Source organism: Collinsella aerofaciens (genome assembly GCF_018785245.1).
In the GTDB taxonomy this organism is placed as follows: domain Bacteria; phylum Actinomycetota; class Coriobacteriia; order Coriobacteriales; family Coriobacteriaceae; genus Collinsella; species Collinsella aerofaciens_AD.
The window spans coordinates 1-56,439 of sequence record NZ_WQPL01000015.1; the positions used below are offsets into that span (position 1 = coordinate 1).

Below are 56,439 nucleotides of genomic sequence, written 5' to 3' on the forward strand. Positions count from 1 at the left end.
CGGCCTAGGATATCAACTGATTCCGGATATCGGACACAGGGGCCGCAAGGGCCCTTACACCAACTTTCTCGACACTACCCGTCCTGGCCGACCGTGACCGCAACATGTTGGTCAAGCATAATCTTTTGGATTCTTTTGGCGTGAGCGGCTTGGTTTTGGTAGGATTTGTCAGCGGCTTGACTAAGGGGGTTTTATAACTGCCATGCAGGTAGCCGTGTTGGTAACGTTTTACCGACTTCCCAAGAACCCCTCATTTTTAATGCGTCTGCAAAATGACTAATTGCTTTGACCTGCTGAAACACTATATGTTGTGTTTGACCTAAAAAAAGAATACAGGATATAGATGCCTCTTTGTCGTATGATAGATGGCGGACAGAGAACGAGAACCTTATTCGCCCCATTTGGACACGTCTTTGAGCCGCTTGATCGGCCGCGAGGATTGTCCGCATGAGGACTTATGGTTTATCGAGAACACAGATTGCGCGACGGCGCCGCAAGACAGGGGCAAGCCCTGCCGGGTATCGTTTGGCTCTGAAGCGCGATGAGGCTACGATGCGAAAGAGGCAAGAGGATGAAGATCATCAAGCGCAGCGGCACCGAGGTTGTCTTTGACATCGATAAGATCGTCAATGCCATCCGTGCCGCAAACTTGGAGGTCGAGGAGAGCTCTCGTCTTACCGACCGCCAGGTGGTTTACGCGGCGCAAAACGTCGCCGAGGCATGCGAGAACGCGGGCCACACTGTTTCGGTCGAGGAGATTCAGGATTTGGTCGAGGACGAGATCATGCGTCTCGACTGCTACGAGGTTGCCCGCCACTACATCATCTATCGCTATGTTCAGAGCCTGAAGCGCCAGAAGAACACGACCGATGACAAGATCCTGTCGCTGATCGAGTGCAATAACGAAGAGGTCAAGCAGGAGAACTCCAACAAGAACCCGACCGTCAATTCCGTTCAGCGTGACTACATGGCCGGCGAGATCTCCAAGGACCTGACTCAGCGTGTGCTGCTGCCTCAAGAGATCGTGGATGCCCATAATGAGGGCCTGATCCATTTCCACGATTCGGATTACTTTGCCCAGCACATGCATAACTGCGACCTGGTGAACCTGGAGGATATGCTCCAGAACGGTACTGTTATTTCGGGCACGCTGATCGAGAAGCCGCACAGCTTCTCGACTGCCTGCAACATCGCGACGCAGATCATCGCTCAGGTTGCTTCCTCCCAGTACGGTGGCCAGTCGATTTCGCTGACCCATCTTGCCCCCTTTGTTGAGGTGAGCCGTCAAAAGATTCGCGGCGAGGTCGCCCGCGAGCTCGAGGAGCTCGGCGTTTCCGCATCTCCCGAAAAGGTCCGCGAGGTTGTTGAGGACCGCCTGCGTGACGAGATCCGTCGCGGCGTTCAGACGATTCAGTATCAGGTCGTGACCCTTATGACCACCAATGGCCAGGCGCCGTTCGTGACGGTCTTTATGTATCTCAATGAGGCCCGTACGCCCCAGGAGAAGCATGACCTTGCCATGATCGTGGAGGAGACGCTTCGTCAGCGCTATGAGGGCGTTAAGAACGAAGCCGGCGTGTGGATCACCCCGGCGTTCCCCAAGCTCATCTACGTGCTCGAGGACGATAACGTTCACGAGGATTCCCCGTACTTCTACCTGACTCAGCTGGCTGCGAAGTGCACCGCCAAGCGCATGGTGCCCGACTACATCTCCGAGAAGAAGATGCGCGAGCTCAAGCTGTCGAAGGGCGAGACCGCGGGCAACGGCGACTGCTATACCTGCATGGGTTGCCGCAGCTTCCTGACGCCCGACCGCTCCGGTAACGGATTTAACAACGTGGCCAACGCGCTGAACTATGACCCGAACAAGCCCAAGTACTACGGTCGCTTTAACCAGGGCGTTGTGACCATCAACCTGCCCGATGTCGCGCTGAGCTCGCATCAGGACATGGATAAGTTCTGGAAGATCTTCGACGAGCGCCTTGAGCTGTGCCACCGCGCCCTGCTGTGCCGTCATGAGCGTCTGATGGGTACGCTTTCGGATGCCGCACCGATTCTTTGGCAGTACGGTGCCCTCGCCCGCCTGAAGAAGGGCGAGACGATCGACAAGTTGCTCGTGGGCGGTTACTCCACCATTAGTCTGGGTTATGCCGGCCTGTATGAGTGCGTTAAGTACATGACGGGCCACAGCCACACCGAGAAGGAGGGCACGCCCTTTGCCATGGCCGTCATGCAGCGCATGAACGACAAGTGCGCGGAGTGGAAGGCCGAAAGCGATATTGACTTCTCGCTGTACGGTACCCCGCTTGAGTCGACGACCTACAAGTTCGCCAAGTGCCTGCAGCGTCGTTTTGGCATCATCCCGGGCGTGACGGACAAGGGCTACATCACCAACAGCTACCACGTCCACGTGTCCGAGGAGATCGACGCATTCGACAAGCTCAAGTTCGAGGGTATGTTCCAGCAGCTTTCGCCGGGCGGTGCCATCTCCTACGTCGAGGTTCCCAACATGCAGGACAACCTCAAGGCTGTCATTCGCGTGATGCAGTACATCTACGACAACATCATGTACGCCGAGCTCAACACCAAGAGCGATTATTGCCAGGTGTGCGGTTACGACGGCGAGATCAAGATTGTCGAGGATGACGGCAAGCTGGTGTGGGAGTGCCCCAATTGCGGCAATCGTGACCAGGAGAAGATGAACGTCGCCCGTCGCACGTGCGGTTACATCGGTACCCAGTTCTGGAACCAGGGTCGAACCGAGGAGATCCGCGACCGCGTGCTGCATCTCTAATAACCGCTCCGGGGCTGAACCGAGAGGGCCGCTTGGGCATTTGCTCGCTATTTCGGACAGTCCTGCGCAAGACGAAGGCCACATTAAGTGGCCTTCTTTGCGTGCGGAACTCATATCGAGCAAAAGCCCAAGCGGCCCTCTCGGTTCAGCTAGGTTGACGTTTCTGAGATGCAGCGCGTGGCCTGCTCACACCTCGAAGTTCTTAGCGGAAATAATTCGAGCTGCAGCTGTGATTTACTTGTGATGGCAGTTGAGCCACAACCCAGTTTTTATTGGACCTCGAACCCTATACTCGATGTTCGCTTCGTTCATTGAGTTACCCTTTGCATGAGGCCGGGACATATCGTCCCGCCCGCAGTTTCGCAGGCCGAAGGCCGAGAATGTTTGAGGACGGGATGATATGTCCCGGCCTCCCGGGAGAGTTACCTATGAACTACGCGAACATTAAGTATTTCGACATTGCTGATGGGGAAGGCGTTCGTACTTCTCTGTTTGTGAGCGGGTGCCGTCGCGGGTGCAAGAATTGCTTTAACTCCGTCGCGTGGGACTTTGCTGCGGGCGAGCCGTTCGATCGCGCCGTCGAGGACAAAATTATCGAGAGTCTCGATCATCCCTTTATCGATGGCCTGACGATTCTGGGTGGCGAGCCCATGGAGCCCGAGAATCAGGCGGGGCTTGTTGACTTTATCGAACGCGTGCGTGCGGCCTATCCCGCGGGGTCGGGCAAGACCATTTGGTGCTTTACCGGCGACGTGCTCGAGGAGCTTATGCCGGGTGGTCGTCACCATACCGAGGCGACGGACCGTATCCTTGCCTGCCTCGATATGTTGGTGGATGGCCCGTTTGTTCAGGATCTGTACGATATCTCATTGCGTTTTAGGGGCTCGAGTAACCAGCGTGTGATCGATATGAACGCCACGCGCGCCCGTGCTGTGCGCGAGGGCGTTGCGCTTTGCGACGCTGTGGAGCTTTGGCGGGACGATCCGGTCTATTCGACCCATACTATGTAGCTTGTGGCCGATGCCAAAGGGCGTGGTACCATAGCGCGAACGCAAAATCGGAAAAGTGAGGCCCAGATGGTCGATCAGGAAAAAGTCGAGGCCGCCATTAAGCTGTTGCTTGAGGGCATAGGCGAGGACCCAACTCGTGAGGGCCTGCTGGAGACCCCGGCGCGCGTTGCCCGTATGTATGGTGAGATCGCCGGTGGTATGGACCAGAGTGCCGAGGAGCACCTGTCCAAAACCTTTGCCGTCGCTTCGAACGATTTGGTTATCGAGCGCGACATCACGTTTTACTCGCTGTGCGAGCATCATCTGCTGCCGTTTTACGGCAAGGCTGCCATTGGCTATATCCCCAACGGCCGTGTCGCAGGGCTTTCCAAGCTCGCCCGCACGGTTGAGGTTTATGCCCGCCGTCTACAGCTGCAGGAGCAGCTGTGTGCGCAGGTTGCCGACGCTCTCATGAATTATCTCGCTCCCCAGGGAGCGATTGTGCTCATGGAAGCCGAGCATATGTGTATGACCATGCGCGGCGTGCAAAAGCCTGGCACCAAGACCGTGACGCTCGCTCGCCGCGGCGTCTTTGAGACCGATCCCGCGCTCGAGGAGCGTTTCTTTAGGATGCTGGGACGCTAACTATGAGAGTCGTCAACGACTTTGCATCGAAGACCGATGAGGGGACGTCGCGTCGCGGCTTTATGGCTTCGGGCTTGGCCCCCTTTGGTGCCATGCCTCGCATTGATTACATTTGTGCCAACGGGCTGTTCCGGCGGCATCTGGGCAACATTGCGCAGTTGGAATCGGGGCGCATCTTCTGCCGCCACGGTATTGACCATCTGCTCGATGTCTCTCGCATTATGTGGATCAAGAATCTCGAGGAGCAGCTCGAATTTGACCGCGAGGTCATCTACGCCACGGCACTTCTTCACGATATCGGCAAAGATGAACAGTATGAATCGGGTATATCCCATGATGTTGCAAGCGAACGCGTCGCTGATGCGATTCTCGGCGGCATGTCCGATGACGTGGCGTTTGAGCCGGCCGATGCCGCAGCCATTAAGACGGCCATTCTGGGCCATCGAAAGCTGCGCGTGAACAGCCAACCGCTTGAGCGTCTGCTCTATGCAGCCGACAAAGCGTCGCGCGCCTGCTTTGCATGCCCCGCGCGCAATGCTTGCAACTGGAGCGATGATAAAAAGAACCTGTCGATTCGCGTGTAGTTAGTTTGCGCGGTCGGGGTTCTAAACGAAGGAGACGATCGCGATGAGCAACAAGAAACTGCCCGAGAATGCAACCAAGACTGAAGGCGCCGAGCTCGCCCGCCGTGGAAGGGGCGAAATATCCACCGCAACGGCGGTGCCCCACGTGAGCTATGACGACCTTCGCCATGCCGACCGCATCACCGTTGAAGGTCTTGAGGTTTTTGCTAACCATGGCGTGTATCCCGAAGAGAACGCGCTGGGCCAGAAGTTCATCGTGTCCTTGGTACTCTATGCCAACCTGCGTGCAGCGGGGGAGCACGATAACCTGGACGCCTCGATTGACTATGGCTCGGTGTGCCACGATGTCGATGGCTATCTGCGTGAGCATACGTTTAAGCTCATCGAGGCTGCAGCTGAGGGTGTGGCCTCGATGCTGCTGCGTCGTTACCCCTTGCTGCTTGGCGTGCGCGTTAAGCTCGATAAGCCTTGGGCGCCCGTCGGTCTTCCCCTGGCAAGCTGCGGTGTCGAGATCGAGCGCGTGCGCTAACCGGTTCTAATATGTCTCTATGGGTGGCTGCTTGAGCCGCTGGGACAGTGCTCTATTGTTGGGGCAGTACGTGTCGAGCAGGGCGTGAAACCGCTGATTGTGGCTTGGCTCGAGCAAGTGGACGAGCTCGTGGGCGACAACCATGTCAAGGCACTCGACGGGGTAGGCAGCAAGTTCTCGTGCGATGCGAATGGCGCCGGTTTTGGGCGTGCATGATCCCCAGCGCGTTTTCATGCTGCGCACGGAAACGCGGGAAACGGCGACACCCATTGCGATTTCGTATGCGTGCACCATATACCGCAGCGCCGATGTGACTTCGGACGTATAGAGCTGGTCAATATGGGCTTGGATCTCACTGGGCGTTAAGCCGTCGAGGGGCGCGTTCCACTTGGCCTGCGGACGTTCGTCTGGCTCGTCGGTACCCATAAAGCTTGCGAAGGTGGCCTGCTTGGGCCGCGGCGCGGGTGATGCAAAGTTGTGATCGAGTGCGTCCTGTACCGTGATGGGCTTGCCCCAAAGTGCAATGACGGACGAGGTGCTGAGCGGCTCTCGCGCCGTCGCCTGATGTTGCTCGCGCTTGGCAAGTCGGCTGACAATCCAGGTGCTGTTGCGCTTCACAAATGCCTCGATGCGCTCGCGGCTGGCGCCGAGCGGTGCGCTGGCGTGGACCTCACCGCTTGATGTGACGCGTAGGTTGAAGTTTTTGACGCGCTTTTTGGTAACGACGACGGAGATGGGCGTCCCATCCGGTCGGGATATGGAAATCGTAAATTGCTGCGTCAAAAGCGGTCCTTCAGATTGGGGACGGGCCGGCATGTCGACCGTTCGGCATGCCGGCCCGCTCAAGGGATGTGAAATTAATAACGCTCAAAGAAGGCAAGCGCGTTGTCGCTACAGAGCTTCTGCATCACGGTCTTGCCAAAATGCTTGGAAAGCATGTTCTGGAACTCGGGCATCATGCTGGCATCGGAGAGGAAAGCGGGCACCGTGGCACCGTCCCAGTCGCCGCCGAGCGCGATGACGTCCTCGCCGCCCAGGTCGAGCCAGTGCTCGATATGTGCCGCCAGCTGGTCGAAGGTGACGTCTGCGGCGGTCTTGTCGGTTGCGTCGTTGGATAGGAACTCGCTGCAGTAGTTGAGGCCGACGATGCCGCCCATGTCGCGAATGGTGCGGAACTGGTCGTCGGTGAGGTTGCGCTTGACGCCGCAAACCGCACGGGAGTTGGAATGGCTGGCGACGAAGGGGCGCGTGGCGTGGGCGACAACCTCGTCAAAGCACTCATCGTTGAGGTGGGAGACGTCGAGTACCATGCCGGCGTGCTCCATCTGCGTAAGTGCCTCGATGCCGGCGGCGGTGAGGCCGGCGTGGGTATCGTGTCCGCTCGCGAGCGGTCCCTGCGCGTTCCAGCTGAGTGACGACATAAGCACGCCCAAGCTCTTGAGCACCTCGATCAGTGTGGGGTCCTCGGCAAAGAACGTGGCGTTTTCGATGGTGTGGATGCAAGCGACCTTACCGTCCTTGAGCGCGGGGCGAATGTCTGCGGCGCTGCGTACGTTGACCATGCGGTCGTGGTTGAGCATTGCCTGGCCGCTCATATGCGCCATGATTTGCGCCTGGAAGCGCGCGGCGTGGGCGGTGGGAATCTCGTCGGGGACAAACGTGGCGAAGCACTGTGCCCACGGCGTGTTGCCGATCTTTGCGAGCGAGATGGCGCAGGCGTTGCCCTCGATGAGGTCGAAATCTTGCGGATGCGTTTCGTCGCCGGGGAAATAACCGTCGGTGCCGGCGGTAAAGCGCAGGTCGAGATCGAGCGTGGCCCAGCCGATTCGGTCGGCGGTGTCGCAGTGTAGGTCAAATACGGGATATGCCATGGTTCCTCCGGTTGCAGCGTTTCTTTGCAAACTGTCATTGAATTGTATGACTAGGGTATAGTTAGCGCCATATGTTCACGGCGGCCTGCGTTGTGCGCCGCCCTTATCACGGAGGTTACCATGTCCAACCAGGGCAAGAAGGTCAAGACCCATTATCGCGGCACGCTCGACGACGGCACGCAGTTCGATAGCTCCTACGATCGCGGCGAGCCGCTGGAGTTCACCTGCGGCGCCGGTCAGATGATCAGGGGCTTCGACGCCGCTGTTGTCGACATGCAGGTGGGCGAGAAGAAGACCGTGCACATCCCGGCTGCCGATGCCTACGGCGAGCACAATCCCGAGATGGTTATTACCTTCCCGGCCGAGCAGGTTCCCAACATCGAGCAGATCGAGAAGGGCATGAAGCTCTTCCTGTCCACGCCGAGCGGTATGCCCGTCCCCGCCGTCGTCATTGACGTGACGCCCGAGGCTGTGACGCTCGACGCCAACCACGAGCTGGCCGGCAAGGACCTCAACTTTGATATCGAGCTCGTCGAGGTCGAGGGTTAGAGTATGCCTGAACGCTTGGTTTCGACGACATGCTTGGGAAATCTCAACGATCCGTCCTATGAACTCCTGCTTCGCCGGGAGCTGGGCGGTGTCTTTGAGGTCGATGAGCTGCTGCTCGATTGGGACCAGGCCGATGTATGTGCGTTTGTGGGCGCGACGGAGCTGGGGCGCACGGTCGATGTTCGGCTGGATACTGCCGACGGCGGTCGTCTTGTCGATGGCGACGTGCTCGCCATCGACCGTTCGGGCGTGGTGCCCGTGGCGGTTGTCGTGCGCCTGCGCAGCGCCGAGGTTTATTTGGTCGAAGTCGACCGCATGGATCCGATTGCACTCGCGCATGCGTGCTGGGAGATCGGCAACATGCATGCGCCGCTCTTCCGAGGCGACTCGGACGAGCATACCGTGCGCATGTATACGCCGGTGCAGCCTGTTTTGGGCCGCATGCTCCGGGGTGTCGAGGGTGTTCGGCTCTCAGTGGTCACGCGCGAGCTCGATGCCAGCCGGCGCTTTGCGTCGAGTGCGGCGGAGGTCGTCGTGAGCATGGCTCCGGACTTTACCATCGTAAAAAAGACGCGCGGCTAAGCGCGCGTATGCGCAAGACGGGCTTTGAGGGGCGACCAATCAAGGTCCGTCTTGCTGTTGATAGGAGGCTTTGGGGAAGCGTATGGGTCTTGAGGGAATCAAGCTGATTGCATGCGATTTGGATGGCACGTTGCTGCATCCGGGGGAGCGCGAGCCGCGTCCTGAGGCCTTTGAGCTTATCGATGAGTTGCATCGTCGCGGTATCGTGTTTATGCCGGCGAGTGGCCGTCAATATGCGAGCTTGCGCCACCTGTTTGCCCCGGTGGCCGATGAGCTCGCCTATGTATGCGAAAACGGAGCCCTGGTGATGAGCGAGGGACGTGCCGTTGTCAAGCGTTCCATGGAGCGCAGCCTTGCTATGGATATCGCGAATGCCGTGGTTGCGTATCCCCATGCCGACGTGACCCTTTCGTGCGAGGGGCACCTCTACACCATGGGCGGCAACGATGCGTTCGTCGACCATTTGCGCTATGAGGTCCACTGCGATGTGGCGGTGGTCGACCGTCCCGAGGACATCGACGAGGACGTCATTAAGATTGCCTTCCAGACGCCCGAGGTGGATCAGCCGGCCGCGCTGGAGCATTTTGAGCGCCTCTTTGGCGACCGTGTCGACGTGATGACGTCGGGAACCGAATGGACGGACTTTATCGGTTTCGGTTCGGGCAAGGGGTCCGCGCTTGCCGATTATGGTCGCGCGCTGGGGATCTCACCTAACGAAATGGTGGCGTTTGGCGATAACGAAAACGACCGCGACATGCTCAACGTGGTGGGCCATCCTTATCTAATGGAGAGCTGCAATCCCAGCATGCGCGGTGTCAATGACCGTGTCCGTTACGTGCACACGGTCGAAGAAGAACTGCGCCGTCTGCTCGCCGAGTAGGTTTTCGGGACATACCTAGAAATGTGCTGTTTGCTGTAGCGGATGGGCAAGTAGATTTGCACGCATGTCTCAAAGACTACTGGCAGTCGGGGCAGAGTCCCTCAAAGATGGTGTAGTGCGACGTGACGTTCCAGCCGATTTGCTCGGACGCCTTGGCGTCGAGCTGGGCATCGAAGGGGAGCGGTACGTCGATGACGCGGCTGCACGAGGTGCAGATGATATGCGCATGCGGCTCGATCGTGCGATCGAAGCGGCTGCCGCCCGGCGTCTTGATGGAGAGGATCTCGCCGGCGTCGGCCAAGAGATTGAGGTTGCGGTAGACCGTACCGCGGCTGATTTTGTCATCCTGCGCGCGCACGACGTTGTAGATTTCGTCGGCGGTGGGATGGTTATAGCTTTGGCGCACGGCGTCAAGAACCAGCTTTCGCTGCCTGGTATTCCTTCTTTGCACCGCCATGCGCCTCGCCTCTTTTCTATCAACGGTCGTAGGTAAATGATACCGTATTTAGCACACAATACTAATAACGAGGTGTGAAACCGTCTTCATTGGCAAGTGGGGCTCGGGCCTGGGCATCTACGAGGCGAAAACGTGTTCCCATGCGCTCGTAGGAGGCATGAAGCGCCTCGAGATGAGATAGGACGTTTGCCGGAGCTCCCTGTATCTCCATCTCGACTGAGCCGTCTTCCATATTACGCACCCAGCCGGTGAGGGAGCGTGCCTGCGCGAGGTTGGCGTTGGTAAAGCGAAAGCCAACGCCTTGGACTTGCCCCGCCCAGCGCAGGAAATAGCGCAGGGGAGTGTCTAGAGTGGCCTTGTCGCTTGCGAGCACAGTAAGTCTGCGGCGCAGCTCGAGCTCGACGTTTGATGGTTTTTGGGGTTCTCGACTGCCGCCGGTGACGCTGGAGAAGAACGTATCGAAGAGACCCATCGCTATGCCTGCTTGCCTGCGTCGGCCGGGAAGATAATGCCGGCCTGCTGGCGCACGGCATCCATGATGCGCAGCGAGACGAGCGTGACATCGCGGTAGTGGCCAAGCTCGTGGCGTCCCGCCGGGGTCTCCCAAATCTCTTCCTTAACGTTATCGATGCCATCGATGGCGGTGATAAAGTCTGTGAGTTCGTATTCCATAGTGTTGCTCGATTTGGGCAGGTCGAGCACGCGGCCGTTCTCGCCCTGTTCGCGCGGTGCCTCGGTCGCTGAGCCGCGTACGACATCGCAGCGATAGTCGATGCGGACGTTGCGGGGCGTGGACAGATGGTCGATCTGGATAGTGCCACGCTCGCCTTCGATCTGCGAGGGCAGCAGGTCATTCGTAATTTTGGAGTGCGCGAGCTCGACGGAGATGCGGCCTCCGCCATAGCCGGCGAGGATGGAACCGCAGCCGTCGATGGGGCCGTGCGTGAGCTGTCGCGTGGTGGGATCGAGCAGGGTAGTCATGCTCGTAAGACCGGAGGGCATGCCGAAGATTTCGACCATGGGCTCGACGGTGTAGACGCCAATGTCCATGAGGGAGCCCGAGGCCATGTGGCAGTCGAAGATATTGGTGGCGCGCCCCGCGAGAACCTCGTTATAGCGCGAAGAATACTTGCCAAAGCGCAGTGAGGCGCGACGAATGGGCGCAATCTCGCCCAGGGCGTCTTCGACGGCGTGGAAAGCGGGGTCATGGAGCGGGCGCATGGCCTCGAGGGCCACGACACCTGCTGCCTCGGCAGCGCGGAAGACTTCCAGCGCCTGCGCTTCGGTGGCGCAGAAGGGTTTCTCGACGATGACATGCTTGCCACCGGCGATGCAGGCAAGGGCCTGTTCGTGATGGAGTGCATTGGGGCTGCCGATGTAGACGGCGTCGACGTCGTTGGCGGAAGCGAGCTCGTCGAGTGCGGTGAAGTTGCGTTCGCCGCCGTGCTCGGCAGTAAAGGCGGCGCCGCGATCTGCATCGCGCGAGAGCGTGCCCACAAACGCAGCTTGGTCGTTGGCGTTGACGACCTGGATAAAGTCGTCGGTAATCATGGATGTGCCGATGGTCGCTATACGCAGCATGTATCCCCCTCGGGCCGTTCGGTTTACAGGATGAGTGTAGCGCGAGGGGGCAGGAAATAGCGTGCGAAAACGCCGTTACAGGTCGCTCTCGCTAAAGCCGGTGTCGATATCGAGGTTGGCTCCGTCGGCCGCGGTGGTGGCGAGCTCATCGCAGCGCTCGTTGAGCTCGTGACCGGCGTGGCCTTTAACCCAGATGAACTCCACTTTGTGCTTGCTCTTTGCGGTGAGCAGGCGCTCCCACAGATCGCGGTTCTTGACAGGCTGCTTGTTGGCAGTCTTCCAGCCGCGTTTTTTCCATCCGTCAATCCAGTGCTTGTTGAAGGCGTTGACGACGTACTGCGAATCGGAATGGACTTCGACGTCGCAGGGACGGTTGAGCGCCTCGAGCGCCACGATGACCGCCATGAGCTCCATGCGGTTGTTGGTGGTCTTGGCGTAGCCGCGCGAAAGCTCGGAGGTGAAGGTCTTGCCGGCGGGGTTGGTGTATTTGAGCACGGCGCCGTAGCCGCCGCGTCCCGGATTTGATCGGGCCGAGCCGTCGGTATAGATGATGACCTTCACGGGCTTCCTTTCATTGGGTACGTTTCGTGTGAGTGACCATTGTAGCGCCATGCCCGCCGGGGGCTAGCAATCTACGATTTCTACCTCGTCTTCTGACAGTTAGTTGGCATGGATGATGCGGTTAAGTTCGTCGAGGTATTGCTGCAAGAGGGGAGAGGGCTTGCGCTCGTCGTGCATGATATAGCCTACGTGCATCGTTGGGGCGTCTGCTAACGGGATCGATGCCATACCCCATTGCATTTCATTGGAGAGGACACCGGTCGACAGGGTGTAACCGTTCGACGTGATAAGTAAGTTGGTAAGTGTTCCACGGTCCGAGATTCGTATGTTGCGGTCGCAAGGGATATAGCTAAAAGGTTCCTCGGCGTAATAGAAGGAGTTCGAGGTTCCCTGCTCAAAGCTGTAGCGCGTATAGGGCGTGAGGTCGGCAAGGGACAGCTGAGGGCGGCGTGCGAGCGGGTGACGCTCGCTAACGAACACGTGGACTTTCGCATCAAAGAGGGGATGAAAGCTCGCTCGGGCATCGGTAAAGGCCTTCTGCAAGACACGGGTATTAAAGTCGTCCAGATAGAGGATGCCGATGTCGCTGCGAAACGCGCGCACGTCGTCGATGATCTGCGCTGTGGTGGTCTCGCGCATGATGAACTCGAACTTGCTGTCGCGGCAGCGCTCGACCACGTTGACAAAGGCCTCGACCGAAAACGCGTAGTGTTGGGCCGAGATGGCAAGGCGGGCCTGAGGTGTACCGCCGTCCTCGTAGCGGGCCTCGAGCATGTCGGCCTGCTCTACGACCTGGCGTGCATAACCCAAAAGCTCGGTGCCGTCGTTGGTGAGTGCAACACCGCGGCTAGAGCGCGTAAAGATTTCGATATGAAGTTCCTGCTCTAGGCTTTTGACGGCATTGGAGATATTGGACTGTGCCGTATAGAGGCGCTGGGCTGCGGCGTTGATCGAACCGGACTCTGCAGCGGCGATCAAAAAGCGAAGCTGTTGGAGGGTCATCGGCGCCCATCCTTTCGAGTGCTATCTACAAAACCGATAACAGATTAGCGCTTTTAAGTGATTGACCCGGGGAGACGATGCTCGTACTATTCAAAACACACAAAGGCGGTAGGTAATTAAGCCGACCACGGAACCGGGATGCGAAAGGAGGCCCGCATATGAATTGCTTACCAAGACGAATGCCGGGCTCCTGTTTGCGCCCGTCGGCGTGATCAGGAGACAGCCACTTACTTCTCTTACTCTTATTACTTTTATTCGATCAAGGAGATCATCATGAGCCAGTTCATCAACAACCCCGAGCACACCTTTGGTTTCGATACCCTGCAGCTGCACGTTGGCCAGGAGAGCGCCGATCCTGCATCCGACTCCCGTGCTGTGCCTATCTACCAGACCACGAGCTATGTGTTCCGCAACTCCCAGCACGCCGCCGACCGCTTTGGTCTTGCCGACGCCGGTAACATCTACGGCCGTCTGACCAACTCCACCCAGGGCGTCTTCGAGGACCGCATCGCCGCGCTTGAGGGTGGCGTGGCAGGTCTTGCCGTCGCCTCTGGTGCCGCCGCCATCACCTATACCCTGCAGGCGCTCGCTCAGGCCGGCGACCATGTGGTGGCTCAGAAGACCATCTACGGTGGCTCCTACAACCTGCTGGAGCATACGCTCTCCCAGTTTGGCGTCGAGACCACCTTCGTCGATGCCCACAACCTGGACGAGGTCGAGGGCGCCATCAAGGACAACACCACGGTCATCTACCTCGAGACGCTCGGCAACCCCAACTCCGACATCCCCAATATCGACGCCATCTCCGAGATCGCCAAGAAGCACGGTTTACCGGTTGTCGTCGACAACACCTTCGGCACCCCGTATCTGTTCCGTCCGCTGGAGCATGGTGCCAACATCGTCGTCCACTCCGCAACCAAGTTCATCGGCGGCCACGGCACCTCGCTGGGCGGTGTGATCGTCGACGGCGGTAACTTCGATTGGAAGGCGAGCGGCAAGTATGCGCAGATCGCCGAGCCCAACCCCTCCTACCATGGCGTCTCGTTTGCCGAGGCTGCCGGTCCCGCCGCCTTCGCAACCTATGTCCGCGCCATCCTGCTGCGTGACGAGGGCGCCTGCATCAGCCCGTTCAACGCCTGGGTCCTGCTCCAGGGCACCGAGACTCTGTCGCTGCGCGTTGACCGTCATGTCGAGAACACCAAGAAGGTCGTTGAGTTCCTGGCTGGTGACAGCCATGTTGCCAAGGTGAATCACCCGAGCCTGCCTGAGCACCCCGATCACGAGCTCTATCAGAAGTACTTCTCCAACGGCGGTGCCTCGATCTTTACCTTTGAGATTAAGGGTGGCCAGGAGGCAGCTTGGAAGTTCATCGATCATCTGCAGGTGTTCTCGCTGCTCGCCAACGTGGCCGACGTCAAGTCGCTCGTCGTGCACCCGGCTACCACCACACACTCCCAGCTCTCTGCCGAGGAGCTCGCCGAGCAGAACATCACGCCCTCCACGATCCGTCTTTCCATCGGTACCGAGAACGCCGAGGATATCATTTGGGATCTGAAGCAGGCTTTCGCCGCGCTGGACGAGTAAGGCGACTTGTGCAAGGACCCCTTGCGACTCGATAGGTATAACTGCATAAAATGCCTGCTCAAGGCGCCTGTGCGAACAATAGTTGCACAGGCGCCTTTTTTGCATAGAGAGGGCGCAAAAACAGGGTTTTTGACACGCTTTATGCATTCGAGTTGTGGAAAACTCCTGTTGAGAGGATGTGAGTTTTACGCAATTGACGTGCGCCTTTTGAGTAAAACCGCAGGTCGCGATTTGCTCGGGGTACTATGCAGCGCGATCGAATCACACGCAGCCCAAACGCAGCAAAAACACACTACGGAGGTTTCCAGCTACATGAGGATCGATTCACGAAAACCGAAAGCCGCCGCCCTTTCCGCCGCTCTGACCGTGGCACTTTTGGCGGGCGTCGGCGCAACTGATGCCCACGCGGCAACACTATCCGATACGGTCGGATCTACGCCGTCCGAGGCGACGCTGGTGCAGCCCGTCGACTACCGCGGTGACGGTTATGGCTCTATGCAGGAGTGGAACGCCTCGATGGGGGCGAAGCGCGATTCCCTGGAGATGCGCGCTCAGATCATTATGAATATGTATGGCGACTATGCTACCGATGACGAGCGCGCTGTGTTGCAGGGCTGCATCGACGGCGCGAGTAGCCTGTTGACGATGGGGGAGGTCGACGCCAAGTCGACCGAGCTCGACGAGCTTCGCTCTACGCTAGAGGATGCCAAGCGCGAGGCGCTCGAGGCTGCCGCAGCCGAAGCCGAGGCCGCTGAGGCCGTTCAGGCTTCGTATTACAACGCCGGCTCCGGCTCGTCTTACGCGTCTGCTGCGTATTACGCGAACGGCTCGGGCCTGACGCGCTCGAGCGGCGTCAATAACTATAACGGCCGCCGCGAGACTTATTACAGCAGCAACGTGTTGTATCACCACCGCACGGGCGAATGGACGCAGGACGCCGAGGGCTTTTGGCGCGATTCCGATGGCTACTACGTCGTTGCCGCGGGCGATAAGGCCCAGGGCTCCACGTTTACCGGGTCCAAGGGCGAGTGCAAGGTCTATGACTCCGGCTGCGCTGCCGGAACCACCGATTACTACACTGGCTGGTAATTTTTCTGCATCACGGATATTTGGCGGACGGGCGTCTTTACCGAGCTTTAGGGCAACGTAAGGGCGCCCGTTTTTTGTGCGTGCTTGAGTTAACAGAGCGCTTACCGTGGCAGTACGCCGCGCATATGGGCGCGGGGCACACTAAGTCACGAGAAACAAAGTCTTTCTCGTGGAGGAAGTGGTCTTGTGAACGCTCGAGATATCGCCGTTGCCGCCGTTGCATTGACGCTTGGTTGCCTTGGTCCTACGGCCGCGCTCGTCGCGGGTATGCAGGGGTCTTGTGGGGCTGCCTCTATCGTGGTCGGTGCGTTGATCGCGGCTGCGCTGCTGGGAAGTGCGGGTGTAGTTCTTTGCCGCGATGGCGAGGACGAGGTGCCTGAGTCGCAACGCTAACTGTTGTGAGGTTGCCGCCGGTCATAGACGAAGATGAAAGCCGCCGCAGGGGAAAGGTTCCCTTGCGGCGGCTTTGCTGTTGAGTCTGTTGACGTGGTGAGCCGGGCGCTACCAGCTTGCCTCGATATCGCGGATGCGCCGATAGAGCCACTCGTTTTGCGGTGCCTGGATATCGTGCTTGGCCGCCAGACGGCAGATGGTGCCCGCGAACTCCTCAACTTCGGTTTTTCGTTGTGCGATGCGGTCCTGCGCCATCGAGGGCATACCGGCGGGGTCGATTCCCTCGATGAGGTGCACCATCTGCGTCAGGTCTGCCTCGGTCAGCTCAACGCCCTCGGCGTTGGCGACCGCAAGCGTCTCGCGCATGGCGGAAACAAAGCAGCGACGCTGCTCGGAGCCCGGCTCCGTGGCGCTTCCGTAGGTCCCGCCGTAGGCCATACAGGTCTGGTTGATGCCGTCGTTGAGCATGAGTTTGGCCCACATGCGGTGCGCAATGTCGCTCTCGACGGTATGGGCGATGCCGCAGCGTGTGTAGAGCTCGTCGATGGCGGCGACGGTCGCGGGGTTGGTGCCGGCTGCCGCACCAAAGCGGATTTCGCCAGTGTTGGTAAAGGTGAGCGCGCCGTCGAGGAATACGGCGTCCATGCCCTGGCAGATACCCAGGACGGTGTGCTTCCAGCCAAAGCGCTCGGCAATCTTCTGCTCGCTTGTAATGCCGTTACACAGCGAGGCGATGAGCGTGTTGGGTCCCACGACGCGCTCCATAGTCTTGAGTGCCACATCGAGTCCAGTCGTCTTGACTGTAAGGATGGCCAGATCGGCGGGCGTTACCTCGCTGGCGCGGACGGACTTGAGCACACAGGGCTCGCCGTTGACGGTGAGCGCATCGCCCGCGTGACGCTCAAAACGTGCGTCATCCATAACGTATTCGACGGCGTCGCTGCCGAGCGCCCTGGCGATCATGCTGCCGTAGAGCAGGCCGACGCCGCCCTTGCCGATAAAGGCGACCTTGTTGATCTGCATGCGAATCATCTCCCCATATAAAAGGCGCCCGCGTAAGGGGCGCCTGATGGATTGTATGCCGCCAGGGTGATTTGTGGGTGCGTGGGGCGGCAGTTATAAAAAGAAATGTTTGCCTGGACGCTACACTGCAGGGCAGACCGCGAAAACGCGTGCGGGATATCCAACGCCATCGCGCACCTTGGGGAAGGTACAGAAGATGACGGCACCCGTGGCGGGAAGCTCGTCCAGATGGTCCATGACCTCGATCTGGTAACGGTCGACCGAGAGGATGTATTGTTCGCCGGGGTAGGGATAGGCGTCCTCACGCGTGGTCTGTTCGCCTCCTTTCATCGGGCTTTTTGCTGATGTTAAAGCGGTGTCGTGATGGCTCGATTGCTGCTACGTTACGATACGTTCTCGATTGCGATTCCAATGTGTTTTGATGGCGTGGCCGTTGTGTTTCGCCTCATTAGAGCTTCGAGGGGAGAGGAGGGGCAGTGCAATATCGTGTTGACCCCAAAAGCGGCAACCGTATCTCGGTGCTGGGACTGGGCTGCATGAGGTTTCCCGGTGCGCCGGGACACCCCGATGCGAAGACGGCCGATGCCATCATTTCCCGTGCGGTGGAGCAAGGAATAGCCTATCTGGACACGGCCTATCTCTACCCCGGTAACGAAGCTTGTGTGGGAGCTTCGCTTGAGCGCCTGGGGCTGCGCGACCAGATTTTGCTTGCGACCAAGTTGCCGTACGCTTCGTGCAAATGTGCGGAGGATTTCGATCGGTTCTTCGACGAGCAGCTGCGCCGTTTGCGGACTGACCATATCGACTATTACCTTATGCACAACATCACCTCGCCCGCGCAGTGGGAGCGCGTGGTAGCGTTGGGTATCGAGGACTGGATTGCGCACCAAAAGGCGGCGGGGCGTATTCGCCAGATAGGTTTTTCGTACCACGGCAGTGCGGCGGACTTCCTCACGATGCTTGACGCGTATGACTGGGACTTTTGCCAGATCCAGTACAACTACGCTGGAGAGCGCTACCAAGCGGGAACGGCGGGACTCATGGCAGCCGCCGAGCGCGGGCTCGCGGTGTTTGTGATGGAGCCGCTTTTGGGTGGACGCCTGGCGGGCAAGCTACCTCCGCGGGCCCGCGCCGTGTTCGATGACGTACGCGATCCGTATCTGAAGACGCCGGCTGCTTGGGGCCTTTCGTGGGTGTGGAACCATCCTCAAGTCACGATGCTGCTTTCGGGCATGACCGATACCGCGCAGGTGGATGATAACGCGGCGCTGGCTGATCGTGCACTGCCGGATTCGATGACGACAGAGCAGCTCGATACCATCGCACGCGTGCTGGGAGAGTTTGAGAAATCGAATCGCGTGCCCTGTACGGGGTGCGGCTACTGCATGCCGTGCCCCAAGGGTATCAATATTCCCGGCTGCTTTGGCGCCTACAACGCGAGCTATGCGCATAGTTGGTTTACGGGGCTGTCTCAATACTTTACGGCGAGCGCGGTGCGGACGAACGAGCCCAAGCTCGTGAGCAATTGCGTCAAGTGCGGCAAATGCGCGCGCCACTGCCCACAGCACATCGATATTCCCGAGCGTCTCGACGATGTGCGCCGACGTTTCCAGCCTGGTCCCGTGACGGCGGTGCTTAAGGCCTTCGGCAAAACGCGCTCCTCATGACCCTTTTATAACTTGCGGTGGAATAGTTCCTGTTTGCGGCAGAATAGGGGCCAAACAGGAACTATTTCACCGCAACTGAAGGGGGCTGTCGTGGGTCATCGGGATTCATGTGATGATTTGCGTGAGGTTTGTTGGGGCGTTTTGGGCGCTGGACACATTTCGCATCGATTTGCATCGTCGCTCAAGGAGGTGGACGGGGCACGGCTTGTGGCTGCCGCCGGCCGCACTCCTTCGCATGTTGAGGAGTTTTGCAGGGCGTTTTCGATTGATGCCGCGCACAGTTATGCCACGGCTGACGATAGCGGCGATGTGGCTTATGATGCGCTGATTGCCGACCCCGATGTCGACGCAATCTACTTGGCTCTTCCACATGGCATGCATGCGCATTGGGTCTGTCGGGCACTGCGCGCGGGAAAGGCCGTGCTGTGCGAAAAGCCGGCCGTTTTGAGTGAGGAAGAGGCTCTCTCGATTGCCTCCACCTCTCGTGAGCGCGGCGTGCTGTTTATGGAGGCGATGAAGAATCGGTTTTGCCCGATGCGCACTCGCGTGAAGGACTTGCTTGCGTCGGGTGAGCTTGGCCGTATTGTCTCGATTGAAAGCGTGCAAAAGCTCGATTACGGCGAGCCTCCTTCGGGCTATCTGCTTGATTCGTTGCAGGGCGGCTGTCTATATGACATGGGCTGCTATGCGGTCGGTTGGTTTGAGGATTTGCTCGCGGGCGCGTGCGAGGTTTCATCCCGTGAAGTTCGCTGGCGTGACGTATCAGGCGGCCGCGTCGATTGGGCCGACGAGATCCGTATGAGCGTCGGCGGTATACCCATTCATATGGTGTGCGACGGCAAAGCAACATATGAAAGCCGCTTAACGATTGTCTGTGAGCGAGGCTCGTTGGAAATCGAGCGTCTCCATCGCCCCGAGCTCGCCCATGTGAAGTATTCCGACGGTCGAACGCTCGAAATAAATGCCCCGTTTGAGATCGATGATTTCTACGGCGAAATCCAGCATGCGACCCAGCTCATCCGGGCGGGGAAACTCGAGAGTCCCGTCATGCCCCTTGCCGCCACGCAGCGCTGCGCGCGCATTATCGATGCGATTCGCTTGAAACTTTAGTGCGTGGGGGCATGGCGCCAGCGCCTGGAATGCCTTGGAGGCCTTTGCCCCTGATGCCCCTTTTATAACTTGCGGTGGAATACGGTCTGTTTGCGCCAAAATAGGGCACCAATAGACCGTATTTCACCGCAACTGATGAGGGGGAGCTGGAGATGCTGACGATTGGGTGTCATCTTTCGACGACGAAGGGCTATCGGGCGATGGGGGAGACGGCGCTATCCATTGGCGCCAACACCTTTGCATTCTTTACGCGCAACCCGCGCGGCGGCAAGGCGAAAGACCTTGACATGGATGACGTGGCGGCCCTGCGTGAGCTTATGGAGCAAAACGACTTTGGCCCGCTCGTGGCTCATGCCCCGTATACCTATAACCCCTGCTCGGCCAAAGAGCGGGCGCGCGAGTTTGCCCTGGAGGCCATGGCAGAGGACCTGCGGCGCATGGAAACGCTGCCCGGCAACTACTACAACTTCCATCCCGGTGCGCATGTGGGGCAGGGCTCCGACGCCGGCATTCAGATGATCGTCGACACCCTGTGCCAGGTGATGTTTGAGGGTCAGCAGACGACGGTGCTGCTCGAGACCATGGCCGGCAAGGGCACCGAGGTAGGTCGCAGCTTTGAAGAACTGGCGCTCATCATTGAGGGTGTTGCCGACAAGCGCCCCGAGCTGTCGGCCAAGTTGGGCGTTTGCCTGGACACCTGCCATGTGAATGACGCCGGCTACGACATCATCCACAATCTTGACGGTGTGCTCGACGAGTTCGATCGTGTGGTGGGTATCGAGCGCCTGCGCGCCGTGCATATCAATGACTCCAAGAACCCCTGCGGTGCCCATAAGGATCGCCACGAGTGCATCGGCAAGGGCTACCTAGGTAGTGAAGAGTTTGGCGGCGGTATGCAGGTTATGCAGAATATTGTATCGAATGGCCGCTTGCGCGCATTGCCATTCATTTTGGAGACACCGAACGAACTTGCAGGTTATGCGGCTGAAATTAAACTGTTAAGGTCATTGCAGCAGTAATGACTGTCACAAAGTGGAGTGTTCCATTCACGTTATGGGTTTGTTTCAATCAGTTTTCTAATTGCAGTTTCGCATTTACGGGTGCATAATATCCAACAGTTTTTGCAGACCTCTGAATCAAACGGGGTCACCGGAAGGAGACTGATTATGAAGCTCAAGAAACTTGGCGCATTTGCCGCCACGGGCGCCATGGCGCTCGCCCTCGCACTGACGGGCTGTGGCTCGTCCAACGCCACCTCTGGTTCTGATGCCGGTTCCAGCAGCTCTGACGACGCTAAGGTCGAGAAGGTCGACGGCTCCAAGGAGTACGCGCTCGTCAAGGACGGTACGCTGACCGTCGGCACCTCTGCCGAGTACGCTCCGTTTGAATACAAGGATGACAACGGCGATTATCAGGGCTTTGACCTTGAGCTCATCAAGGCTATCGGCGATAAGTTGGGCCTGGATGTCGAGTACGTCAACAATGATTTTGACACGCTGGTTCCGGGCGTCGCTTCGGGCGCCAAGTATGACGTCTCCATCGCGGCCATCACCGACACGCCCGAGCGTGAGAAGGAAGTCGCTTTCTCTGATTCCTACTACATGGACGATCAGGCTATCGTGACCAAGGTCGATAACACCGACATCACGGCCGACAACTACAGCGAGAAGCTCAACAACGCCGACGCTACCATCATCGTTCAGTCTGGCTCGACCGCCGAGGCCTTTGCCCAGGAGAACTTCCCCAAGGCCAAGATCGTCCCCTACAAGGACGCTACCGAGTGCTTCAGCGCTCTGCAGTCCGATAAGGGCGACGCCGTAGTCACCAACCGCTCCGTTGCCAGCCAGCTGACCGCCGAGCAGTTCAACACCTGCCAGACCATCAAGCAGATCAGCACCGGCGAGGAGTACGCCATCGCCATCAACCAGGGCAACACCAAGCTCAAGGACGACATCAACCAGGCCATCAAGGACCTGACCGACGACGGTACCGTTGACGCCCTCATGTCTAAGTACAACATCAAGTAAAATAGTCACTTGATAACGCGCGGGCCCTTTCCGTTTTGGCGGAGAGGGCCTTTGCGTTTCTTGAACGCGCGTCGTCCCGTCTCGTAATGTCGGCAACTTATACGTTAGGAGCCACCTTGTCTCGATTGAACGAAGGGGCCATGGGTCGGCGTTTCCCGCTGCCCTCGATGCTCCAAAAGCTAGCCTGCGCCCTGGCTGTGGCGCTCGCTTTGGTGTGCGCGGGGACAGCCGTGCCTTCGACCGCTCAGGCGCTCGAGACCGCAAAGATCACCGCGCGTCCCAATACCGGTTCGGGCAGCGACGTGGTCGGCGGTACCGAGACGCGCATTACCTGGGAGGTCCAGGCCGATGCCGACGAGGAGCTGAGCGGTCTTTCGCTGACGTTTGTCGACGGTACGACGTTTGGTGCCGATGACACGCGCCTGACGATGCTCTCGGGCGACGACCTTATGGACCGTACGCCCATGAAGCCCACGTGCAAGGTGGACGGCCGGACGCTCAAGATCGACTTTGGCGAGACGGCGCCGGCCGGCGGCTATTTTCGCGTTGAGGTTTACGGCGTGACATTTCCCGTCGAGGGCGGCGATGAGGCCTTTAGCGGCACCTATACGCTTGCCGACGGTTCGACCAAGAAGATTTCCAAGATTCCTTCCGTCGAGATTAAGGGCGTGACGGCATTCGATAACTTCCTGGCCGATCTTAAGGAGCAGCCGTGGGTCGAGGCCTGGAACTCTAATATGTTCCTGCGCCTGTTCTTGAATCCGGTCATTTTGGTCCAGAGCCTGCCGATCGTCTTTAAGGGCTTCCTTATGTCGCTCTCGATCGTGCTTGTGGCATTTCCGCTGGCGATTCCCTTTGGCTTTGCGCTGTCGCTCATGCGCATTTCCAAGTCGCGCATCCTGCGTTGCCTTGCCGGCATCTATGTGAATATCATCCGCGGTACGCCGGCGTTCCTGCAGATCTATATCGCGTTCTTCGGTCTGCCGTTGGCCGGCGTCAAGGTTGACGACTATGTGCTGGGCGTCATCGTCATGGCCATGAACTCGTCCGCCTACCTGTGCGAGATCTTCCGCGCCGGTATTCAGTCGATCCCCAAGGGCCAGAACGAGGCCGCGCGCTCGCTGGGCATGAACGCCTTCCAGACACTGCTCTACGTTATGATTCCGCAGACGTTCCGCAATGTTCTGCCTACGTTGACCAGTGAGTTCATCCTGCTTTATAAGGATACGTCGCTGCTCGCTGCCGTGGGCGTGGTCGAGATTGTCATGAACGCCCGCACCATCGTTGCCACGACGGGCTCCATCACGCCGTATGTGGTTGCCGCCCTGTTCTATCTGGTCATCACCCTGCCGCTTGCGCGCTTGGTGAGCGGTCTTGAGGCGAGGCTTCTGGGGACGGCCGAAACCAAAAAGAAGCGTCCCACCAAGAGCGCCGGACAGGTCGTCGCGACGCCCGCCGATCACATCGCCGGTCTGTAAGGAGGTCCTATCATGAGCGAAACCAATAACTCGAACGAGGTCGTCGTCAGCATCAAGAACCTCCAGAAGGCCTTTGGCGATAACGTGGTCCTGCGTGACATCGATCTGGATGTGCACAAGGGTGAGGTCGTCGTGGTTCTGGGCCCCTCGGGCTCGGGCAAGTCGACGATGCTTCGCTGCATCAATCGTCTGGAGCATCCCACGAGCGGCTCGATTATCGTTGAGGGTGTGGATGTGTGCGCCAAGGGTGTCGACCTCAACAAGGTACGTACGCATCTGGGTATGGTGTTCCAGCAGTTCAATTTGTTCCCGCACCTGTCAGTCAAAAAGAACGTCATGCTTGCGCAGCAAAAGGTGCTCAAGCGCAGCAAGGAAGAGGCCGAGAAGATTGCTATCGAGGAGCTGACCAAGGTCGGCCTGGCCGAGCGCATTGATTTTATGCCGAGTCAGCTTTCGGGCGGTCAGCAGCAGCGCGTGGCCATCGCCCGCGCCCTGTCGATGAATCCGCACGTCATGCTCTTTGACGAGGCCACGTCGGCGCTCGACCCCGAGCTGGTTCGCGACGTTCTGGGTGTCATGCGCGACCTGGCACGCGACGGCATGACCATGATTGTCGTGACGCACGAGATGGGCTTTGCCCGCGACGTCGCCGACCGCGTGGTCTTTATGGATGGTGGCGTTATCGTGGAAGAAGGCACGCCGAGCGAGGTCTTCGACCATCCCAAGAGCGAACGCACTAAGGCGTTTTTGGGCAATATCTCATAGCGGCGCATCGAGGTTGTCGATATAACAAACGGGGACCGGATAGTATCCGGCCCCCGTTTTTGTTTGGGCATGAGCTGCTGTTGTTGCGCGGTACTCGGCTGTCAGTTGCCTTGCGGCTTTCTGGCGGCTTCGTTAGGCCAGCTCCGCTCCCAGAGCCTTGCAGGCCGCCTCGCCCTCATCGTCGGGCGCATCGTAGCAAATGACGGAATCGACGACGTTGACGCCCGCCTCGTCGGCATCGGCCTTCCAGTTGTCCATCCACTCGCCCTCGGCCCACGAGTAGGAGCCAAAGAGGACGACCTTCTTATCACCGAGGGTCTCCTTGACCTCGTCCCACATAGGCTGGAACTCGTCATACTCAAGCTCCTCGGAACCCATGGCGGGGCAACCGAAGGCAATGGCGTCATAGCCAGCGGCCTTGTCTGCGGAGAAGTCGGCGCAGGGGATGACTTCGGCCTCGGCGCCCGCGGACGTGGCGCCTTCGGCGACAAAGTTTGCCATGGCCTCGGTATTGCCCGTGCCGCTCCAATAGACGACGGCGATCTTGCTCATGTTTTGTCCTTTCGGTCGTGCGGCGCTGGCCGCAGCTTGTACGTTCTATCGGGCTGCCTGGGCAAGTTGCGCCAGGCTGCAGCCCTGCTGATAGACAAAGGTGAAGTATTGGGTGCAGGCACGGTAGGCATCAAACGTCGCAAGCGCCTGCTCGACATTTTCGTAGACCTTCCAGGTCCCAAAGACCTTGTAGTTCTCGCCGCGCTGGACGATAAACTCGTGTACGTCGTCGTAGGGATATCCAAGGAAGTAGCCTATTTCGTGCGGAAACTCGCAGGTGCAGTCTTTGCTGCAGCTAGTTTGCTGGGGCAGCGCACATCGAGTCTGGCTACAGGCGCATTCCGCGACGTTATTGCTCGCGAGCGTGATGCGTGATGCCAAATGCACGAGGCATGTCGAAAGGTCTCTCGTGTCGTAGCCTTCCGAGGCGAGCGCCGTTTGGGCGCGAGGGTCTGCGAAATAGGTGGTGAGGCTTTTGGCTCGGTACATATACACGAGCGCTCCACAGGGCCGCCAGACCAAAACACTCAGGTGGATGCCGAGCGGGTCAAGGTCGCGATTGCACTGGGCGATAACGTTGAGTAGGCGTGCTCGGCGCTCTGCGATGGTTTCGGTTGCGGTCGAGCCGTCCCCGTGGGCATAGGTGCCTGGATAGGTAAAGAGCGATGCCGGCTTGATGCCCGCGAGCGTGGGAGAGCAGTTGCGCACGACTGCTGCCTGAAACGTGGGGATGTCTATGGTTCGAGTCACGGCGCTCCTTACAGATCAAAACTGTTAGCCTAGGAAAACTTATACACGAAAGTAAGCCATGGTCAACAAAAAAGCTTGAAGCGGGAAACTAATTGACCGAACGGACATGATTTTGGGTTAAGATGGGGACACCCCATGGGGGTATCTAGATAGTGCTACTTGAAAGGGGAGCGCATGAGTGACTTGCTCAACCCTGCGAATCTCATCGTGTTGGCCGTCATTGCCGTTGGCATGTTCTTTGGGCTGCGGCGTATTGTCGCTTCGACACACGGAAAGAGTTGCTGCAGCGATGGTGCGAGCGGCAAGAAGGCCAAAAAGGTTGTTGTGGTGGATACCGATGCGTCACACTATCCCTATAGCGATGAGCTGCTTATCGGCGGCATGAGCTGCGACGGCTGCGCTCAGAATGTGACGAATGCCCTCAATACGCTTGATGGCGTGTGGGCAACGGTAACGTATGCAGACCACACGGCACGCGTACGCTCGAAGCGCCCGGTTGATCGCGACACACTCGAGACGGCGGTGAGGGGTGCGGGCTATTACGTTATGAAAATGTAGGCGTTGCCCTCTCCGGTGGGTACCAGCCTCCTGCCCATTGTGACTATCGGCATCCAAAAATTTGCGCAAAAATAACCTTTAGATGCGGCAAAAGTGGAGTTTGGTGACGGTTTGCGCGGAATTCGCTACCAATCGAGCATCTATGAACCCGTCCAAAAAATTACAGGTGTATATTTATATACTGATTATTGCTGTGCTCAGATTGCAATTAACCGTGGACAGAAATGAAGAATGCTAAAACTGGGCTTTAGGACAGGGGAGGCTATAACCTTATGAGACGAGTGGGAACACTTGGCTTGGTGGCAGCGCTTGCCGCTATCTTGGTATCGCCGCTGCCGGCGCACGCCGAAGACGCATCGGGTGCCGTTACCTACAATGCATGTAATGGGTATTCCTTTGAGAAGCTCTCGCATCCTACGGTAGGAACGTCGCAGCCGGATGGCATCGTCGACTACCAGGGTAACGGTGCCGTTGCCGTTCCGGGCGCCGATGGTAATACGGCCAACAACGAAGGCGATCGCGGCCAGAGCTACACTTGGGCGGCTGCGAGCTATGGTGACTGGCTTTATGTGGGCACCTGCTATGCGGCGATGGGCAACACGCTGACGCTCATGAACAGCACGCTGGGCGATTCCTTTGATGTCGAAACCATGCGCCTGACGCTGGAGGCCATGTTTAACGGTACCTTCTTCTATGGACAGCAGAAGGAGGACGGCACGGCCGACAAGGACAGCGGCGGCATCTTGGTCAAGATTAATACCAAGACCGGTGAGACCAAGCTGCTACTTTCTGAATCGCTCAACGGCGTCGCTCCTTTGTTCCGCAATGCCGTGAGCTATAAGGGTAAGCTCTATTTCTGCGGCAGCGTCAGGACCAATGGCGGCAAAGGCGGCCTGCCTGCTGTATATGAGATTGATCCTAAGACGGATGAGTACAAAGTTGTTTATCAGGGCCTTTCGAGCATGCAGGATTACGGTGCTGCCTACAAGCAGGGCATTTCTACCGGTATCCGCGGCATGTGCGTCCATGATGGCCAGCTCGTCATCAGTAATGTGGGTAAAGACGCGGCCGGTAAGTTTGTGTCGACAATTCTGACGTCGCCTGACCCGTCGAAGGGCCAGGACAGCTTCATCGAGATTGCTAACTCGGACACGTTGTTTAACTATCCGGCGATTCGCTATCAGGACAGCATCTACGGCGGCGCCATTTGGGATATGGTCTCGTACAATGGCCATCTCTATGCGACCATCTGCACCGGTACGCCCGAGAACGCTCCCGATGATAACTCCATGCAGTCGTTTGCCATGGTTCGTGGCGACAAGAATGCCGACGGCAGCTATTCGTGGACTCCCATTGTTGGCGATCAGAAGACGGACGGTGCAAAGTACTGCTTTGGCATTGATCCTGCCCGCACCCGTTCTGGTGCTGCCAACCTCATCGTCTACAACGACTACCTCTATATCGGTGAATACAACGACGAGGAGATTGCTCTCGAGCGCATCCTGTTCAACAAGTCCAGCACCGAAGAGGGCGGCAAGAGCAGCATGGGCGGCGTTGACTGCTCGTTTGTGAATGCCAATCTTGAGCAGTCGGTCAACATCTATCGCATGGACAAGGACGAGAACATGGAGCTCGTCGTTGGCGATCGCACCGATATGTTCCCCGAGGGCGGTATTTCCGGCCTGACTTCGGGCTTTGGCCGAAACGAGAACCAGTACATTTGGCGCATGCAGAAGTTCGACGGCAAGCTGTATATCGGTACCTTTGATACCGCGAGCCTGCTTGAGCCGATCGGCCAGTTCTCTAATGGCGACATTATCGATATGACGCCCGAGGAGTGGGACTCTCAGGTTCAGCGCCTTAGGGACCTGCTCGATCACCTGCTCGACAAGAAATTGCCCGATGCCCCCATCGTTCCTGTGGACAAGCTTACGGACGATGATTCGAACGAAGCCGCCGATGTCGATGATTCGAAGGAGGCTGCCGATGTCGATGACGAGAAGACTGAGGTTGCTAAGGGCTTTGGCGATCTGAGCGATGCGTTGGATGAGGCTGCGGGCGATCTTTGCAATCAGGCCGCGACGATGTCCGCGGACGTTGAAGACGACGCTGCTTATGTTCGGAAAATCGATAGCGAGATTGCGTACTTCAAGTCCTTTGCCGATCAGTATCAGGACATGCTCGATAGCTATGAGAGCCTGAAGCAGCAGTACGAGGATGCCTATGGCACCGAGCTGCCGAGCGATATTCAGGATGCGCTCGATAAGCTGCTGAGCGAGGAGAACCTCAAGAAGTTGCAGAGTGTGCTCGTATGCATGCATTACCTGCACGATGCTGAGCGCGGCTTTGATATGTATGTGACCGAGGACGGCGTGAACTTTACGACGCTGACGACCAATGGCTTTAACGATCCGTATAACCATGGTCTGCGCACCTTTGCGGTGACCAATCAGGGTCTGTGCCTTGGTACCGCCAACCCGTTCTATGGTTGCCAGGTCTGGATCCAGCGCAAGGAGAATTCGGAGAATCCGGTTGATCCCGGTACTCCGGATCCGACGGAACCCACCGATCCTTCGCAGCCGGGTGGCGGCGATCAGCCTGGTGGCGGCCAGACGGGCGGCAACGACCAGTCGAGCAGCACCACGACCACCGTCACGACGACCGCTAAGAAGACTCCGAAGGACGGCTCGCTGCCTCGCGCTGGCGACTCGACCCTCACGCTGGTTTTGGGATTGCTGGCTGCAGCTGCCGCAGTGCTTGGCATTGCTCTCGTCTTGCGCAAGCGTTCTCGTCGCTAGGCTCGACCACGCAGCTCGATGTCTTGGATATCGTCGAAGTCGATGGCGATATCCCTGAGTTTGAGCAGCTTGAACGTGGGGAGCACCTCATCGAGGATGCCGGTGCGGGCGCGGTAGCCGTACGTATCGTAATAGGTGACACGGACTAAGTCGCCACGTTTGAGGTCCTCGAGCTTTTTGGAGAGCTCGAGGGCTTTTTCTTCTGTCAATTCGCACTTGGGCTCAACGGTGATCTCTTGCTTGCGCACGAGCTCGTAGTATCCCGTGAGGGCGGCAAAGGGCATAAACTGCGCGGCACGGCCGGCGCGGACGGCGCCGTTGGCGGTGAGTTTGGGGTCGGCGGAGCGACGTCTTCCCTCAGGGTCCGCTAGGCGTTCAAAAGGTGTCGGTGGCCGCATCGGCTGTTGTTGGGACTTAGGCACGATGTCCTCCCACCTGATCGTTGCGTTCGCGTGCGGTGGCGCCAGCAGTAAAGCTTAATCCCTTGACGAGCGCGTTCTTGCCGTACTTGCCTTTCACGGCCAGGACGGCGCGCGCCAGGTCGCGCTCGCGCTCATCGGCCTTAACATCGCTAAACAGGTCGATAGTGGCAAATTCCTCGGGCATCAGATTGCCAAAGCCCAGATTGATGCGCTTGACCGGTCGCTTGGGGTCGACCGTTTGCGCCCACAGGTCATCGAAATACCCCATGATCTTCTTAAACGAATTGGTGCGCTCGGGCAGCTTACGCGAGGCGTTGGAGTGTGCAAAGAGTGCGGCATAGCCACCGCGCGGTTTGCCGCCGTGCTCTCCCACAAAGATGCCATCGATTGCCTGCGCCTCGCGCACCAGGCGGCGCCGTTCGTCATCGCGCTGGACGGGCTTGGGCGCACGGGGCGCGAGCTCAGGGCTGGCGGTTGCGGTGGGTTCGATACTCGACGTGCTCGAGCGCAGGTGCCCGCATCCGTCCACATATTGCGCAGTACCGCTGGCGTCGAGGCGGCGGATGTCGGCGCGCTCGCTCGCGTAGCCCACAAAGAGCGAGATGCTGTCACAGACCACGTGCTTATCGACTAAGTCCAACACGGCGTTGTCGACCATCTCGCGCAAGACGGTGTAGGCCTGCTCGTAGGCATAGCCCTTCGAGAGCACCTGTCCTGTGGTAGTTGAGGTTGCCTGCGGACGATAGGCCTGGATGTCGGCGATGGTTGTCGGTTCGCGCCCAAAGGCGTGGTCGATGAGATACTCGGCATTGACGCCGAGCTCGTCGTAAAGTAGGTTTTCGTCGAGCGCGGCGACACCCATTAGATCGTAGACACCGTATTTTTCGAGGCGGGCAGCCACGCCGGGGCCAATGCCCCAGATGTCGGTGATGGGGCGATGGGGCCAGATCTCCTTGCGAAAGGTCTCGTCGTCGAGTTTTCCGATGCGACTGGGCACGTGCTTGGCGGTGATATCGAGTGCAACCTTGGCCTGGAATAGGTTGGGGCCGATGCCGACCGTCGCCGTGATGCCGGTGCGCGCCAGGACCTCGTCGCGCAACATGCAGGCGAAGCCTTCCGTATCGGTGTGATAGAGGTCCAGATAGGGTGTCACGTCGATAAAGCACTCGTCAATTGAGTAGACGTGAACGTCTTGCGGGCTGACATATTCCAGATAGATGCCGTAGATTTGCGCCGACACTTCCATGTAGTGCTGCATGCGCGGTACGGCCTTGATGTAGTCGATGCCGTCGGGAATCTCGAACAGACGGCAGCGGTTGTGTATCCCGAGGTCCTTCATGGCCTGTGTGATGGCGAGGCAGATGGTCGTGCGCCCGCGCGATTCGTCGGCAACGACCAGGTTGGTGGTGAGCGGGTTGAGCCCGCGGTCAACGCACTCGACGCTGGCGTAGAACGTTTTAAGGTCGATGCAGATATAGGTGTGACGCTCGTGCCCCACGCGTCCTCCCATCAAACACATGTTCTTATCGAATACATGTTCGATAATACCCGCTCATCCGGACATCGTCAAAACCTGTCCCTTTTTGGCAGGCATGGTCGTGCGGTTGCATCGGGTATTTAACGCAGCCCTAAAGAGTGCGAAACAGCTCGGAAAACCTCGCTTCGTAGCATGAGCCTAGCGATTGGTGCTACCTACATGCACGGAAGGGTTGTGGAAACGATGGTCAATTATGGGTTTGGTATGCCGACGCGCCTTGTTGCGGATGGAGACGTGGCTCGCTGGTGTGGACGATTGGTCGCTCACTACGGCGGCACCAAGGCGCTGGTCGTGCTGGGGGGCGACAAACATACGCGTGATGAGCTCGTCTCGGCGGCGCTCGGCTCGCTTGATCGAGCCCTGCTCGAGCGCGTGCTTTTTCGCCGCGGCTCGGTTGAGGGCGACGGGGGAGACGAGCTGATCGACGAAGCCGTGGCCCTGGCGACCGACGAAGGCGTGGACTTTGTCCTGGCGATCGGCGATGCCGATACTGCCGGCTTTGCGCGCGAACTCGCGCGTCGCATGGCGGCGCTCGATGCCGGCGAAGACGGTTTTGTCCCTTATGGATGTATTGTCTCGGAGGGCAAGGTGCCTGCTGTCGTGGGAGCCGGCGAGGTTCCCGTTTTTGCCATTATCGCGCCCGAACTGCTTGAAGGCATTGGGTCTCCTCTGCGCGAGCTGCTCGGCAGCGTGTGCGCCGCGGCCTAATATCTGCCATAAAGTGCCAGGAAGGGACAGGTTAATTTTTATAGGTAAAGCGTTTGACCTGCCAAAATAAACCTGTCCCTTTTTGGTCGGTCGCCGTTTGGGGGCGGATTGGCAACGCTCGCTGATTACGGTCTTGACCTGCGCTAGAATAGGGGCATCTGATTATCCGGGCGCATGGAGGTATGCGCCCGTATGTTGAGGAGGACTTTATGGCAACTGTTGCCGCACCTATCGACGCTACGTCGACCGCCGCTTGGAAGGCGCTCGAGGCCCATCAGGAGAAGCTCGAGGCCGAGGGTATCGACCTTAAGGCATGGTTTGCTGCCGATGCGGAGCGCGTGAACAAGCTGAGCTTTGACGCCGGTGACCTGCACTTCGACCTGTCCAAGAACCTGGTGACCGATGAGACCGTCAAACTGCTGTGCGATCTTGCCCGCGAGGTGAAGCTCGAGGAGCGCCGCGACGCCATGTTCTCCGGCGAGCACATCAACACCACCGAGGACCGCGCCGTCCTGCACACCGTGCTGCGCCGTCCGGCAAGCGAGAAGGGCCAGCTTATCGTCGACGGCCAGGATGTCGTCGCCGACGTGCACGAGGTTCTCGATCGCATGTATGCCTTCGCCGAGCGCGTGCGCTCCGGTGAGTGGAAGGGCGTTACCGGCAAGAAGATCGAGCACCTGGTGTCCATCGGCATCGGTGGCTCCGATCTGGGCCCGGTCATGGCCTACGAGGCTCTGCGTCCCTATGCCGACGCCGGTATCGACTGCCGCTACATCTCCAACATCGACCCCAACGACCAGGCCGAGAAGCTTAAGGGTCTGGATCCCGAGACCACGCTCGTGATCATCGTCTCCAAGACCTTCACCACGCTCGAGACCCTCACCAACGCCCGCGAGGTCAAGACCTGGATGCTCGAGCAGCTCAAGGCTCAGGGCGCTATCGATGGCTCCGATGAGCAGAACGCCGAGGCCGTGGCAAAGCACTTCGTCGCCGTTTCCACCGCACTCGAGAAGGTCGAGGCCTTCGGCATCGACCCCGCTAACGCTTTTGGTTTCTGGAACTGGGTCGGCGGCCGCTACTCCGTCGACTCCGCCGTGGGCCTGTCGCTGATCGTCGTGCTCGGCCCCGAGCGCTTCCAGCAGTTCCTCGAGGGCTTCCATGCCATCGACGAGTACTTCTGCAACACGCCGCTCGAGAACAACGCCGTCGCGCTGATGGGCCTGCTCAACGTCTGGTACGTCAACTTCTTCGGTTCCAAGAGCCACGCCGTGCTGCCGTACTGCCAGTACCTGCACCGTTTCCCGGCCTACCTGCAGCAGCTCACCATGGAGTCCAACGGCAAGCACGTCCGCTGGGACGGCAGCGCTGTGACCTCCGATACCGGTGAGATCTTCTGGGGCGAGCCCGGCACCAACGGTCAGCACGCCTTCTACCAGCTGCTGCACCAGGGCACCGTGGTGGTCCCGGCTGACTTTATCGCTTTCGCTAACACTGCCAACCCTGCGACCGACAGCGGCCAGGATGTCCATGAGCTGTTCCTGGGCAACTTCCTGGCCCAGACCAAGGCGCTCGCCTTTGGTAAGACGGCCGACGAGGTCCGCGCCGAGGGCACGCCCGAGCAGATCGTCCCCGCCCGCTGCTTTGAGGGCAACCGTCCGACGACCTCGATCTTCGGCGACACGCTGACCCCGTTCGCGCTCGGCGAGCTCATCGCCCTGTACGAGCACATCACGTTTGTCGAGGGTACGGTCTGGGGCATCGATTCCTACGACCAGTGGGGCGTCGAGTTGGGCAAGCAGCTTGCCAAGCAGATCACCCCTGCCTTCCACGACGATGCCGCCAAGGCCGAGCAGGACGCTTCGACCCAGGCGCTCATCGAGTTCTATCGCGCGCATCGCAAGTAGTCGCTGCTGTTAACGCATCGCGCCTTATAGTCAGGGGCCCGTATCCTATCGGATGCGGGCCCCTTTGCTTTGCCGTGGTCCCGGGGCGCACGGCCTTTGTGGAACATCGCCGGAGCGTCGCGCGCTGCGAGAACCCTGCGCCTAGATCTCGGCCTCCGCATGGCCTCGCTGCGCCTCGGGCAGCTCCCCGTAGAGCGGATGGTCTTCGAGCCTAAAGCGCTCGACCTGTTCGGGAGTGCGACCGCGTACAAAGAGCCACGAGCGATCAATCGGCGTCGCCATGAGCGTGCTGGGCAGCGCGTCGGCGCGGTCGGAAAACACCCGGGCACTCTCGGGATCCTGGAACGCCAGCACCAGATGCGTGTCGCAGTTGCCCATGATGGAGCGTGCGCGTGCCTCGCCATAGAGCGCATCGAGCTGGTTGGTCGACTGCAGCAGCAGCGTTGCCCAGATGTTGCGGCTTCGGATAATCGAGAGCACGTTGTCGATCTGGGGGATCTGCAGATTTGCGAAGTCATCGAGCATAAAGCGCACGGGCACGGGCAGGCTGCCGTCGGGCTGCCTATCGGCCTCACGAATGAGGCCCATAAACGCCTGCGAAATAAAGAGGCCGGTCAGCGGATCGAGATTGCGGTCAATATCGCTCACGGTTACAAACAGGGCGCAGGGGGTGTGTCCCATGGAAGCGAAGTCCACCTGATGGCACTCACGATAGAGCTGTGCCGCACCGTCGAATCCCAGACACATGACCTTTTCGGCAAGGATGCCGACGATGCTCGCGTGCATGCGCTCGGCATTTTGCGTAATGGCGTAGCGCCGCCATAGCGAGAGGGCATAGCTTTGGGGGTCGGTCGTGATCAGATCGTCAAACAATCGGGCCGTGGCACCGTCCTGCAGGTGCTCGATCAGCTTGATGACCGAGCTGATCGTCTGCTCGTCGGCGGGTAGCTGTTCGGTGATGTAGGCGATAAGACACGACAACAGGTTTGCCGCCGCATGATCCCAAAAAGGCTGGTTGTTGTCCTCGATGGGGCAGATGGCCTTTGCCACCGAGAGGATGTCCTGCTGGTTGGGCCTGCCGTCCGCCTTGTGGCGAATGTGCCTCAGGGGGTTGTAGCCGCAGCGCTCGATGCCGGGCGCAAGGGCCGGGACGGTGTTGAGGTCGGCGAAGTTGAGACATTGCACGCGGTAACCGTGGACCGCCAGCACGGGTCCCACTTCGCGACAGAGCGTGCCTTTGGTGTCGAGCACGATGTAGCTTGCGTTCATTTGCAGTAGGTTGGGCTTGAGGACGTTTCGGGTCTTGCCGGCTCCCGAGGGGCCGATCACAAGTGCATTGTTGTTGAGTCCCGTTTGGCGGGTGTCGCAGGAAAGCGTTCGATCCTTGGCGAGGATGGTGGACAATGCGGACTCAGATGCGGCGAGGCGGCTGGCGAGGTTAGACATGGGCGACCTCCTTGGTGGTCGAGAGGATTTCGTGGGCAAAGCCGAGCTCGACGGCGCGCTCGGCCGAAAGGTAGGTGTCTTTTGCAGTGAGGGACTGGATGCGCTTGGGCGTGAGGCCGCTGCGGTCCGAGAGGATTTGCGTGAGGGTCTTGCGGGTCTGCATGAGACGCCGGCTGGTTTCCTGAAGCGCAAGTGCCGAGCCGCCTGCCCCCTGGGGGATCAGCGGGTCGTGAATCATGAGCTCTGCATGGGGCGCCATACGGCGATCGTCGCCGCCCATAAAGATCACGGCGCCCATGGACGCGGCGAATTCCAGGCAGACGGTGCGGATGGGGCACGATGCGAGGCGCATGGCGTCATAGATCGCAAGACCCGATCGCACGCTTCCGCCGGCGCTGGCGACAAATATGGTGATGGGGCGGCTGGGGTCGGTGGCATCGAGCAGGCGGATCTGCTGGCATAGGTCGTGGGCCATCGGGGTTTCGATGTTTCCCATGACGGAGAGCTCGCGACGGGCGAGCATCTCATCGTAAATGCTGGTGAGCGTGATACCTCGGGCGGATTCACGCATGGTGAGGGGGCTGATGATGGGGGAATGATTGGTGTCCATGAGGACTCCTTTCTGTTGGTTGTGTTGTGGAATAGGATTGTTGCCCGCGGAGGGGCTGGCGGGCTACAGGGTTCGTCCGAGCCTGAGATCGAGCTCGGTTGTGGGGCAGGCTGCCTGTTCGTGCGGCTCGCAAGCGCCAAGGGCTCCAAAGCGATAGAGCGTTGCGGCGGGCGTAGTGTAGGCGAGCCGCAGCTGATGCTCGACAGGGGCACATCCGTCATTTTTGTAATAAGCCGCGTAGTACTGCGCGATGCTGGCGTTCATCTCGCTGCCATTGCGATGGCGCTCAAACTGGCGTCTGCAGGTCTCGATGATCTTTGCTACCGACTTGGGTGCCGTCGCGGGAACAAGGGTGAGATAACCCTCAAATAGCTCGTTGATGCTCAGGAGGCACAGCAGGTCGATTAGCGTCCTTATGGCTGCTCCCTCGGCGGAAAAGTGCGCGGTCATGCGGTTATATCGGTTGCGGTCGACGATGGCCGCATGGGGTCTTGGAGTTTTCTGCCCCGTGGTCCCGGGCTTTTGCCGCGCCTGTGTATTGAGCTCGACGTTGCAGCGCTTGAGGCCGTCCAACGGAAGGAACAGTGCGGTGCGCAGGGTGTTCCGCTTGCTTTCGAGTTCATGACGCTCGTCGGGTTCCCATTCGAGCTTGAGTTTCGTGTCGAGTGCCGTAAGCATATGGGCTAGGCAGCCTACGGTAAGAACGTACGAATCGTTGTCGCGTTTTGGGGCATAGGGGTCTGTCAGCTTGCGAATGTCGGGGTCGCCCATGATCTTTGTGCAGCGCTTCAGCAGTTGAGGGTGGTCGGCCAAGATCGTCGCGAGCGGTAGCGACGCGTAGTTCTTGATGGTCGCGGCGGCAAAGGCGGCGTCATATTCGTTTGCATATGCTCGCTCAATGCGGGCATCCAGAATGCTTTTCTTATCGCCGTCTTCAGCGTGGTGGTTTGTCATAGCTTCTCCAATCGGTTGATGTTCGTGCTGTTTGTTGATGTGTTGGTTGTCGTGAGTGATGTGCTTGCCGTGGGTGATGTGCTGACGTTGGGGTGCTATGCGGTTTTCAATGAGCCCGTGAGGCAGTTGCTGCAGGGGCGGGATGGAACGGCCCATGCAAGGCGGAAGGCATCGTGCTCAAAATCGAGACAGCAATGCCCTGGGTGCCTCACATGTGGCAGTTACCTCATTAAGTTGTCATTGCGTTTGGGGCTGTACTTTGCCGATCTTCCTTCTCTTACACGCTAAAACTCAAACTTCATATGCTCGATCAAACGATGACCACCGGAGCGGTCATATTAAAAGTACGTTCGTTTTGCTGATTTGACAAGACTAATTTTGAAATTTTTTTCTACGGGATGAAACGAGGTTCGTGGAACGGTCGCGCTTGGTGTCGCCAGCTATGTATGTGGTGGCTCGGCGTTTAGGCTGGAACGATTGATCCCCGAGATGGCGTCCCGTTCATGTTCGGGACAATATGACTTTTTACCCGTTGCAGACAGAGCCGCAGTGGGTGTTCTGTATGATGACTCAGACAAGGTTACTCAATGACAGGGAGGCTTATATGGCAATCAAAGCCATCGCAATTGATATCGACGGTACGCTCACCAACGACCAAAAGGTCATCAGCCCGCGTACACGCGAGAAGCTGCTCGCGGCGCAGGAGTCGGGCATTAAGCTCATCTTGGCTTCGGGTCGTCCCGCATGGGGGCTGCACGCCTTGGCGCAGGAGCTCGACCTCCAAAACCATGACGGTCTGCTAGTCGCTTTCAATGGCGCGCATGTGGTCGACGCTCAGACCGACGAGGTACTGTTCGATCAGGCTATGCCTGCCGACGAATTGCATCGCCTGATTGATCACCTGCGTAATTTTGACGTGATCCCTATGATTTCGCTCGGTCGCGATTTGCACGTCGAGGACTCGTACCATTGCATGATCACGCTGCCTGACGGCTTGCAGAAAAACATCGTCAAATACGAGCGCGATGCGTGCGACCTTAAGATCCGCGAGGTCGAGAGCTTGCATGGGGTCGTGGATACTTATCCCGTGGACAAGCTGCTGACGGCGGGCGATCCGACCTACCTGCAGGCACATTACGAGGAAATGTATGCGCCCTTTACCCAGACGCTTTCGGGCATGTTTACGGCCGACTGGTACTTTGAGTACACGGCGCCCGGCATCGACAAGGCCCGCGCGCTCGAGGGTGCCCTGCCCAAGCTCGGTATCGATGCCAGCGAGGTCGTCTCGTTTGGCGACGGCCAGAACGATAAGTCCATGATTGAGTGGGCCGGCACCGGTGTTGCCATGGGCAATGCCGTCGATGAGGTTAAGGCTGTGGCCCAGATGGTGACCGCCAATAATAACGAAGACGGCATTGCGGTGGCGCTGGATAAGCTGCTGGGTTAGAATCGCCGATAGTGCATGGCTCGGGCGTCCGCTTGCGGGCGCCCTTTTGTTAGGGAGGGTGCCGTGTCCGCATTTCCGTTCGACGCCGTTATCTTTGACATGGACGGCGTGATTGTCGATACCGAGTATTACTACCTGGGCGAGACTGCCGCGTTTGCCAAGGAGCTTGGGCTTAACCTGACTCAAGAGGAGTTGAATGGGCAGGTCGGTACTTCGCACCAGTTCTTCCTGCATATGCTGGTCGATTGGTTTGAGCGCGCCGGTAAGGGGCATTTCACTGGCGAGGAAGCGTTGGCCCGTTGGAACGAGTGGGCGCATAAGCGTCCGCGCGACTATCAGGCTTTGATTAACCCAGGCGCCGTGGATACGATTCGAGAGCTGCCGCGCCGTGGCGTTCGCGTGTCGCTTGCCAGCTCGTCTCCCATGGATAGCATCGAGGAAGTGCTCAACGCATGCGGGCTGTCGGATGCCTTTGAGTATGTGGTGAGCGGCGAGCAGTTTAAGGAGAGCAAGCCCGAGCCCGACATCTACCTGCATGCGCTGGACCTGCTGGGGCTGCCCGCGAATCGCTGCTGCTGCGTCGAGGATTCGGTGCCTGGCATCACTGCCGGCAAGCGAGCCGGCCTGACAGTCATTGCCAAGCGCGAGGAGCGCTTTGGCTTTAGCCAGGATGCCGCGGACAAGATTATCGACCAGCTGCCGGAGCTGCTCACGCTTTCTTAGGAGCGCGGTAGTTGCGCGTTTTTCGGGTCTGATGAGTAAATAGCCAACATTTTGGTGCGACACCTAGCATACTTTAAGCTAATGCGGGCTTAAGGGCTTGTTGAATGCCCTTAAGCCCGTTTTAGAATTAATTGTGCTGGGAGAGGGTATATGCCACCGACTGAAGGGCCAACTGACGGTAAAGCAGCGATACCGCTGTACCAACAGGTTATTGATATCATCAAAAACGAAATCAACTCCGGCGCCTACAAGGCGGGCGCGCGGATACCCAACGAATTCGAATTGGCTGAGAGCTATAAAGTTGGCCGCGTTACCGTGCGACGCGCTATTGAGGAGCTCGTCCAGCAGGGCTATCTAACGAAGCGGCAGGGGAAAGGCACGTTTGTCAATGCCCCCAAGCTTAAGCGCAAGATTCGCCAGAAGGATGACGTCCAGAGTTTTTCGGACGCATGTCGCGTTAACGGAATGGAACCGGGGGCGTGTGTCATTTCGAGAAAGATACTGCCGGCGGATTCCACCGAAGCACAGTTCTTTGGTGTTCCCGTTGGAACTGACTTGATTTGCGTTGAGCGCGTGCGCACTGCCGATGGCGTCCCTGTCATGCTCGAGAACAACATATATGTTTACGAGGACAACGCCTATCTATCAACGGCACCTCTATCTAACCAATCCATTTTTGAGTTCGTGCGCAACCGGACGGGCCGCACGCCCGCGTTTACCGACCCGTGCACGCTCGAGATCGCGTGCGCGTCGCCCGAGGTCGCTCGACTGTTGGCAGTTCCCGTTGGCGAGCCCTTGTTTTATATGGAAGCCTTCTTTTTCGATGAGCAGCGGCGGCCGTTTATCATCGGTCGTCAGCGGATCGTTGGGTCTCGCTACGTTTTTGACATCTAGGACATTGCGAATGGAAACGCCCGGTGGATCATCTCACCGGGCGTTTCCATACCGTTCACGGCGCAAACGCAACCGTTCAACCGCGTTGCGGCAATCAGTTTGAAATTATCTTGATGAAGGAAAAAGCTGCTGGTAATCTATGGAACGTCATAGAACGTTTGCATTGTGCAAACGTTGAAGCGAGATACGATGCAGTCTCGAGTTCTTTGGAGGTATCTATGTCAGATACGAAGGCGAAGAAGACAAACAGACGTTTTAAGTTCAAATTACCGCATGTCTATACGATCATGTTCTTGCTGATCGTTGTCTTTGCGGTCCTGACTTGGATCGTTCCCTCTGGTCAGTATCAGCGCAAGACGATTTCGACAGCGGCGGGCGAGCGTGAAGTCGCCGTTGCTGGAACCTATGAACAGGTCGATAAGAACTACACCGATTCCGAGACCGGCGAGACCATCAATCTGGGCCAGGATATCTTCGCGGTTCTGCAAGCGCCCACCAAGGGCATCCAGGAGGCTGCCGACGTCGTTGCGTTCGTCTTATTGATTGGCGGATCGTTCGCGATCATCACCAAGACCAACGCTTTGAATGCCGGCATGAGCCGTGTGATTAAAAAGCTCAAGAACAAGGACATCCTCATCATTCCCATCACGATGACATTGCTGTCTATTTGCGGCACTACGTTTGGTATGTCTGAGGAAGCCCTGCCGTTCTATGCCATCTTCATTCCCATCATGATGGGTATCGGCTATGACTCGATGACGGCATTCATCATCTGCTTCCTTGGTCCTAACCTGGGATATTGTGCTTCGACCATCGACCCGTTTAATGTTTTGATCGCCCAAGGCATCATTGGCATCGAGGGTAATCCGCAACTGTGGCTGCGCGCCGTTTCTTGGGTCATCTTCACTGCCGTCGGTATCGCATGGGCCATGCGCTACGCCATGCGCGTCAAGAAAAACCCCGAGTCGTCCATTGTGTACGAGGACGATAAGCTCAAGCGTATTGAGTTTTCCGTGACCGATGCCTCCATCGAGGAAGAGTTCACTATCCGTCAGAAGCTCGTGCTTATCGATTTTGCTTGCGGTATGGGCATTATCGTCTGGGGTCTTGTTACCCAGGGCTGGTACATGAATCAGATTTCCGCCGTGTTCCTTGGCATGGGCTTGCTTGCCGGTATCCTGGGCGGCCTTGACCAGCAGACGATCGCAGAGGAGTTCGTTAAGGGTCTCGCCGACTTTGCGTACGCTGCCGTCGTTATCGGTATCGCTCGCGGTATTCTGGTCATCGCCGAGGGCGGCATGATCATCGACACCATCCTCCAGGCGCTTGCTACCGCGCTCGCCGGTGCACCTGCCGCCGTCTACACCACGTTTATGTATGTCGTCCTTGGCCTGCTCTCTTTGCTGGTTCCCTCGAGTTCTGGCCTGGCGGCGCTCACCATGCCCGTTATGGGCCCCCTGACCGAGCTCATGGGCCTCAATCCCGAGGCGGCCGTCACCGCGCTCCAGTTTGCCAACCAGACCATCAACACCATCAGCCCCGTGGCGGGTATGACGGTCGCCGGCCTTGCCGTGGCTAAGATTTCGTTTGGCCAATGGTGGAAGACCATTTGGAAGTTCTTCATCTTCATGGTCGTGTTTGGCTTGGTCATTACTGCCATTTCCGGCATGCTTCCGGCGTAGGTGGTTGTGATGTCTGATCGTTTGACGGTCCTGACGTCTAAGAGCGTCTTTACCGGTACGGGGGACCTGCCGTTTGAAGGTTTCGTAGCGGTCCGTGGCAATCGAATTGAGGCTGTTGGCACCAAGTGTGAGCTAGCTTCGTATTTGACCCAGGCGGACGAGGTAGTTGACCTGGGCGACCGCACCGTCATGCCTGGCCTGATCGATGTGCATACCTTCTATACAGGCTGGGCGCTGCGGACGTTGGGGCCTGATCTGTCCGGCATCGCTGATGCCAAAGAGGCCGTGTCGCTCTTGCGTGCATGGAAAGAAGATCGTCCGGATTGCGCGGCGGCTTTTGGCCACAACCTACCCGAAACGTTGGCATCGGATGCCGAGAACGCAAATACGGCAGCTGTGTTTGACGAGTGTTTTGGCGATATCCCCGTCGTCTGCTTTACACCGGGCGCGGATACCTGTGTTCTCAATGCTGCCGCCAGTGCGCGATACGGCTTTACGCCCCAGGCGTGCTATGCCGAGAAGATCTGGCGCATGATGAGCGATTTCCTCGCGCTGCCCGAGGTGCGTGCAGGGTATTCGGACTACATGAGCATGCTTAACGAACGCGGCGTTACCGCCATCAAGGAGATGGCGTTTGATGACTACTACGGCTTTGCCGACGAAATGGCTCGCCGTGAGGAATCTGGTGAGCTGACGGTTCGCGTCTCTATGATGTCGCAGCCGGTGGGTGCCGGTGCAAATCTGGCATATGCCCGCGAGGCACGAGAGCGCTTCCGGGGACCGTTCGTTCGTTTTTCTGGCTTCAACCGTATGACCGATCGCGGCGTATGGGCGGGGCTTGCCGAGATGATTGACCCCTATGCGGACTCGGCCGATGCGGGCGCTGCCGGCAAGACGGTCGTCGAGGAGCCAGAGTGGGATCTGATTGAGAACGAGCTGCGTGCAATTGATGCTGACGGCTTCCGATATTCCTTGCATTGCCAGGGCGATGGCGCCGTTCGTCGCACCGTGGCGCTCTATGCCTCGCTGCCTCGAGACGAGCATGGACGGATGCTTCGTCGCCATGCGATTACCGATCTCGAGAACTCTGACCCGACCGATCTTGTCGAGTTTGGCAAGTTAGGTGGAATTTGCGAGGTCTATCCGCAGATTCTGACGCTGGACCGGCGCGAGGATTGCCTGTCGATGATGCGTCGACAAATTGGCGAGACGCGACTTTTGCACAGCTGGAATCGCCGCGGCATGGAAGATTCCGGATGCACAGTGTGCTGCGGCACGGATCTGCCGCTGCTGATTCCGAGCCTGGGCGAGTCAATCTACAGCGCGTGCGGCGGATTCTTCGCCGACGGACTGCCCGTGAATGAGGTCAACACGCTGACGCTTGTCGAGCTCTTGCGCGCTTGGACTGCCGGGGGCGCGTACGACCTGATGCGCGAAGACGAGCTGGGTACGCTCGAGGTTGGCAAGCTTGCCGATATCTGCGTGCTCGATCGGGATGTGTTCGACCTCGATTATCGCGACGCACACGATCTTGCGGTTGACATGACGATGTCGGACGGACAAATCGTGTTCGATCGAAATAAGGAGGCATAAGATGTCTGAATCCAAACCGACGCTGCACCGCGAACAGATTGCGGGCATGAATATCCACTACATCATGTGGTCGCTCGATTACTTCCTTGATGTGCAGCAGCGCTTGGGCTTTGAGTCCATTGAGCTGTGGTGTGCGGAGCCGCATGTGACGCTCGACCACACGGGCTACTTTGAGGCTGAGGTCCTGGCGAAAAAGGCTGCAGACCGTGGGCTTAGGTATCGTACTCTGTGCCCCGAGAATGTTGTCTATCCTTGGCAGTATTGCGCACGCAAACCGCTGCATGAGCAGCGCAGCCTGGCGTACTTTAAGCACGGCATTGAGCTTGCCGAGGTACTTGGGTGCGACCGCATGTCCATCAACTCGGGCTGGGGCGACTGGGACGAGGACCGCGAGGAAGCCTGGAAGCGCAGCCGCGAGCACTTGTCCATTCTGGCGGAGTATGCCGGCGAGCACGGTCTGGTGCTTACGATGGAAAGCCTGCGTCCCGAGGAGAGCAACCTTGTGACGACGGTTTCCGATGCGAAGCGCATGATTGACGAGGTCGCGAGCCCGTACTTACAGCCCATGGTTGATACAACCGCGATGGGCGTTGCAGGCGAGACGCTCGAGGACTGGTTTGCCGCCTTTGGTGATGGGGCAATTCACGAGATGCACTTTATCGACGGTGACCCGTATGGCCATCTGGTGTGGGGCGATGGCAAGCACGATATGGACGCCTTCGTCGCCACGCTCAACGCCCATGGTTTCGACGGCATGCTGGGCCAGGAAATCACGGACGGTCGTTACTACGATGATCCGGCGGCGGCAGATGCCAAGAACATGGCCGCATTCGAGAAATATCTGATTGACTAAAACAACCATCGGCCACGCAACCAACGTCATTGATTGCGGGCCAAACAAGAAAGGAACTGGATATGAACGCACACGATCTGATCAAAGAGGCAATTGCCGAGAAGGGCAAGTTCGACAGCGTCTACTGGATTGCTTGCGGTGGCTCCATGATCGATTTGATCCCGGCTCATGAGCTTCTGCAGCGCGAGGCAACCACCTTCACTTCGTATATCTATACGGCTCGCGAGTTCGATATCATGCGTCCGCGTCGTCTGGGCGAGAAGTCCCTGGTCATCGCTTGCAGCCACAGCGGCAACACCCCGGAGGTCGTCGAGGGCTGCGAGATTGCCCTTGCTGCCGGTGCTACGGTGATCGCCCAGACCGACAACGCTGGATCCAAGATCGACTCCGGCAAGTGGACCACGTGGGTCTACCCATGGGGCGAGGGCGTGCCGCAGGCCGAGGTTCCCGCTGGTATTTCGCTGTCGCTTGCGGCAGAGCTGCTCGATCAGCAGGAGGGCTACGCCGATCTTGCCGATATGTATGCCGGTATCGCCGAGATGGATAAGATTCTTCCCCCGGCACGCGAGAAGGTAAATGCCGAGCTGGGCGATCGCTTTGCCAAGCTTTGCCAGGAGCACGAGTTCTTCTATATTCTGGGCAGCGGTCCCAACTTTAGCCAGACCTACGGTTTCGCTATCTGCTCTCTTATGGAGATGCAGTGGCAGCACTGCAGCTACATCCACTCCGCCGAGTACTTCCACGGCCCCTTCGAGGCTACTCAGGATGGCGTTTTTTACTTCCTGCAGATGGGCTCCAGCGAGTGCCGTGCTATGGACGAGCGCGCCCTGGCGTTTCTTAAGACGCATACCGATACGCTGATGGTGCTCGATGCCAAGGAGTACGGTATGGAAGCCGTGCCGGCGAGCGTCCGCGCCTATCTGGACCCGGTGCTGTTCTACGCCATGAACTGCGAGCTGCGTGCTGCACGCGGCAAGGTGTTTGATCACGACCCCGATTTCCGTCGCTATATGGGTGTTGTCGAGTACTAGAAGGGACAAAGGCCATGGCATTTAACGTTAACGCGCTCGGATTTGGCGACAACGTCGTCGATCGCTACGAGCATATCCACACCATGTATCCTGGCGGCAATGCGGTGAACTTCGCCGTTTATGCCAAGAAATGCGGTGCCGCACGCTCCGCATACATGGGAATTTTTGGCAATGATGCCGCTGCCGAGCATGTCATTGCAAGCCTCGAGGATGAGGGTATCGAGCTTGACAAGTGCGAGCAGATGATTGGCGAGAACGGAGCGGCTCGCGTGACCGTCGTCGACGGTGACCGTGTCTTCCTCGGCTCCAACGAGGGCGGTATCCGTGGCGATGCGCGCTATGTCCTCAATCGCTTTGACCTTGCGTACATGAAGCAGTTCGATGTGGTTCATTCGGGCAACTATTGCTTTACCGAGCGCGAGCTTCCCAAGTTGAAGGCTGCGGGCGTCACGGTCTCTTTTGACTTTTCGGACGACTCCACCGACGAGTACTACGAGCAGATTGCGCCCTACGTCGATTTTGCTTTCTTTAGTGCGGCGGATGCTGCGAGTGAGGACGAGATTCGCGAGCGTCTGGCATGGGTGAAGGGCCTGGGTCCGCGTTTTGTGTCGGCTACGGCGGGCGCCGAGGGCTGCATTGCTTACGACGGCGAGCGTTATTACCGCCAGCTGGCTAAACCGGTAACGGACATGAAGGACACCATGGGGGCGGGCGACTCGTTCCTCACCTCGTTTTTGATGTGCTATCTCGATTCCGCCAAGCGCGGTGAGGATGGCGCCGAGGCCATCGAGCGCGCGCTCGACTTTGCTGCCGGGTTTGCCTCGACCGTGTGCGGCATGGAAGGTTCTTGGGGCCACGGAGCGCCGATTTCCGAATAGGTGAGCAGTGCCGGGGAGTCGAATTGTCGACTCCCCGGGACCTCGTGTGCAAAAAACGCCAAATATGAGTACTGTATCCATTCCGGTAACAGTACTCATATTTGGCGTTTTTTGCACACCGAGCTTAGCGAAGGTCAAAAACAGCGTGCGCATTTGCTAAAACTACCGACTCGATGCGCTTTGCGTCACAGTTTTTGAGTGAGGCAATGCGCATCGAGGTCCTTGCGAGCGATCTGATGAGCGACTGCGCGCTTGTTTCTGTGTTTGCCTCCGTCGGCGCATCGGTCTCGAGCAGTAAACGGTCGAGTGGAATCTGTCGTGCGTATTCGCGTCCTCGTTTGGACGCGAGCATGCGTTCGTTGACAGAAAAATAGCAGCCCGCATTACGCGCGCGGACGAGCTCGTCTGAGGTGCCGCTAAACCAGTGGAAGATGATAGCGGGGGAGTCGGGGTTTGGGATGAGTAGCCCGTGCGATTCTAGGGCGTCCAGCGCAGTTCCTGCCGAACGAACGGCGTGAATTGATATCACGCGCCCGGCAAGAGGACGCTGCACGAGCACATCGCAGAGCCGGTCAAGTGCCTGTATTTGCAGCGACTCGCTTCCGGCAAAGCGCTCGGAAAAGTCGAGTCCGACTTCGCCGATGTGGCGCTCTTGGGCGGCAACTTCGCAAAGCAGATCGACTTCGGTAGAACCACAGCGGCCGTCGGCGAGCCACCAGGGGTGAAGCCCAATGCCGGCGATGATGCCTGGTTGGCGACGGGCACGCTCGTTTGCGGCCGAAAAGTCGCGTGGATCGACGCCGCAATCAAATAGACCCAAGCCCAGTGCCGTCGCCTCATCGGCAACGGCGTCCGGGTGAGCCATTAAATCAAGATGGCAGTGTGCATCAATTAACTGGGGCCCCATCTCGGCGCGCTCCACTAGTCTAGGCGCTGGCCATCGGCGCGCACGCGCTCGGTGCCGCGCCCACTGATCTGGCGGATAACCTCGCCGGCAATCATCTGACCCATGATGGGCGGCATAAAGCTGGCGGTTCCGAGCTCGGTACGCTCGTGGATATTGGAAGGGTCGCGGGGCTGTGTCTTAACCGATTCCTCACAGCTAAACAGTACATGCAGGCTCTTGATTCCGCGTTTCTTGCATTCTTTGCGCATAATGCGGCTCATAGGGTCACGCACCGTATCGAAGATGTCGGCAAAGCGGAGGCACTCGGGATGGAGCTTGTTGGCCCCGCCCATGGAGCTAACCAAACGAATGCCGTGGTCCTGAGCGTATTTGGCAATGGTGAGCTTGGCCGAGATGGTGTCGATGGCGTCGAGGACGTAGTCGAGCTTGCCGTCCGTCTGCTCCAAAATGCTCGCAAAGAATTCGTCGATGTTATCGCTCAACAGGTATTCAGTTCGCTTGATGACGGTGGCGGCAGGATTGATATCGTGGATCATGGTTTCCATCACGTCAACCTTGCGCTTGCCGACGGTGCTGTGAAAGGCGATGGCCTGGCGATTGATATTGCTGGGCGCGATGATGTCCTTGTCCAGAATGACGAAATGACCGATGCCGCCGCGGGCAAGTGCCTCGCAGCAGTTGGAGCCCACGCCTCCGCAGCCGAGCACCAGCACCGTCGCATTGGCGAGCTTATCGAGTGCCTCGCGGCCCATGATGATCTCGAGCTTGGTGTCGCGTGTCTCGATGGCGGCTGCGGCTGTGGTTTCGGTCATGGATATCCTCCGATGGGGAGTCGGTCGTGTTTTAGCTATCGCCATTATAGGTAATCGCCCATAGGTTGCGATGGCGTTTGCTTTGATGTGGTTTGAAGCATTGCGATTAGATAGTTAGACAAACATCTAAATATCGAGTATAGTGTGCGCGTCATGAGAGATGATGAGAGGAGGTCTTATGCCGGGAGAGGGTTTTAAGGCGCTTGCCGATCCAACGCGACGGCGCATTTTGGAGTTGCTGCGCGAGGGCAATTGCACGGCGGGGGAGCTTGCCGAGCATTTCGATATCAGTAAGCCATCGCTGAGCCATCACTTGGCGACGCTCAAAAACGCCGGGTTGGTGACCGACGAGCGCCATGGCCAAAACATCGTATACAGCTTAAACACCACCGTCATGCAGGATTTAATTGGCTGGTTTATGGGCTTTACAAACACTGAAGGTGATAAGGATGAATAACGAGAACAAGGGCATTCACCCCACGGGGGTATCGTCGCGCGTGTGGATTGCGCTGGTCGCTCTTTGCGTCGCCAATGTCGTAGCGCACCTCATGGTGATGCCGAGCTTGCCTGCGCAGATTCCCACGCACTGGGGCGCGAACGGCGCCGTCGACGGTTGGGGTCCTAGCTGGATGGCCTCCGCGCTCGGCGTGCTGCCTCTGGTGCTTCTCGCAATGTTCTGCGTGGTGCCGCGCATCGACCCCAAAGGTGAGGCATATCGAACCTCGGGCAAATTCTACCAGGGCTTCGTAATCGCCTTCACCTTGTTCATGTGCGTCATAAGCTGGCTGGGAGAGCTTACGGTCTGGGGCGTGGTGCCGGCGGTCGGTTCGGTCAACGTGCTGATTTCCGGTGCTATCGGTTTGCTGTTCATCGGCGTAGGCAACTACTTGCCGCGTGTGAAGCAGAACTATACGCTCGGTATCAAGACACCCTGGGCGCTTGCCGATCCCGAGAACTGGCGCCGTACGCAGCGTTTTGGCGGCGCCTGCTTTATGGTGCTGGGTATTGGCCTGATTGTGATGGGCGTGGCAGGCAGCGTGCTTTCGAGTGAAGTCGTCGCTGCGGTGATTGCGGCTCTGGCGTTTGGTTCGGTCGGAGCCGTCTACGTCTACTCGTATCTGTTGTGGCGCAAATCGCAGCGAGCCGCTCGTTAAGGTTGCGGAAAACTAGCGTACGCAGTTCATAGTATGTTCCGGGGGACTTTTCCCAGGTAGTATTAGGGGGTGTGGGCAACCATGCCCCTTTTTCGTTACGTTTCAGAGCTGGTTTTCTCATTTCGTTTCCACTAAAGCGAAACAAGAATAGGGAAACAGCAGGTAGAAAGGATAAAACAGGCAAATGGCGGAGTTTATCTACCAGATGTATCAGGCTCGCAAGGCCCATGGCGACAAGGTAATCCTTGACGACGTGACCCTGAGCTTCTACCCCGGTGCCAAGATCGGCGTCGTGGGCCCCAACGGCATGGGCAAGTCGACCCTGCTCAAGATCATGGCCGGTATCGAGGAGGTGTCCAACGGCGATGCCAGACTTACCCCCGGCTACACCGTGGGTATCCTGCAGCAGGAGCCGCCGCTCGACGACGACAAGACCGTCATCGAGAACGTGCGCATGGCATTTGGCGACATGATCGCCAAGGTCGATCGCTTCAACAAGATCGGCGAGGAGATGTGCGACCCGGATTGCGACATGGACGCCCTCATGGCCGAGATGGGCAAGCTCCAGGACGAGATCGACGCCGCCGACGGCTGGGATATCGATTCCAAGCTCGGCCAGGCCATGGACGCCCTGCAGCTGCCCGATTCCGACATGCCGGTCAACGTGCTTTCCGGCGGCGAGCGCCGTCGCGTGGCCCTGTGCAAGCTGCTGCTCGAGGCTCCCGACCTGCTGCTGCTCGACGAGCCCACGAACCACCTGGACGCCGAATCGATCCTGTGGCTCGAGCACTTCCTGCACAACTACCAGGGCGCGGTGCTTGCCGTCACGCACGATCGCTACTTCCTGGATAACGTTGCCGAGTGGATCTGCGAGGTCGACCGCGGTCACCTTTATCCCTACAAGGGCAACTACTCCACGTATCTGGAGACCAAGGCCGCCCGTATCGAGGCGCAGGGCAACCGCGACGCCAAGCTCGCCAAGCGCATGGAGGCCGAACTCGAGTGGGTACGCAGCTCGCCCAAGGCTCGCCAGGCCAAGAACAAGGCCCGTCTGGCTCGTTACGAGGAGATGGAGGCCGAGGCCCGCGCAAGCCAGAAGCTCGACTGGACCGACATCCGCATCCCCGTGGGCCCGCGTCTGGGCAACAAGGTGCTCGAGGCTCATCACCTGCACAAGGAGTTCGACGGTCGCGTGCTCATCGATGACCTTTCGTTCACCCTGCCGCGCAACGGTATCGTGGGTGTCATCGGCCCCAACGGTGTGGGCAAGACCACGCTGTTCAAGACGATTGTGGGTCTGGAGCCGCTGACTTCGGGCGAGCTCGAGGTGGGCGAGACCGTCAAGATTTCTTACGTCGACCAGAACCGTTCCGGCATCGATCCCGATAAGAACCTGTGGGAGGTCGTCTCGGACGGCCTGGACCACATGATGGTCGGCGAGACCGAGGTTCCGAGCCGCGCTTATGTGGCGAGCTTTGGCTTTAAGGGCCAGGACCAGCAGAAGCGCGCTGGCGTGCTCTCCGGCGGCGAGCGCAACCGTCTGAACTTGGCGCTTACGCTCAAGCAGGGCGGCAACCTGCTGCTTCTCGACGAGCCCACGAACGACCTCGACGTCGAGACGCTGTCCTCGCTCGAAGCGGCGCTGCTCGAGTTCCCGGGCTGCTCGGTGGTCATTAGCCACGATCGTATGTTCCTGGACCGCGTCGCCACGCACATTCTGGCGTGGGAGGGCACCGACGAGAATCCGGGCAACTGGTATTGGTTCGAGGGCAACTTCGAGGCCTATCAGGCCAACCGTATCGAGCGCCTGGGCGAGGACGCAGCCCAGCCTCATCGTATCCACCGCAAGCTCACGCGTGACTAGATCGTTACGCGGTTTTCCAAACCGCGTAACTGCTCGACGCTGCGCGGGCCGCAAGCACCCCATCTTGCCGTTCAAGCCGTCGCTCGCGTACCGAAGTACGCGTCGCTCCTCTTTCACGGCAACCTGGGACTCTTGCGGCCCGCTCGCTGTTGGTCACGAAACATCGATGAATGCTAATAAAAGCGGCTCAAATCCTGATTTTGATTTGAGCCGTTTATCGTTACTGCTCGGGTTCTTCGACCTTATCGATGGTCCAGGCGGCTCCGAGACCGCCGGTGGTGTTGCGGCGGATGCGCACGGTGACTTCGTGCCGCTCGCCGGCCTGCGTGTAGCGCAGGGGGAAGCTTGCGCGGTTTCGCGCGGCCTCGATGGTACCGCGCTCGCGGGCAATCCAGTAGTACTCGCCGACGATGCCGAGCGTGTCGGCGCCGTAGGGGAGATAGGTCGACAGCTGGTGTAGCAATGGGCCGGGGCAGAAGACCTCGGTTGCGAAATCGACGGGGAAATCCTCGGGGATGGCAGGCGCTGCAGGTGCGGGGGCCGGTACTGCAGCGGGGACCGGAGCCGGTGCCGGTGCGGGAATTTGGTCGCAAGCAGCGGCGGGCACGGATTCGATGCAGGGTGCGGGCTCCGGCGTTGCTTCCGGCTTGATCTCGGAATCTGCGGGCTCCACGGTGACGGGCGCGTCTACAGCTGCGGTTTCAACCTCAATCTGCGTCGCGTTCTCGTTCTCGACACTCGACTTTGCCTCGATGGGCGTGGATGCCATGGTGGTGATGCCGGCGTTGGCGTTCTCGGGGTCATAGACGACCGTGAGCGAGATGGCGGGCTGCGGCGTCTCGGGCTCCGGCGCCGACTCGGTAGCGTCTTGATCGGCGGGCTCGTCGGACTGATCGTCCTCAGCCTCGTTGCCAAAGACATCGCTGTTTTGGAACGCAGGCGTCTCGGGTTGGTCAGCAGCTTCTTCGGTTGTCGACTTGGGCGCTTCGTTGAGCTCCGCAGTGGCTTCCTGCTCGGATATGACTTCGGGATCGGTCGTGGCGGTGATTTCGGTGTCGGCTTCTGCCGTTACCTCAATAGCGACTTCGATCTCTGCCTCGGGCTCGGGCTCCGGAGCGACTTCGGCCACGGGCTCGGGCTCGGCGCGCTTAACGTGCTTGGGGCGCACGGCCTTGAGGTCCTTCTCGCCGCGCTTTTTCTTTTTGTAGGACTGCTTGGCACCCTTGGCAGCCTTGGGCTTGTCCTCGCCCTTGGCAAGGGCGGCATCCCAGGCCTCGTTGGCGATGAGCGTGGCATACAGGCGACCGCCCTTAAAGACGGTCAGCCTTATGCAGTCGTCGAGCTCCTCGAGCAGCTCGCGCGTGGACTCGAAGCCCAGGTCATAAGCGGCCATGTCACCAGCAGCGAGCGCCTCCTCGACCTGCGTCATAAACGTTTGCTTGCCGCACCCAATCGCATCACGCAGCAGACGATACAGATAGATGTGGTTGCCCAGCGATAGCGTGGGCTTAACTATTGTCTTGCTCATGGCAAATCTCCTCTTTACACACCAAAGCATCTTACCATCGCGCGGGGCTTGCTACCTCGGCGCCCAAGGCAAACGGGCGCGACCGTTGCCGGTTCGCGCCCGTTATACAGGTCGATTATCTATGAGGGGCAAACGTGCTTAGTTGCCCGATGCCGTGCCTTGGCTCGAGCTGTCAGATGCCGTGCCGGACGCGGTTCCACTCGAGCTGTTCGAGTTGCTGGTGTTGCTGCTGTCTGCTGAGCCCGTTCCCGACGTGGTGTCGCTCGTCTGGTCGCCCGTGCTCGGTTGAGAGCCGTCAGTCGTTTGGCTTGAGTCGGTTGTGCCGGATTGCGTACCGTTGTTGTTCACAGAAGAATCGGCGCCCTGCGACTGATCGGGGGTGTTCGAGGACGAGTCGGTGGATGCGGAGGTGCCCTGCGAGTCGTCCTGCTGGCTTTGCGATTGACCAGTGCTGTCCGCGTCGTGCTCGGTCGTGCGTGACGACAGAATCGGCTCGGGACGCTCGCCCAGACCCTCACCGGCGGTGGTGATAAGGATGGCAGCGGTGCAGGCGATAACCGCGACGATGGCGATGGCGATCGAGAAGATGATGACCTTCTTTTGCGTCTGGCTGCGCTCTGCCGCCGCCTTGGCGCGCAGGCTGTCGGGGGCGACGCGCGCCGTGGTCGCGCGCCCTGCAATCTGGCGCATCTCCTGGGTAGTCGCGGCGCCGCCTAAGTGCTCCTCGGCATTTAATTCAACGGGTTCATAGGCGCCGGCGGGGTAGTCGACGGTGGCGTGCGTACCTTTGAGGGCTTCGGCGCTGGCAGAGATAAAGTGGCGGTAGACCTGCGAGGACACAACGGTGATGACCGAGCTCACAGCGGCACCGATCACCGATCCGGCGATACCGATCTTGGAGGCAAGCGCGACGCTCGTAGCGGCAGCTGCGGCGCCGGCGATGATCTGGGGAATGGAAATGTCGTCAAACAGGCCCTTTTTGGGCGCGATGGCCATGGTCTGGCCGATGGAATGGTTTTCGTGAACGCCGTTGTTGAGCGATGCCGGCGTCATGACACGTGTGCGCGGCGCGTCGGTGTACTTGGTTGTCATACGGGGTCCTCCCGGTGTAAATCTGCTTCGTTTCGTGTAGCCATCAGGGTACCCACCAGATGTGAATCGTACGTGACATTTAACAGATACCATCAACTCATCAAGGGGGCTTGCTGTCTTTGGTGCAATAGCTTGATGCTAAACTGGATTAACGATTGCGAGGTGGTTTACGTGATGTACCCGTATATGACATTCGAAGACGGTACCGAGGTCGTTCATTCTGACCTGATAACAGATGGGGATATCGAAAAGGTTATCGTGCATTTTGAACGACCGACGGTAGAGGGCTTCGACTCCGCTCGCTGTGAGTTGCCTTCCTGTTCGTGGACTGACTGGGAAGGGCATTTTACTCAGAGTGAAAAACGAGCTTTCGAAGAGTGTTTGAGCAAATAATTTAGATTAGTTCGAGTTTAGTTCGAATAAAGAAGCCGAATACGATGACCTAAAGCGTATGCATTTTTAGTATTAGATGCGTATGAAATGGAGGATGTGAATGGATGAGCTAATAGACTTTAAAAAACGATTTCTCAAGAATGGCGAGCTGGTTTCAATTCCAAAAAAGGAAAGCTATAAAAGAATCATGCTGCTATGGGCCGTCTCTTTCTTTGAATTAAATACAAGTTATACGGAGCTTCAGGTTAATCGTGTGCTGTCACAGCTCTATCCTGATTATGCCGTGTTGAGGCGGTACTTGGTTGATTATGGATTCCTATTAAGGGATGAGCGAGGCCTGAAATACGAGGTTAATCCTGATGTTCACGGTATTGAGAGCTAGCCGTCCGGTTCGGGTCCTATATATTGCTAGAGGGATAAGCGAAATAGGCAATTGGTGTGCGAATATTGCTTTGCCAATGCTGATTTACGAGGTAACTCACGATGTTTCTGCAACTGCTTTGATGGTCTGCTGCAGATTTGCCCCCGCTCTGTTTTCAGTTGCGCTCGCGCAGCTGCCTCAGAAGATGGGTATCGGGACACTGCAGGCCATGAGATTGGCAGACTTAATTCGCGCGGGATTATTCGTTTGCTATATTTTTGTTGATAGTAAATGGAGTATGTTTGCTATTACGTGCGCGGTATCGCTTTGCCGAACGGTTGAAATGCCCTGCTTTTACTCGTTGTTAAGAGCCAATACGAATAGTATCAATCGCGACGTAATTAATAATTCGTTTGGGTTTCTGCAGAATTTGATGATGGTTCTGGGGCCAGTTGCCGGCGGTTTTGTTGTCGCTCAATTTGGGGCGGAGGCTGTTCTTGCATTAGACGCGCTTTCTTTTGCCGCGTCGTTCTGGTTGCTGCGAGATGTTCCGTCGGTTATCGAGGTTAATGATAAAGAGGGGATAAGCAAAAATGAAAAAAACTGGACTGCATTTAGTGATCTTAACGCGAAGCACTTGGCAATTGGTTTCCTATTAATCGATATTTCTAGTGGCGTGGCATTCGGCTCTCTGAATTCTCTTTTGCCAGCTATAGCGCAATTGCAATTTGACTCGTCATCGATACAATACGGATTCCTTCAGAGTAGTCTTACAATCGGACTGTTGTTCGGAAATACAATATACGGTCGTTTAATCAGTGGTTCCGATTGCGTTAAATCATATTGTTTTGTGACGTATCTTGCGCTCGGTGCGTATCTGGCGTTTGGCTATCGCTATGCGTCTGGGATATCGTTTATTTTCCTTTTTATCGTCGGTGCCGGAAACGCCATTCAAGATGTGCTTCTCATAACATCGCTGCAGGATTTGGCGAGAGACGGATCTGAATCGATGAGCCTGTTTTCAATTAGGGAGTCTTTGCAATCGGTTGCTGTTGTTATTTCAACACTCCTTGTTTCGCTGTTCACGAGCATCGCGATGTTCTCAATTCTCGTTACAGGACTTGGTGTATTTTCAATTATGATGGTAGTTGTGTTTCAATTGAATTATTTGCGAAAGATGTGACGTTGATATGCCTAAAACGCTTTTAGTATTTCCCCAGGATGGAGTCCAGTGGGGCCGTATCTTGCCTTGCCTGTTTTGAAGTCATATCTTCAAGAGGTTGAACAATACAAAGTTGACATTGTTGACTTAAACGTGGAATTTTACGATGACCTCCTATCTTTTAGACATGTCGAAGAGTGCTGTAAAAGGTATCGGGAATCAAAGGATTCGTTTAGTTCGAATGTTCAATTAACAATCGAGTTGATACAAAAGTCAGCACTTAATGTTGACGAGGCAAAAGATATTTTCAGATCGAAGAGATACTTTAATCTAAAAGAAAGACAATATGCTGAAAACATTTTTAGAAATGCACTCTATATCATAAATCACGTCTCATATGGAGTTAAATACACGTTCAACTCCATAGATCTGCCCTATGATTATTATTCGACACCAGAAATAATGAAATCGCTTGCGGATACCTTGCATAATCCGTTTATTTCCTTCTATGAAACTGCCTTTCTTAAGCGTATTCAGAGGGAAAAAATCGAGTTTATTGGGATTTCGGTGAGCGGCTGTTTCCAATTGATTTCTGCAGTTACGTTAGCGAAACTGATTAAAGAAGAATGTCCATCTGTTAAACACGTCTCATTGGGCGGCAATTACATTACTCGTTTAGCAGATGACTGCATGAAAGAATGGCATCCCTTTTTTGAATACATTGATTCGATAATGATGTATGACGGCGAAGAGCCGCTTGCACGTCTTCTTGAGGCTCTTGACTCTGGTGATGACAATCTCGACTGTGTTCCAAACCTTTGCCATGCTAAAGGTGGAAAGATATATAAAAACCATCGGATTGAGCAAACATTTATCAACGATACAGTTCCCGATTTCGATGGCTTCGCCCTTTCTAAATACTTCATGCCTGAGTTAATATTGCCGGTTTATTCCTCTAGGCAGTGTTTTAATCATTGCGCCTTCTGCACCATTCCCGGTGCTACCGGTGGTTGTTACCGAAAGATGCCTATATCGAGAGTATTTGAAATAATGTGTCGGTTAAATGAAAAATACGGCACGAGAGTTTTCTCTTTTGTGGATGAAACATTCGAAGGCAAAAGAATGGAGCAACTTGCGGATGAAATAAACGCATCGGGAAAAACGTTTTTCTGGCATGGAGAAACGAGGTTCTCTCCAACCCTAAGTACAGACGTTTTCAACAAGATATACCAAAGTGGATGTAGGCAGATTCAGTTTGGCCTCGAGTCATACAACCAAAGAGTTCTTGATCTAATGAAGAAGAACACGAGAGTTGATTGGATTGATCGCAATATCCATGATTGTCTCAATGCGGGTATTCCTGTTCATCTATTCTTTATGATTGGCTTTCCGACCGAAACTAAAGAAGAGGCTCTGAACACCTTAGCTTATACAGAGAATGTTTTGAATTATTCAAAACAGGTATGTGGTGTTCCATATTCCACGAGAGGATTTACGAATTTTGGTCTCGTTATGGGGTCGGATGTTTGGAATCATCCCGATAAGTATGGTGTCTCTGTAATGCCGAAGTCCCAATATGAGGATTTGCGCCTCGAAGTGGATTATGTTTCAGGCACTGGTTTAACTTTAAATGAAGCAAAATCCTTATCTGATGAGCATCATATTG

The 56,439-nt window shown here is 57.7% G+C and carries 55 protein-coding genes (1 of these 55 only partly in view); 35 read left to right on the top strand and 20 right to left on the bottom strand.

Annotation, left to right across the window (positions count from 1 at the left end):
- The first annotated feature begins 571 nt into the window (after positions 1-571).
- The 5 genes from nrdD (at position 572) to folB (ending at position 5,541) form a co-directional block, all read left to right on the top strand.
- Positions 572-2,794, top strand: a complete 2,223-nt coding sequence (gene nrdD, locus GPK39_RS03180; RefSeq protein WP_055309732.1) for an anaerobic ribonucleoside-triphosphate reductase — start codon at positions 572-574, stop codon at positions 2,792-2,794.
- 428 nt (positions 2,795-3,222) lie between these two features.
- On the top strand, positions 3,223-3,804 hold the full coding sequence (gene nrdG / locus GPK39_RS03185; RefSeq protein WP_022094398.1) for an anaerobic ribonucleoside-triphosphate reductase activating protein: 582 nt from the start codon (positions 3,223-3,225) through the stop codon (positions 3,802-3,804).
- A 66-nt stretch (positions 3,805-3,870) separates the two neighbouring features.
- Positions 3,871-4,428, top strand: coding sequence for a GTP cyclohydrolase I FolE (gene folE / locus GPK39_RS03190; RefSeq protein ID WP_215673736.1), 558 nt, complete (start codon positions 3,871-3,873; stop codon positions 4,426-4,428).
- A gap of 2 nt (positions 4,429-4,430) precedes the next feature.
- Positions 4,431-5,012: an HD domain-containing protein gene (locus GPK39_RS03195; protein WP_215673737.1), complete on the top strand. Its 582-nt coding sequence runs from the start codon at positions 4,431-4,433 to the stop codon at positions 5,010-5,012.
- Positions 5,013-5,055: 43 nt separating this feature from the next.
- Positions 5,056-5,541, top strand: a complete 486-nt coding sequence (folB, locus tag GPK39_RS03200) for a dihydroneopterin aldolase (RefSeq protein ID WP_215673738.1) — start codon at positions 5,056-5,058, stop codon at positions 5,539-5,541.
- 6 nt (positions 5,542-5,547) lie between these two features.
- Here the strand turns inward: folB and GPK39_RS03205 are convergent, their stop codons facing one another.
- On the bottom strand, positions 5,548-6,324 hold the full coding sequence (locus tag GPK39_RS03205) for a M48 family metallopeptidase (protein ID WP_215673739.1): 777 nt from the start codon (positions 6,322-6,324) through the stop codon (positions 5,548-5,550).
- Positions 6,325-6,398: 74 nt separating this feature from the next.
- Positions 6,399-7,412 carry a dipeptidase gene (locus GPK39_RS03210; RefSeq protein WP_215673740.1) on the bottom strand — a complete coding sequence of 338 codons (1,014 nt, stop codon included), beginning with the start codon at positions 7,410-7,412 and terminating at the stop codon, positions 6,399-6,401.
- A 120-nt stretch (positions 7,413-7,532) separates the two neighbouring features.
- Here GPK39_RS03210 and GPK39_RS03215 point away from each other — a divergent pair, with 120 nt between their 5' ends.
- The 3 genes from GPK39_RS03215 to GPK39_RS03225 all read left to right on the top strand — a co-directional run bounded on the left by GPK39_RS03215 (position 7,533) and on the right by GPK39_RS03225 (position 9,423).
- The gene (locus tag GPK39_RS03215; RefSeq protein WP_215673741.1) at positions 7,533-7,961 is read left to right on the top strand and encodes an FKBP-type peptidyl-prolyl cis-trans isomerase; all 429 of its coding nucleotides are present in this window, start codon (positions 7,533-7,535) and stop codon (positions 7,959-7,961) included.
- A 3-nt stretch (positions 7,962-7,964) separates the two neighbouring features.
- The gene (locus GPK39_RS03220; RefSeq protein ID WP_215673742.1) at positions 7,965-8,543 is read left to right on the top strand and encodes an urease accessory protein UreE; all 579 of its coding nucleotides are present in this window, start codon (positions 7,965-7,967) and stop codon (positions 8,541-8,543) included.
- A gap of 82 nt (positions 8,544-8,625) precedes the next feature.
- Positions 8,626-9,423 (top strand): HAD-IIB family hydrolase, encoded by a 798-nt coding sequence (locus tag GPK39_RS03225; protein ID WP_215673743.1) that lies wholly within the window; start codon positions 8,626-8,628, stop codon positions 9,421-9,423.
- 76 nt (positions 9,424-9,499) lie between these two features.
- Here GPK39_RS03225 and GPK39_RS03230 read toward each other — a convergent pair whose 3' ends face one another.
- The 5 genes from GPK39_RS03230 to GPK39_RS03250 all read right to left on the bottom strand — a co-directional run bounded on the left by GPK39_RS03230 (position 9,500) and on the right by GPK39_RS03250 (position 13,024).
- Positions 9,500-9,880 (bottom strand): Fur family transcriptional regulator, encoded by a 381-nt coding sequence (locus GPK39_RS03230; RefSeq protein WP_215673744.1) that lies wholly within the window; start codon positions 9,878-9,880, stop codon positions 9,500-9,502.
- A gap of 61 nt (positions 9,881-9,941) precedes the next feature.
- The gene (locus GPK39_RS03235; protein WP_215673745.1) at positions 9,942-10,352 is read right to left on the bottom strand and encodes an acylphosphatase; all 411 of its coding nucleotides are present in this window, start codon (positions 10,350-10,352) and stop codon (positions 9,942-9,944) included.
- A gap of 2 nt (positions 10,353-10,354) precedes the next feature.
- Positions 10,355-11,461 carry a Gfo/Idh/MocA family protein gene (locus tag GPK39_RS03240; protein WP_215673746.1) on the bottom strand — a complete coding sequence of 369 codons (1,107 nt, stop codon included), beginning with the start codon at positions 11,459-11,461 and terminating at the stop codon, positions 10,355-10,357.
- Positions 11,462-11,536: 75 nt separating this feature from the next.
- Positions 11,537-12,073 carry a ribonuclease HI gene (gene rnhA / locus GPK39_RS03245; RefSeq protein ID WP_215673747.1) on the bottom strand — a complete coding sequence of 179 codons (537 nt, stop codon included), beginning with the start codon at positions 12,071-12,073 and terminating at the stop codon, positions 11,537-11,539.
- 48 nt (positions 12,074-12,121) lie between these two features.
- A complete protein-coding gene (locus tag GPK39_RS03250) occupies positions 12,122-13,024 on the bottom strand; it encodes a LysR family transcriptional regulator (protein ID WP_215673748.1) in 903 nt (300 codons plus the stop codon).
- 273 nt (positions 13,025-13,297) lie between these two features.
- On the opposite strand from GPK39_RS03250, the gene GPK39_RS03255 reads away from it, so the two are divergent.
- The 3 genes from GPK39_RS03255 to GPK39_RS03265 all read left to right on the top strand — a co-directional run bounded on the left by GPK39_RS03255 (position 13,298) and on the right by GPK39_RS03265 (position 16,090).
- Complete coding sequence (locus GPK39_RS03255; protein WP_215673749.1) at positions 13,298-14,608, top strand: O-acetylhomoserine aminocarboxypropyltransferase/cysteine synthase family protein; 1,311 nt, start codon at positions 13,298-13,300, stop codon at positions 14,606-14,608.
- Between the two features lie 312 nt (positions 14,609-14,920).
- Entirely contained in the window at positions 14,921-15,697 is a 777-nt protein-coding gene (locus GPK39_RS03260; RefSeq protein ID WP_117745853.1) for a hypothetical protein, read from the top strand.
- Positions 15,698-15,883: 186 nt separating this feature from the next.
- Entirely contained in the window at positions 15,884-16,090 is a 207-nt protein-coding gene (locus GPK39_RS03265; protein WP_117745854.1) for a hypothetical protein, read from the top strand.
- Between the two features lie 108 nt (positions 16,091-16,198).
- Here the strand turns inward: GPK39_RS03265 and GPK39_RS03270 are convergent, their stop codons facing one another.
- Together GPK39_RS03270 and GPK39_RS03275 are read right to left on the bottom strand one after the other, a co-directional pair.
- Positions 16,199-17,113, bottom strand: a complete 915-nt coding sequence (locus GPK39_RS03270) for a ketopantoate reductase family protein (protein WP_252204619.1) — start codon at positions 17,111-17,113, stop codon at positions 16,199-16,201.
- Positions 17,114-17,233: 120 nt separating this feature from the next.
- Positions 17,234-17,443, bottom strand: a complete 210-nt coding sequence (locus GPK39_RS03275; protein WP_215673753.1) for a cyclase family protein — start codon at positions 17,441-17,443, stop codon at positions 17,234-17,236.
- A 146-nt stretch (positions 17,444-17,589) separates the two neighbouring features.
- Here GPK39_RS03275 and GPK39_RS03280 point away from each other — a divergent pair, with 146 nt between their 5' ends.
- The 6 genes from GPK39_RS03280 (at position 17,590) to GPK39_RS03305 (ending at position 24,160) form a co-directional block, all read left to right on the top strand.
- A complete protein-coding gene (locus GPK39_RS03280; protein WP_215673754.1) occupies positions 17,590-18,780 on the top strand; it encodes an aldo/keto reductase in 1,191 nt (396 codons plus the stop codon).
- Positions 18,781-18,870: 90 nt separating this feature from the next.
- On the top strand, positions 18,871-19,890 hold the full coding sequence (locus GPK39_RS03285) for a Gfo/Idh/MocA family protein (RefSeq protein ID WP_238022795.1): 1,020 nt from the start codon (positions 18,871-18,873) through the stop codon (positions 19,888-19,890).
- Between the two features lie 152 nt (positions 19,891-20,042).
- The gene (locus GPK39_RS03290) at positions 20,043-20,909 is read left to right on the top strand and encodes a deoxyribonuclease IV (protein WP_215673756.1); all 867 of its coding nucleotides are present in this window, start codon (positions 20,043-20,045) and stop codon (positions 20,907-20,909) included.
- 147 nt (positions 20,910-21,056) lie between these two features.
- Positions 21,057-21,917 (top strand): ABC transporter substrate-binding protein, encoded by an 861-nt coding sequence (locus tag GPK39_RS03295; RefSeq protein ID WP_215673759.1) that lies wholly within the window; start codon positions 21,057-21,059, stop codon positions 21,915-21,917.
- A 116-nt stretch (positions 21,918-22,033) separates the two neighbouring features.
- On the top strand, positions 22,034-23,395 hold the full coding sequence (locus GPK39_RS03300; protein WP_252204621.1) for an ABC transporter permease subunit: 1,362 nt from the start codon (positions 22,034-22,036) through the stop codon (positions 23,393-23,395).
- A 12-nt stretch (positions 23,396-23,407) separates the two neighbouring features.
- Positions 23,408-24,160, top strand: coding sequence for an amino acid ABC transporter ATP-binding protein (locus GPK39_RS03305; protein WP_195239156.1), 753 nt, complete (start codon positions 23,408-23,410; stop codon positions 24,158-24,160).
- A gap of 132 nt (positions 24,161-24,292) precedes the next feature.
- On the opposite strand, the gene GPK39_RS03310 is transcribed toward GPK39_RS03305, so the two are convergent.
- Together GPK39_RS03310 and GPK39_RS03315 are read right to left on the bottom strand one after the other, a co-directional pair.
- On the bottom strand, positions 24,293-24,712 hold the full coding sequence (locus tag GPK39_RS03310; RefSeq protein WP_215673760.1) for a flavodoxin: 420 nt from the start codon (positions 24,710-24,712) through the stop codon (positions 24,293-24,295).
- A gap of 45 nt (positions 24,713-24,757) precedes the next feature.
- The gene (locus GPK39_RS03315; protein WP_215673771.1) at positions 24,758-25,462 is read right to left on the bottom strand and encodes a DUF3793 family protein; all 705 of its coding nucleotides are present in this window, start codon (positions 25,460-25,462) and stop codon (positions 24,758-24,760) included.
- Between the two features lie 174 nt (positions 25,463-25,636).
- Between GPK39_RS03315 and GPK39_RS03320 the strand changes: the two genes are divergently transcribed.
- A complete protein-coding gene (locus GPK39_RS03320; protein WP_215673774.1) occupies positions 25,637-26,020 on the top strand; it encodes a heavy-metal-associated domain-containing protein in 384 nt (127 codons plus the stop codon).
- A 272-nt stretch (positions 26,021-26,292) separates the two neighbouring features.
- Entirely contained in the window at positions 26,293-28,818 is a 2,526-nt protein-coding gene (locus tag GPK39_RS03325; RefSeq protein ID WP_215673776.1) for a hypothetical protein, read from the top strand.
- Here the strand turns inward: GPK39_RS03325 and GPK39_RS03330 are convergent.
- Both GPK39_RS03330 and GPK39_RS03335 read right to left on the bottom strand, forming a co-directional pair.
- On the bottom strand, positions 28,815-29,240 hold the full coding sequence (locus GPK39_RS03330) for a hypothetical protein (protein ID WP_338404383.1): 426 nt from the start codon (positions 29,238-29,240) through the stop codon (positions 28,815-28,817). The two genes, GPK39_RS03325 and GPK39_RS03330, sit on opposite strands and share 4 nt — an antisense overlap.
- Entirely contained in the window at positions 29,233-30,759 is a 1,527-nt protein-coding gene (locus GPK39_RS03335; RefSeq protein ID WP_423237413.1) for a Y-family DNA polymerase, read from the bottom strand. Before GPK39_RS03335 ends, GPK39_RS03330 begins: the two co-directional genes overlap by 8 nt.
- Positions 30,760-30,981: 222 nt before the next feature.
- On the opposite strand from GPK39_RS03335, the gene GPK39_RS03340 reads away from it, so the two are divergent.
- Both GPK39_RS03340 and pgi read left to right on the top strand, forming a co-directional pair.
- Positions 30,982-31,485, top strand: a complete 504-nt coding sequence (locus GPK39_RS03340) for an iron-containing alcohol dehydrogenase (protein ID WP_215673780.1) — start codon at positions 30,982-30,984, stop codon at positions 31,483-31,485.
- A gap of 209 nt (positions 31,486-31,694) precedes the next feature.
- The gene (gene pgi / locus GPK39_RS03345) at positions 31,695-33,389 is read left to right on the top strand and encodes a glucose-6-phosphate isomerase (RefSeq protein WP_215673789.1); all 1,695 of its coding nucleotides are present in this window, start codon (positions 31,695-31,697) and stop codon (positions 33,387-33,389) included.
- Positions 33,390-33,530: 141 nt separating this feature from the next.
- Here the strand turns inward: pgi and GPK39_RS03350 are convergent, their stop codons facing one another.
- From GPK39_RS03350 to GPK39_RS03360, 3 genes are all read right to left on the bottom strand, one after another.
- Complete coding sequence (locus GPK39_RS03350) at positions 33,531-34,835, bottom strand: VirD4-like conjugal transfer protein, CD1115 family (protein WP_215673792.1); 1,305 nt, start codon at positions 34,833-34,835, stop codon at positions 33,531-33,533.
- Positions 34,828-35,445 carry an ATP-dependent Clp protease proteolytic subunit gene (locus GPK39_RS03355; protein ID WP_022094432.1) on the bottom strand — a complete coding sequence of 206 codons (618 nt, stop codon included), beginning with the start codon at positions 35,443-35,445 and terminating at the stop codon, positions 34,828-34,830. Before GPK39_RS03355 ends, GPK39_RS03350 begins: the two co-directional genes overlap by 8 nt.
- Before the next feature lie 63 nt (positions 35,446-35,508).
- On the bottom strand, positions 35,509-36,399 hold the full coding sequence (locus GPK39_RS03360; RefSeq protein ID WP_215673794.1) for a hypothetical protein: 891 nt from the start codon (positions 36,397-36,399) through the stop codon (positions 35,509-35,511).
- A gap of 604 nt (positions 36,400-37,003) precedes the next feature.
- On the opposite strand from GPK39_RS03360, the gene GPK39_RS03365 reads away from it, so the two are divergent.
- The 8 genes from GPK39_RS03365 to GPK39_RS03400 all read left to right on the top strand — a co-directional run bounded on the left by GPK39_RS03365 (position 37,004) and on the right by GPK39_RS03400 (position 45,500).
- Complete coding sequence (locus GPK39_RS03365; RefSeq protein WP_215673796.1) at positions 37,004-37,846, top strand: Cof-type HAD-IIB family hydrolase; 843 nt, start codon at positions 37,004-37,006, stop codon at positions 37,844-37,846.
- A gap of 63 nt (positions 37,847-37,909) precedes the next feature.
- Positions 37,910-38,569, top strand: coding sequence for an HAD family hydrolase (locus GPK39_RS03370; RefSeq protein WP_338404385.1), 660 nt, complete (start codon positions 37,910-37,912; stop codon positions 38,567-38,569).
- A 150-nt stretch (positions 38,570-38,719) separates the two neighbouring features.
- Positions 38,720-39,463 (top strand): GntR family transcriptional regulator, encoded by a 744-nt coding sequence (locus tag GPK39_RS03375; protein ID WP_117629749.1) that lies wholly within the window; start codon positions 38,720-38,722, stop codon positions 39,461-39,463.
- Between the two features lie 218 nt (positions 39,464-39,681).
- Entirely contained in the window at positions 39,682-41,145 is a 1,464-nt protein-coding gene (locus GPK39_RS03380) for a YfcC family protein (protein WP_117745873.1), read from the top strand.
- A 9-nt stretch (positions 41,146-41,154) separates the two neighbouring features.
- Entirely contained in the window at positions 41,155-42,738 is a 1,584-nt protein-coding gene (locus GPK39_RS03385) for an amidohydrolase (protein WP_215673801.1), read from the top strand.
- Between the two features lies 1 nt (position 42,739).
- Positions 42,740-43,591, top strand: coding sequence for a sugar phosphate isomerase/epimerase family protein (locus GPK39_RS03390; protein ID WP_195503316.1), 852 nt, complete (start codon positions 42,740-42,742; stop codon positions 43,589-43,591).
- Between the two features lie 62 nt (positions 43,592-43,653).
- The gene (locus GPK39_RS03395) at positions 43,654-44,622 is read left to right on the top strand and encodes an SIS domain-containing protein (protein WP_022094440.1); all 969 of its coding nucleotides are present in this window, start codon (positions 43,654-43,656) and stop codon (positions 44,620-44,622) included.
- Positions 44,623-44,636: 14 nt separating this feature from the next.
- Positions 44,637-45,500, top strand: coding sequence for a PfkB family carbohydrate kinase (locus GPK39_RS03400; RefSeq protein ID WP_215673803.1), 864 nt, complete (start codon positions 44,637-44,639; stop codon positions 45,498-45,500).
- Positions 45,501-45,624: 124 nt separating this feature from the next.
- Here the strand turns inward: GPK39_RS03400 and GPK39_RS03405 are convergent, their stop codons facing one another.
- On the bottom strand, positions 45,625-46,422 hold the full coding sequence (locus GPK39_RS03405) for a TatD family hydrolase (RefSeq protein ID WP_215673805.1): 798 nt from the start codon (positions 46,420-46,422) through the stop codon (positions 45,625-45,627).
- A complete protein-coding gene (locus tag GPK39_RS03410; RefSeq protein ID WP_215673807.1) occupies positions 46,422-47,219 on the bottom strand; it encodes a tRNA threonylcarbamoyladenosine dehydratase in 798 nt (265 codons plus the stop codon). Before GPK39_RS03410 ends, GPK39_RS03405 begins: the two co-directional genes overlap by 1 nt.
- Before the next feature lie 178 nt (positions 47,220-47,397).
- On the opposite strand from GPK39_RS03410, the gene GPK39_RS03415 reads away from it, so the two are divergent.
- The 3 genes from GPK39_RS03415 (at position 47,398) to ettA (ending at position 50,237) form a co-directional block, all read left to right on the top strand.
- The gene (locus GPK39_RS03415) at positions 47,398-47,676 is read left to right on the top strand and encodes an autorepressor SdpR family transcription factor (protein WP_022094448.1); all 279 of its coding nucleotides are present in this window, start codon (positions 47,398-47,400) and stop codon (positions 47,674-47,676) included.
- Positions 47,669-48,373, top strand: a complete 705-nt coding sequence (locus GPK39_RS03420; protein WP_215673809.1) for an SdpI family protein — start codon at positions 47,669-47,671, stop codon at positions 48,371-48,373. The genes GPK39_RS03415 and GPK39_RS03420 overlap by 8 nt, the downstream gene beginning before the upstream one ends.
- 184 nt (positions 48,374-48,557) lie before the next feature.
- Positions 48,558-50,237, top strand: a complete 1,680-nt coding sequence (gene ettA, locus GPK39_RS03425; RefSeq protein ID WP_055251458.1) for an energy-dependent translational throttle protein EttA — start codon at positions 48,558-48,560, stop codon at positions 50,235-50,237.
- 220 nt (positions 50,238-50,457) lie between these two features.
- Here the strand turns inward: ettA and GPK39_RS03430 are convergent, their stop codons facing one another.
- Together GPK39_RS03430 and GPK39_RS03435 are read right to left on the bottom strand one after the other, a co-directional pair.
- Positions 50,458-51,765: a hypothetical protein gene (locus GPK39_RS03430; protein WP_215673812.1), complete on the bottom strand. Its 1,308-nt coding sequence runs from the start codon at positions 51,763-51,765 to the stop codon at positions 50,458-50,460.
- Between the two features lie 138 nt (positions 51,766-51,903).
- On the bottom strand, positions 51,904-52,857 hold the full coding sequence (locus tag GPK39_RS03435) for a hypothetical protein (protein ID WP_161144876.1): 954 nt from the start codon (positions 52,855-52,857) through the stop codon (positions 51,904-51,906).
- Between the two features lie 493 nt (positions 52,858-53,350).
- Here GPK39_RS03435 and GPK39_RS03440 point away from each other — a divergent pair, with 493 nt between their 5' ends.
- The 3 genes in view from GPK39_RS03440 to GPK39_RS09720 are tightly spaced (at most 48 nt apart) and all read left to right on the top strand, a layout consistent with a single transcriptional unit that may run on beyond the window.
- Entirely contained in the window at positions 53,351-53,632 is a 282-nt protein-coding gene (locus GPK39_RS03440) for a DUF2087 domain-containing protein (protein WP_196022588.1), read from the top strand.
- Positions 53,610-54,794, top strand: a complete 1,185-nt coding sequence (locus tag GPK39_RS03445; protein WP_215673814.1) for an MFS transporter — start codon at positions 53,610-53,612, stop codon at positions 54,792-54,794. The genes GPK39_RS03440 and GPK39_RS03445 overlap by 23 nt, the downstream gene beginning before the upstream one ends.
- A 48-nt stretch (positions 54,795-54,842) precedes the next feature.
- Positions 54,843-56,439 carry the 5' portion of a B12-binding domain-containing radical SAM protein gene (locus GPK39_RS09720; RefSeq protein WP_215673816.1) on the top strand. The gene runs 656 nt beyond the window's last position, so only the first 1,597 of its 2,253 coding nucleotides appear in the window; the start codon lies at positions 54,843-54,845; the stop codon falls past the right edge of the window.

Bases quoted from the DNA above. Each gene is read 5' to 3' on its own strand.
- nrdD (WP_055309732.1), top strand. From the start codon at position 572: ATGAAGATCATCAAGCGCAGCGGCACCGAGGTTGTCTTTGACATCGAT.
- nrdG (WP_022094398.1), top strand. From the start codon at position 3,223: ATGAACTACGCGAACATTAAGTATTTCGACATTGCTGATGGGGAAGGC.
- folE (WP_215673736.1), top strand. From the start codon at position 3,871: ATGGTCGATCAGGAAAAAGTCGAGGCCGCCATTAAGCTGTTGCTTGAG.
- GPK39_RS03195 (WP_215673737.1), top strand. From the start codon at position 4,431: ATGAGAGTCGTCAACGACTTTGCATCGAAGACCGATGAGGGGACGTCG.
- folB (WP_215673738.1), top strand. From the start codon at position 5,056: ATGAGCAACAAGAAACTGCCCGAGAATGCAACCAAGACTGAAGGCGCC.
- GPK39_RS03210 (WP_215673740.1), bottom strand. From the start codon at position 7,412: ATGGCATATCCCGTATTTGACCTACACTGCGACACCGCCGACCGAATC.
- GPK39_RS03215 (WP_215673741.1), top strand. From the start codon at position 7,533: ATGTCCAACCAGGGCAAGAAGGTCAAGACCCATTATCGCGGCACGCTC.
- GPK39_RS03220 (WP_215673742.1), top strand. From the start codon at position 7,965: ATGCCTGAACGCTTGGTTTCGACGACATGCTTGGGAAATCTCAACGAT.
- GPK39_RS03225 (WP_215673743.1), top strand. From the start codon at position 8,626: ATGGGTCTTGAGGGAATCAAGCTGATTGCATGCGATTTGGATGGCACG.
- GPK39_RS03230 (WP_215673744.1), bottom strand. From the start codon at position 9,880: ATGGCGGTGCAAAGAAGGAATACCAGGCAGCGAAAGCTGGTTCTTGAC.
- GPK39_RS03235 (WP_215673745.1), bottom strand. From the start codon at position 10,352: ATGGGTCTCTTCGATACGTTCTTCTCCAGCGTCACCGGCGGCAGTCGA.
- GPK39_RS03240 (WP_215673746.1), bottom strand. From the start codon at position 11,461: ATGCTGCGTATAGCGACCATCGGCACATCCATGATTACCGACGACTTT.
- rnhA (WP_215673747.1), bottom strand. From the start codon at position 12,073: ATGGCGCTACAATGGTCACTCACACGAAACGTACCCAATGAAAGGAAG.
- GPK39_RS03250 (WP_215673748.1), bottom strand. From the start codon at position 13,024: ATGACCCTCCAACAGCTTCGCTTTTTGATCGCCGCTGCAGAGTCCGGT.
- GPK39_RS03255 (WP_215673749.1), top strand. From the start codon at position 13,298: ATGAGCCAGTTCATCAACAACCCCGAGCACACCTTTGGTTTCGATACC.
- GPK39_RS03260 (WP_117745853.1), top strand. From the start codon at position 14,921: ATGAGGATCGATTCACGAAAACCGAAAGCCGCCGCCCTTTCCGCCGCT.
- GPK39_RS03270 (WP_252204619.1), bottom strand. From the start codon at position 17,113: ATGCAGATCAACAAGGTCGCCTTTATCGGCAAGGGCGGCGTCGGCCTG.
- GPK39_RS03275 (WP_215673753.1), bottom strand. From the start codon at position 17,443: ATGAAAGGAGGCGAACAGACCACGCGTGAGGACGCCTATCCCTACCCC.
- GPK39_RS03290 (WP_215673756.1), top strand. From the start codon at position 20,043: ATGCTGACGATTGGGTGTCATCTTTCGACGACGAAGGGCTATCGGGCG.
- GPK39_RS03295 (WP_215673759.1), top strand. From the start codon at position 21,057: ATGAAGCTCAAGAAACTTGGCGCATTTGCCGCCACGGGCGCCATGGCG.
- GPK39_RS03305 (WP_195239156.1), top strand. From the start codon at position 23,408: ATGAGCGAAACCAATAACTCGAACGAGGTCGTCGTCAGCATCAAGAAC.
- GPK39_RS03310 (WP_215673760.1), bottom strand. From the start codon at position 24,712: ATGAGCAAGATCGCCGTCGTCTATTGGAGCGGCACGGGCAATACCGAG.
- GPK39_RS03320 (WP_215673774.1), top strand. From the start codon at position 25,637: ATGAGTGACTTGCTCAACCCTGCGAATCTCATCGTGTTGGCCGTCATT.
- GPK39_RS03325 (WP_215673776.1), top strand. From the start codon at position 26,293: ATGAGACGAGTGGGAACACTTGGCTTGGTGGCAGCGCTTGCCGCTATC.
- GPK39_RS03335 (WP_423237413.1), bottom strand. From the start codon at position 30,759: ATGTGTTTGATGGGAGGACGCGTGGGGCACGAGCGTCACACCTATATC.
- GPK39_RS03340 (WP_215673780.1), top strand. From the start codon at position 30,982: ATGCCGACGCGCCTTGTTGCGGATGGAGACGTGGCTCGCTGGTGTGGA.
- pgi (WP_215673789.1), top strand. From the start codon at position 31,695: ATGGCAACTGTTGCCGCACCTATCGACGCTACGTCGACCGCCGCTTGG.
- GPK39_RS03350 (WP_215673792.1), bottom strand. From the start codon at position 34,835: ATGTCTAACCTCGCCAGCCGCCTCGCCGCATCTGAGTCCGCATTGTCC.
- GPK39_RS03355 (WP_022094432.1), bottom strand. From the start codon at position 35,445: ATGGACACCAATCATTCCCCCATCATCAGCCCCCTCACCATGCGTGAA.
- GPK39_RS03360 (WP_215673794.1), bottom strand. From the start codon at position 36,399: ATGACAAACCACCACGCTGAAGACGGCGATAAGAAAAGCATTCTGGAT.
- GPK39_RS03365 (WP_215673796.1), top strand. From the start codon at position 37,004: ATGGCAATCAAAGCCATCGCAATTGATATCGACGGTACGCTCACCAAC.
- GPK39_RS03375 (WP_117629749.1), top strand. From the start codon at position 38,720: ATGCCACCGACTGAAGGGCCAACTGACGGTAAAGCAGCGATACCGCTG.
- GPK39_RS03380 (WP_117745873.1), top strand. From the start codon at position 39,682: ATGTCAGATACGAAGGCGAAGAAGACAAACAGACGTTTTAAGTTCAAA.
- GPK39_RS03385 (WP_215673801.1), top strand. From the start codon at position 41,155: ATGTCTGATCGTTTGACGGTCCTGACGTCTAAGAGCGTCTTTACCGGT.
- GPK39_RS03390 (WP_195503316.1), top strand. From the start codon at position 42,740: ATGTCTGAATCCAAACCGACGCTGCACCGCGAACAGATTGCGGGCATG.
- GPK39_RS03395 (WP_022094440.1), top strand. From the start codon at position 43,654: ATGAACGCACACGATCTGATCAAAGAGGCAATTGCCGAGAAGGGCAAG.
- GPK39_RS03400 (WP_215673803.1), top strand. From the start codon at position 44,637: ATGGCATTTAACGTTAACGCGCTCGGATTTGGCGACAACGTCGTCGAT.
- GPK39_RS03410 (WP_215673807.1), bottom strand. From the start codon at position 47,219: ATGACCGAAACCACAGCCGCAGCCGCCATCGAGACACGCGACACCAAG.
- GPK39_RS03415 (WP_022094448.1), top strand. From the start codon at position 47,398: ATGCCGGGAGAGGGTTTTAAGGCGCTTGCCGATCCAACGCGACGGCGC.
- GPK39_RS03420 (WP_215673809.1), top strand. From the start codon at position 47,669: ATGAATAACGAGAACAAGGGCATTCACCCCACGGGGGTATCGTCGCGC.
- ettA (WP_055251458.1), top strand. From the start codon at position 48,558: ATGGCGGAGTTTATCTACCAGATGTATCAGGCTCGCAAGGCCCATGGC.
- GPK39_RS03430 (WP_215673812.1), bottom strand. From the start codon at position 51,765: ATGAGCAAGACAATAGTTAAGCCCACGCTATCGCTGGGCAACCACATC.
- GPK39_RS03435 (WP_161144876.1), bottom strand. From the start codon at position 52,857: ATGACAACCAAGTACACCGACGCGCCGCGCACACGTGTCATGACGCCG.
- GPK39_RS03440 (WP_196022588.1), top strand. From the start codon at position 53,351: ATGGATGAGCTAATAGACTTTAAAAAACGATTTCTCAAGAATGGCGAG.
- GPK39_RS03445 (WP_215673814.1), top strand. From the start codon at position 53,610: ATGTTCACGGTATTGAGAGCTAGCCGTCCGGTTCGGGTCCTATATATT.